Source organism: Lentilactobacillus hilgardii DSM 20176 = ATCC 8290, assembly GCF_000159315.1.
GTDB lineage: Bacteria > Bacillota > Bacilli > Lactobacillales > Lactobacillaceae > Lentilactobacillus > Lentilactobacillus hilgardii.
This window is the reverse complement of the sequence record NZ_GG669994.1, coordinates 36,082-77,055: the sequence shown is the minus strand read 5'-3', so window position 1 is coordinate 77,055 and position 40,974 is coordinate 36,082. Positions and strand designations below refer to the sequence as shown.

Below are 40,974 nucleotides of genomic sequence, written 5' to 3'. Positions count from 1 at the left end.
TAAATAGCTAAGAAAGAATCCTGGAATTAAAGAAACTACATAAAAGTTTAATAGTACATTAGGATTACCAAATTGGTAAATAATAGTATTTAAACCCCAAACAATGAAAATAGCAGGCATTATACATGCTCTTTTTAATGAAACTGGGCTTTCTACTGTCAGTGCAGTTCCACGTTTGATTAAAATCACCAAAACGACCCATACCCAAAAAGGGGTTTTATGAATTATTTGAAAAACAATTTTAAGTGCATCAGCCATAGCTTTTTCTCCTTTAAAATTATTTATTTTGTGATTCATCACTAAAAAGTCATTTTTTGCAGACTTTCGTTTATTTCTACTACAAACATTTTTGTTGAAATGTAATTGCCAACTCCTACAAGAAGATGAATTGTTGTAAATAAAAATGATGGAATATAAGTTCAAATTGTACAAATTAACTATATTTTTTGCTTTTATCATATATAGAGCTTCTAATTCAAAAACTTTGTAAAAAAATTTCACTCATTAACCGGATAATCCATATTTTTAAATCACTTGTTCAACCAATGATTTCAATATAAAGATATCTAGTTTAAAAGTTAATAACTTATGACACTTCACGACATTTTTTATACACATTAGGAAGTAAGCGTAACTAACTTTAACTGTTTCGCAAATGAGCAGCAAATTTCTGACTAACAATTTGTTACTCACCGGTATTTAAAGTAACCAATAAGTTACCATTTATTTTGATGCCATCGTAGCTTAGGATTGGGAACCTTATTAATACTAACGGCAATTTTTGAAAAAGAAACAAGAAGCCACTTCTAAATAGTCATGGAGACATCCTGTCACTGGTTATCCAAAGTCTCCTACTCATCACTAACTGTCTTCAATACCCCTGCGTCTACATAAAATTGGCAAAAAGAAAATGCTGACGCGTCAGCATTTTAATGTACGACCCAAGAGTCCCCAGTGGGTTTATCAATATTTTTTCGTCCTAAAATCAAATGATGCTCACGCAACTATCCAGCCTGCCTTGCGGGACGAATTTGCGGACTAACTACATCAGCAGCCAACTGTTTTGTTCGGCTACCTGTTTTAAAGTAACTAACTGCCACATCTTCATAAGCTGCAATGACCTGATAAAAGCCACTTAGTGTCGTGTATTCGTCAACTTGATGAGAAACGACCTTTTCATCCGGTCCCAGAATAACAACCGGCATTGTCGGATTTCCCTTGATAAAGACGCTGGCATCAGTTGCACCATTTGTTATTTCCAGTGCCACATCCCGATCAACAAACGCATCGACTGCTGCTTGTTGTACCAGTCTTACAAAAGGATTATCGGGAGTGGTTTCAACCGGACGAAAACTATGAATTAGGTCAAATTCCAAATGATAGTCCGTTTGTTGATTGATTTGTGAAATGGCAGTCTGAATCAATGCAATGACTTGCTGGTTATCAAAACTTTGCGTTGGTCGGACGTTCCCTGACAATTCCGCATAATCGGGAATTGTATTAACCTGCTCACCGCCACCAATGACTGTAATACTGTGTTTTACCGCACCTAAAATCGAATCCAACGGTGCTTGTTGAAATAGCGTTGCTTCCGCTGCAGCAAACTGCAGTAATCCGGAAATTGCGTTAATTCCCTGTGTTGGCCGCGCACTATGAGCAGACTGCCCATAACTCTTAATACGGTAATTCAAACTTCCGGAATGGGCATAAACAATCTGACCATCGGTCGCTTCACCAACAAGCAATGCTGAAAGATCGTCAACCACACCTTGTTTCAATAAACGATTGGCACCCGGTGTCCCGTATTCTTCGCCTGCAGTCGCAATAAACCTCAATGTTCCTTTAACAGCCCGTTGTTCATGTAATTCGATAAGGGTGATAATTTGAGCTGCCAGGCCACTTTTCATATCCGCAGCCCCACGGCCATACAACTTATCGCCCACCACTTCGGCAGCAAACGGTTCATGGGTCCAAGCCCTTTGGTCACTGACATTAACGGTATCCTGATGGCCGGTAATTCCCAGCACTTCATCGGTCTCTTTCAAACCAACCTCGGCAACCAAGTTAGCCCGATTACCATCAAAGCGGTCAATACGGTACGGAACATGATGAAGCTTGAACAAACCGCCAATGTATTCAGCCGTTTCAAGTTCATTGCCATTTTCAGTATTGATTTTAATTAAGTCTTTTAGAATTTGGAGTTGTTCATCTTTTCTCATTACCGTTAACCTCCAGAAATTTTATTGTTATTATCAATTTTTAGTTTGATGTTATTGTTTTGATAAAGACAAAAAAAGTCCGTCCTTGTATTCATTAAAATACAGGGACGGACTTTCCGTGTTACCACCCTTTATCACGATTATTTTACAATAATCGCCTCAACAACTCACACTTAAGTCGTGTAAGTTCGGGATCGTAACGTGTCCTCACGTAGGTATCGCTTCCACTTACCTAATGCTCAGAGTTCATCTTCGTTAACGTTTCAAAGCCGCCCTTTCACCAATTGACGGTCGCTTACTCAATTACTCGGTTAACTACTCTTCTCTTCATCGCAATTTTATGTTAATGAAAACATACGCCATGGCGAAGATTTTGTCAACTTAATTGTGCTAACAAAGTTTGAATTGCGTCTACATTCAGTTCATGCTACTCTTTGATTGTCAGAAAAAACACAGTCCGGTTGGTAGTCCGGATGCGGCAAGCTTTCTTACCGTCAGTATCCTTCCCTCCTGGGTCGTCCATCTGATGGTCACAATAAAAGGAGGGCTAACAATGACTAATATTGTTAGTGGTACGTTAACCGTTATTTTTGATCCACCATTTTATAAGGGTATTTTTGAATGTCATTTTGCAGAGACCTATCAAATTGCTCAAGTTATTCTCGGTACCTCAGCGCCAACATCGCGGCAAATCGAAGAATTTTTAATCCATCGTTGGAAGTCATTGGATTTCTTTCAGTCTGATCAGGTGCCAATACCCCTTATTCGAAAGATTAATCCGAAGCGACTTTCACGACTTGCCAATAAAAGTATCCGAACCACCGGGGTTGGAACAAAAGCCCAACAGGCACTGCAAAAGCAGCGTGAAAGTAAAAAAGCGGCTCATAAGAAACAGTATAAAATGTTCAGGGATCAACAAAAACAGTTAATTTACCAAAAGAAACGCAAGAAACATCAGGAAAAACATAAGGGACATTAGTATAAAGCCGACTCGTCAATAAATGATGAGTCGGCTTTATACTATAAAAAATCAAATTTATCGTCTACTTTTTAATTGGATAGGTTTTTGGAAAAAACAGCAGTGATAAAGATCCCAGACCAATCACCAAATAAATGACTGTTGGCAGTGTCAGACCGGATTGGTCAAACGGAAGCAACGGGGCACCATTAATATAGAGGTAAAAGAAAAGAACTATCACTAATTGAACCGGTCGCTTGCTGCCTGTTAGGCGACCTAAAAGTTGACAAGCCAACGGTAATTGAACGGCCCAAATAAACAATGCCACCATCATAAAGGCTGGTACCTTACTCAAAGCGGGGAGCACAAGGAAAATCGATAACGTGATCCCAGCGAGACACTCCTTGATTGTTTGGCGTCTTTGACCATTTGGTATCGTCCGCAGCCACTGATAAACATCGTTTTGAACCCCACCGGCACCAAGATCCGCAAATAACGGAATAACCGCTAAAAATAAAATTGGAAACGCCGAATGAATGAGTCCGCTATACGTACTGCCCCAATTCCACAACCAAATAATCATAATGATTAAAACCCAATAGTTTGTAACGCCACCTGTTAATAATCTGGACGATATATAGAATTGTGAGTGTTTGATGCCATTCATTTCCATGGCTGGTAACCGTTTGGCCGGTAATCGGAATGCAGGTAACCGCATTTCCCACCTACCTATATGATAAGCGCTGATAGGTCGACGCTCTAAAAGCAGGGCGGCTAACACGACCAGTCCAATTCCCAATAATACAAGCAGTCCCATATTCAAAAAATCCAATCCCGTTAACTTCAACGTCGGAAAAACAAGGTTATGCGCGCCCGTATACCGAGTTGAGGTACTGGCGCCAATGACTTTTAGTAACGTTAACGGCTTCCCGGAGGATTGCACCACGGCTTGTTTAATATTTGTAATTAAGTAGCCGCTACCGGATAAGTTGAATAAACGCAGGAGATGACCGGGGGTGTGCTGATAATTCGCCCCTGCCGCATACAAAATAACCAAGAAAGCTACTAAGCCGGCAGTACCAAGTCTACCGCGTAATCCCGGGATGACCTCCGTAAAAATTGTTAACGCAGAAACAAAAATCAAACCAGGTAATAATATCAAAAACGGCATCAAGAATTGACCCGGATTAAAGGTTGTCTGTCCAAATTTAAGTAAGGTGCCAATTAGTGAAAAGATTAAAATAATTAACCAGAAAATCAACATGAGACATAAATTACTTAAAAATTTCCCCATGAAATAGTTCAACTTTGAAAATTTAGTGGTTAAAAACAATGTCATCGTGCCACTATCACGATCCATTCGAATCGTATTTCGGAGAAAAGTTGCCCCGATTAACGGCAAAAAGAATCCCATCATAAAACTGACACTGATCGATGCCCAGCTGGCATTATTGGCTTGTTGGTATGTATCCGGATTGACAATAATTGCCCGCATCACACCGGATCCTCTGGGAATCATCAGTGAGACCGAAAAGATCAGGGCAATGCATAACGCGACAAACGACATCCGCCGGTACTTTTCCCGAAAAGTAGCCTGAAAACTATCTTTCATAAAGAAATCACCCCTTTAAGGGCACCCAAGTATGCTTCTTCTAAACTGGGTAACACTTGGCGGGCTTGTGGCTGCCTAGGCGTCTTCGCAATTTCTCTGATTTGAATGCCGTCCGGTCGCTGAATCAGTGAATTTGTTGGTTCTTCCAACTGTTTGGCGGTCAGCGGAGAAGTGTCGGCCGTGGTAACCGGATACTCCCAAACATGACCGATACTTCGTTTTATTAAATCACTGGGTGTCCCCTGATATAAGAAATGACCTTCTTTAATTAACAAAATTTGCCCAGCGATCGCTTCCACATCGGAAACGATATGTGTGGACAGCAAAACCAAATGATCATTTGCCAACTCACCCAAAATATTTCTTAACGTTACCCGTTCCTCAGGATCAAGTCCGGTCGATGGCTCATCAGCAATAATGATTTTCGGGTCATTCAGCAAAGTTGCCGCAATGCCGACACGCTGTCGCATGCCTCCGGAGAAATCTTTTAATCGCTTATGACCTGTATCTGCCAAATGCAATCTTTCTAGAAGTGACCCGGTCTCTCGTCTCGCTTCTTTAGCCTTCATCCCTTTCATCCCAGCGATATAGTTTAAATATTCACCTGCCGTTAAATTAGGAAAATACGGAACCTGCTGAGGCAAGTAACCCAACAGATTTTTCATTACATTGGGATGGGCAATCATGCTTGTCCCATCAATCAAGACATCTCCCTTGGTCGGTTTCTGCAACGTGGTTAATATCTTCAATAGTGTTGTCTTTCCCGCACCATTTGGACCAAGCAGCCCGATTAAACCACCATCGTGAAGTGTCGCGTTTAGATCAGAAAAAATCTTTGTTTTACCATAACTCATGCTCAGATTTTGTATTAATAATTCCATTTGTCTCTCATCAACCTCTTTTGCGGCATTAACCAAAGATTCGTGGTTAAAATGCCTTATCACCTATTTATTATCATTAACCTATTTATCAATATATAATAACAATATGCTTTACGAAATTATTTGTCCAACATAGTTTTATAATATCTTGTTTACATTTTATCGTTATAAACGCTAACAGCTAATCACTGTTCTTAATGGTTAATAATCATCAAAAGGCAAGCGTATGGCCTTTTTTCAACGCTTTGGTCAATATTTTTCTTTGGCCTCTTTCAAAAAAGAACCAAGATGATAAATCATCTTGATTCCGTTTTTCAATCAGTTATTAAATTTTCAATCGTACAGATCAGCCAACTTTTTTTGAACATCCGGATGATTGATAAACTCATCATACGTTGTGTCAGCCTTATCAATGATCCCGTTATTCGAGACTTCGATAATATGATTAGCAATTGTCTGAATGAATTCGTGATCATGTGACGTAAAGATAATGGATCCCGGGAAGCCAACCAAGCCCTCATTCAGTGAGGTAATTGATTCCAAATCCAAATGATTTGTCGGGTCGTCCATTAACAGGGTATTTCCCTTTTCCAACATCATCTTGGACAACATGCAACGTACTTTCTCACCACCGGAAAGGACTTTAACCTTTTTATCAACGTCATCCCCGGAGAACAGCATTCTTCCCAAGAATTGACGAAGAAAAGCATCATCATCGCTTCCCTTAGGCGCATATTGACGCAGCCAGTCAATAATTCGTAAATCATTGTTATTAAATTCTGAAGCAAAGTCCTTTGGCATGGAAGACATTTTAACTGTTTGACCCCAAGTAAACTCACCGGCGTCAGGCTGACTTTTTCCGGCTAAGATCTGCATCAATGTGGTCGTTGCCAAATCATTTCGACTCACAATTGCAGTCTTATCACCGGGACGCAACGTAAACGTCACATCGTCCAAAATCTTAACCCCGTCGATTGTCTTCGAAATTTTATCCACTCTCAGCAAATCATTTCCCAATGGGCGCTCTTCCTCGAAATTAATGAACGGATATTTTCTTGACGACGGTTTAATATCGTCAAGTGTGATCTTTTCAAGCTGCTTCTTTCTGGAAGTAGCTTGTTTTGATTTGGAAGCATTTGCACTAAATCTGGCGATAAATTCCTGAAGCTCTTTGACCTTTTCAGCCTTCTTGGTATTAAAGTCCGTTTTCATCTTAGCAGCTAATTGGCTGGACTGAAGCCAAAAGTCATAGTTGCCAACGTACATTCTGATTTCTCCAAAGTCAACATCACACATCATCGTACACGTTTGGTTTAAGAAATGACGGTCATGAGAAACGATAATTGTAATCTTTGGATAATCAGCCAGAAAGTTTTCCAGCCATTCAATCGTATAAACGTCCAATCCGTTGGTTGGCTCATCCAATAATAAAATATCCGGTTCGCCAAACAACGCCCGCGCCAACAATACCTTCACTTTTTGGCCTTCCGTCAATTCACTCATTAATTGTTCATGAAGGTCTTCCGGAATTTCCAAAGACTGCAGTAGCTGTGACGCATCAGCTTCAGCATTCCAACCATCCATTTCAGCAAATTCAGCCTCCAAATTGGCCGCTTTAATGCCGTCCTCATCGGAAAAATCAGCTTTGGCATACAGAGCATCCTTTTCCTGCATCACATCATAAAGATGCTTATATCCCTGAATCACCGTCTGCATGACCGTCTGATCTTCAAATCCGTAATGGTCCTGGCTCAAGCTTGAGATTCGTTCATTTTTATCAACGTGAACGTTGCCGGTAGTGGGCGTTAATTTACCTTCCAATAATTTGAGAAAAGTGGATTTACCCGCACCATTTGCACCAATAACGCCATAACAGTTACCCGGTGTAAATTTTAAATTCACATTTTCATATAGTTTTTTACCTGAGAGTTGTAATCCCATTTCTGAAATTGTAATCATTAACTTCTTTTCCTCGCGTTTCTGTATTTCCCTGAAATCATAGTGAAACAATTTAATTCAATCTGTTTGTATCGACAGCCGACTTTAACATCACATAGTCACTTGTTTTTAACGCTATTATTATCATCGTTCGGCCCGCATTGTTTCACAAATCATTTCTATAATCAAACAAAGAGGCTGTGGCAAACTCCTTTGTCCCAGCCTCAAACACATCTCATGTAAATCTATCATATATAGAACAGGTTAGCAATCCCATTCATCCATTATATAAACAAATTCCAATCTAATTGAGCAAAAAACGACCTACTGATCAATGGCATCCAGTTTGTTTGCCCATTCAACTTTAATATCATCATCTGAAATGACCAATTTCGTAATTGCCCCATTAGCAATCGGCACACCGGTATCCAAGTCCGGCGCATATCGGTCAACAATCGAACGGATCGTCATACCGTGAGAAACGATCAAGATTGTCTGATTGTCTTCGGTACTCTCCCGAATCTTATCAAAACCGAAGTTGAGTCGTTCCCAAAACATTGCATTATTTTCAGCATTATTATACAGATCTGCTCGATGAATCAAATCTCTGGCACGTTCAAGACCAAAATCTTTAAGCACTTCTTTTTCCGAAGTCTTTTGAACCTGAGCCCCCACAAACTGCCACATCTGATTTAAATCATTACCCTCGAAATAACCGTGAAACTGTTCCCGCAATTCCGGATATTGATAACTGACAATATTTATATTGTGAGGATTTGCCCGCAATATAATCCTTGCCGTATCAATAGCCCTGCCTGAATCGCTGGAAAATGCAGCATTGAAATTAATGTCCTTCAGCCGTTCACCAGCATTCTTTGCATCTTGAATCCCCTTTTCGGTTAATGGTGAATCAATCCATCCCTGGACCTTGTTATACAAATTCATGTACGTTTGTCCGTGTCGGACGAGATATGCAGTGACTTTTTTCACGAAAATCAGCCTCATTTCATATTTTTTCAATCATATACACTTTAAGTATAGCGAATTGCGAAGAAAGATTCACTTAAAAACAATCGCAACCCACAAAAATGATTTAAATCACAAATTATTTTGCCATTATTTTTTTAGAATCAAATTATCAAATAAAGCAACATATTTTGTTATACTTATTGTGAAGAAACAAACTAAGTGAGTACTATTCGTCTTACGCATGAAAGGACAGAAATCCAATGACCTATTTGTTAAATTTTGCGCCTTGGCAGCAGGCACTCTTCGCCACACTTTTTACATGGGGTGTCACCGCCCTTGGTTCTGCTCTTGTCTTTGCTTTTAAGACCATTCGAAGTCACGCACTTGCCATGATGTATGGGTTTGCGGCTGGTGTCATGATTGCTGCTTCTTTTTGGTCACTACTGGATCCGGCAATCAGCCTGGCTGAGGAGTTGGATAAAACGCCATGGCTGGTTGTCTCAAGTGGCTTTATACTCGGTGGTCTTTTCTTATACGTGGCCGATAAAATTATTCCGGCACTCTACATCAGACACAACGAGAACGAAGAACCACCGCATAAAATTAAACAGGCAATTCTATTGGTCTTTTCAATTACCCTTCATAATATTCCGGAAGGATTAGCCGTCGGCGTAGCCTTTGGTGCTATCCAAGCAGCCAGCAGCGCCCAGCATGCCACTATGGTTCTGGCGGCGGTAACGGTTGCAATCGGAATCGGTCTGCAAAACTTCCCCGAAGGTGCTGCCGTGTCAATCCCACTGCGACAAAATGGGATGAGCCGGCCGCGAGCTTTCATGTACGGGCAGGCAAGTGGGATGGTTGAACCAATTGCCGGCATTTTGGGTGCCCTATTGGTTTCCTATGTCAGTCAAATTTTACCATATGCACTGGCATTTGCGGCTGGAGCAATGATTTACGTTGCTTGTAAAGAGTTAATTCCGGAAGCTCATGCCCGAACCAAATCCGAATCACATTGGGCCATTTTTGGTATTATGGCTGGTTTTACTTTAATGATGATTCTGGATGTAGCACTAGGCTAAAAAAACCGTTCGGAGAAAGATCCTCCAAACGGCTTTTTAATGACTAAAGCATTATCTTAATGATGCGGATATTGATGGCCGATTTCATAAACCATTTCAGGTTCCTGACTAATTCGTGTGTTACGGTTCAAGCCATCAACCTGGTTCATTTCATCATTGCTCAACTCAAAATCATAGATATCGGCATTTTGCTGAATCCGTTGCGGGTGAACGGATTTCGGAATAAACGCGTCTCCTCGTTGTAAATGCCAACGTAAAATAACTTGAGCTGCTGACTTACCGTGGGATTCAGCAATCTTAATAATCACCGGATCATCAAAAATCCGTCCCCGTCCCAACGGTGCCCATGCTTGGGTGACAATGTGGTTATCGCGATCAAAATCAACCATCGCCTGTTGAGATAGATATGGATGAACTTCCAATTGGTTAACAACCGGCATGTCATTTGCCTTGGTCGCTAGGTATTGTAAATGAAGCATCCCGTAATTACTCGTTCCGATTGATTTAACAAGTCCCTGCTCTTTCAAGGCTTCAAAGGCACGCCAAGTCTCAAAAAAATGGGTATGAATTGGCCAATGAACCAAAAGCAGGTCAACATAATCCAGTTGAAGCTTCTTCAAAGAATCCTCAAACGAAGACATCACCTTATCATATCCCTGGTTTTCTTCAGCAATTTTAGTGGTGATAAAGATCTCATCGCGTTTAACGTTCAAATCCTTGATTGCTTTACCAACAGCTGCCTCATTTCCATACATCTGGGCGGTATCGAATAACCGATAGCCATCGCTATAGGCGGACTTAACCGAGTTAATCAGCTGATCCTCATCCGTCATACGATAGACACCCAACCCATGGACGGGCATTTTATTGCCATCTGCTAATTCAATTCTGGAACCGATATTTTGCTTAGACATTAAATTTCTCCGTTTTACTTTAATTCTTTAATAACATGGGCAGGGTTTCCGCCAATTAAAACGTTGTCACCAAACGACTTTGTGACAACGGCACCTGCAGCAATGATCACATTGTTTCCAAGTGTGACATTTGGGGTAATGACAACACTGCCGCCAGCCCAAAGATTATCACCAATTGTCACTTTACCCGGAATTTCAATGCCACGGTTTCGCTCCTCAACATTAAAGGCGTGATCCACCGTATAGATTTGGCAATTTGGACCAAGCAAACAATTATCACCAAATGTAATGGAGGCAACGTCAATAAACGTGCAGCCATAATTAGCAAAGAAATTATTGCCCACCGTAATGCCATATCCGTAATCGCATTGAAAAGGTGCCATCACCTCAAAGTTTTTCCCTGTTTTTTGAAAAACATTACTTAAAATTTTCATTGCTTCATCCGGGGCTTCTTTGGACAAATCATTAAACTCATTAATTCGTTTTCGAGTTTTCCAACGGTCTTCTGATAATTCCTTATCTGTATTCAAATACTTCTTACCCGCGAGCATTTTTTGCTTTTCAGTCATCGCCATTGATCCTTTTCCTCCGGTTCCGTTTTTATTAACCACTAATGACATTATAGCAAATGCCCGCAGTTTATTTTTTGAATGACGTATTAAAACGAGGTTAAGACAACAGTTAAATTGTCTTAACCTCGTTTTTTAGTGCGTTACATTCTTCCTAGAATAGGTCACTATTTTAAGATTAGCTTCACACACTATTTGATATCGTTAAATGGAAGATCAAACATTGTGTACATCACAATTAAGGACAAGCCCATGCTGCTGGCACCAAAGATTAACATCTTTTTACGGTCAACTTTATCCATCAACAGCATTGCAACAACCGTAACAGCAACGTTAATCACACCAATTCCGATATGGGCAAGTAGAGCAGCGATAACGCCCCAGCCAACATCGGTAAAGATCGTTGGTGCATAGAATATAACACTGTTTGAACCGATAACTTGCTGGAAAACGGCTGCGCCAAGACCAGTAATCAAAGTCGGACGAACTGCTTTACCAAATAATTCCTTCCAACCACCGGTCTTCTATGAAGCTGTTTCTTCAATTTCACTCATTGCCTTGTTAACGGCACCCTCGTCACCCTTATTTGTGTTCATCAAAACTGAACGAGCTTCGTCTTTTTTACCGACCTTAACAAAGAATCGGGGACTTTCCGGCAGGAACAACGCACCAACGTATAGGATGGCAGCTGTTAATGTAGCAAATCCTAACATCCAACGCCAGCCAGTATACATATGAGCGAATGTGTGGTTCAAAATGTAGGCTAATAAGATACCAATCATGATCATTAATTGGAACATTGTTGCAACCGTACCATACATACTCTTGGGTGCAAATTCATGCAGATATACAAGAATCAATGCTGATGTAACACCAACACCCAAGACAATACGGGTAATCAGCAATACCAAGAAGCCTGGTGCAACCCCGGGTGTAATGGCACCAATGAAGAAAATGATCGAGGCCCAAACAAGTAACTTACGACGGTCATACGTATCCAAAAACTTACTGGTTGCCAAAGCACCAATAATGGCATCGATTAAAACCGAACTAACAACCATACCCTGTTGCCATGGTCCTAAGTGAAGTTGTTTTTCAATAAATAGAATTGCACCTGAGATAGACGCAATAGCGTAACCGAAGAGCAATCCGCCTAAGGCACCGAAACTATATATAAATCCGTTTGAAACTTTCTTCAAAACGAGCACCCCCATTCGACTTTTGAAAATAAAATCAACAAAATAATTGCAAGAACTTTATATGCGAGTTGTAATCGGTTTCCGGTATCGCTTACAAAAGCGGTATAAAATACTTATCCGTATAAATCGATGCATGCTTTATTTGTTAGCATAATATTTTTTACAAAAAAATCGAAAGGGGATCGCATGCCTGTAACATCACCACCTTTCGTGATTCGTTCCTTTCCAAAAAAATCAGACGGTCTTGGTTGTATCGATAGCTTTGGTAGAATCTCGTACAACTAATTCAGCATCAAGGACCTTAGAACGATGCTCTTTTTTATTAATCATATCAATCAGCATTTTTGCAGCCGCTTCACCCAATAAACGTTTAGGGTGAACCATTGTCGTAATTCCCGGATTAATATATTTTGAAATTTCGTAATCATCAAAACCGGCAACCGAAATATCACCGGGAATGTCAAACCCTTCTTTACCCAACATCCCGATCACTTCCATTGCCAACTGATCGTTATAACAAACAATCGCTGTTGGCCGTGTATTATCCGGTACTTCTACCCGATTCTTGATTTTTCGAAGGACATCATTAATGTCATCACCGGAACGATACATCATAATATCACCGGAAGACGCAACGTTGGGGTGTGTCTGATAAGAACGAATGTAACCGTTCATCCGGTTAACTCCCTGCATATCATCAACCTGAAAGACACCCAATACCCGTTCGTGCCCGTGATCCAACAAATAATCCATTAATTTCTTCTCGCTGGCAGTGTCCGCCACTTCAACATATGGAAAATCCAATTCTGGATAATGTGCATTAATGAAAACGGCAGGTTTGCCAGACTGAATAATCATCTGATAAACATCCAAATTGGGATTTTCCAATGTGCTTCGCGTCGGTTCGATAATAAATCCCAGGACATCGTTATCCAACATATTTAATAAATTATGCCGTTCATTATCGTGTTCATCATGGGTATTTCCTAAAAGAAGAGAATACCCGGCATCAGAAATGACCTGATCAATCCCACTGATAATGTTTGGAAAAATATAATCCGCAATGTGGGTTGTGATCACACCGATGCTTTGATTTGAACGTTCTGAACGAACTTTATTGTTGATCCAATCATTAACGTACATGCCACCGCCTTGGACACGATAAATGTATCCCTCATGTTCAAGATCACCTACCGCTCGTCTGATGGTATATCTACTGACTGAATAAATTGCCATTAATTCGGATTCGGTGGGGATTTTTTCGTTAATCTTATATTTTCCATTAATAATATGGTGTTTAAGGCTCTTTTTAACCATGACATATTTAGTTTCCATTTTTGTTAATCCCCCACTCGTTTAAAATTGAAAGCCTGCAATATTACCTTCTGCACACTTATCGAGATCATCGCTATCATTTGAAGTACTCATTGGACCGTCTACAGATAAAAAGCCACTATACTTAAACCAACAAAGCCGATAAGAACGGCCGGTTCATTGACCGTCTACAGATAAAAAGCCACTATACTTAAACCCGATTATTTTCCAGCACCGGCTACAAACATTAGAACCACCGTTAATGCTAACGTTGCCAATGTCCAAAGCCCGAAATGATGGTTATGCTTTGGCTTCTCTTTTCTGGCATAGTCAAAACCCCATAGAAAAATTAGAACAATTAAAGACACGTCTGATATGCCCGACAAGATGTACAGTATATTTCACATAATAAACCTCTCACTTTTTCCTTAGAATATCCCTACCAATAAAATATCATACTTCTAAGGTAAATGACATAGAATTGTACGGATAAATGTGAAATATTGGATTGGACCTCCGTACAAAAAAGCATTATAATACATATAAAAGCGGTTTCAAAGCTTGAATTTATTATTTTTAAGGAGCGGTTCATAAAAATGCAAGCAAAGAAAGAATTATTCGATAAATATAACGATCAAGATATTCAAAAGTTCACGTTAACGAATGACAACGGCGTTTCTATTTCTGTTATCTCACTTGGCGCAACTTGGCAGGCATTTAATTTTCCTGACAAAAATGGTAAAACAGCCAATGTCTTACTTAGCCAAGCATCCAGCAAGAAAATTATGGCAAACCAATACTTCTGCCAAGCCATTGGCCGAACTGCTGGTCGAATTACCAATGGTACTTTCTCCATTAAGGGAAAAGAATACCATGTTGACCAAAACGAAGGCAGTACGACACTTCACGGTGGTCCTCACGGTTTCAATACTCAAGTATGGAACGGATCAATCGAGGATAATAAGATTGTACTTGAAAAACACATTGATTCATCCGAAGACTCATTCCCAGGAAATATCGACGTTAAAATTACTTGGACATTAGACGATGATAATACTGCTACTGTTACCTATAGTGCCAAAAGCGATGCTGATACACTATTCAATCCAACTCAACATGCTTACTTTAATTTGAGTGATGCTAATAATGTTTACGGTCAATCCCTCACAATTGATGCGGATAACTATTTGGAATTAAATAAAGATAAAACACCATCCGGAAAAATGATCAGTGTTGCCGGATCCGCCTACGATTTCCGCTCAGGTCAAAACATCAAGAATGGTATTGACGACATGAAAGCCAGCGTTGGTCATACTTACGATGAGGTTTACGTCATTAATGATCATAAAGTTGAAGATCCGATCGCTACTTTATCCGATCCGGATTCCGGTCGTCAAGTTTCAATCTTCTCCAACCGAAATGCGTTGGTTGTCTTTACCCCAGACGATTTGGATGGCGTTAAATTCGAACGCGGTGCAGGTGTTCCTCATATGGGAATTGCAATGGAAGCTCAAACCTTACCCGATACGCCAAACCACAAGGGCTTTGGCGATATCGTATTGCCAGCCGGTGAAGAAAAGAGCTACTCAATCAGCTATAAGGCCGAATTCTAATTTAGCACGACTTCAAGACCATTTTTATTCAAGCAACATACGATGACATTGAGATCCAATTAAAGAACTGACGGCGCTCAGGCTTAATTGGATCTTTTTGTGTGACAGGCAACATAAGATAATATCTAAATTCCTAAAAGGGTCCTTGCCGAATCGATGTTCAATCGGCTTGTGAAATCGGTTTCATAAATTTATAATAATGGAGAACCATAAAAATTTTAGGAGGATCAAACTATGAGAACATTTAAGTTTCGTTGGTTGGGATTATTAGGGGCAATTGGTATCGTCCTGATTTTACTAACCGGCTGTGGCAAGAGCAATTCTTCATCCAATTCAAAGGGACCACTGATCTGTGCGACTTCCGGAACACTTTATCCAAGTTCATTTCACAATGAAAAAGATAATAAGCTAACTGGTTTTGATGTTGAAATTGTTCGTGCCGTTGCTAAAAAGATGGGACGAAAAGTTGAATTTAAAGAAATGAACGTTGATGGTCAGTTGACCGCCGTTAAAACCGGTAAAGCCGATATCGCCGCAAACGACTTTTCTGTTTCACCTGCCCGAGAAAAGCAATTTGCTCTATCTACGCCTTATAAACACTCGTTTAACAGTCTTATCGTTCGTCAAAAGGATGATTCAGGTATTCATTCCTGGGCTGATATTAAAGGCAAACGGGCGGCCGGTGAAGCCGGAACCAGTTATCAGAGACTTGCAAAACAACTAGGTGCCAAACCGGTCAACTATGATAACGTCTCAAATGATATTTACATGAAAGATGTTAAAAATGGTAAAACCGATCTGATTATGAATGACTATTACCTGCAAAAGCTAGCCCTGGCTGCGGTTCCAAATAATGGATTAAAAATTTTAAGCAATATGTATTTCAAAACTAATGAAGACGGCAAAGGGACCGGCATTATTATGAAGAAGGGAAACACGAAGTTACAAAAACAAATTAATAAAGCACTGGCTGAATTAAAGAGTGACGGTACTTTAAAGAAATTATCAGAGAAATATTATCACGCCGACGTTTCCAAACAGCCGAAAGTCCATATTTCAAAAACTTTCACAATCAAGTAGGTGATGCACTTGAGCATACTCAATTATTTCTCAATTCCAAACTTTTTCAACGCCCCTTGGCATTCCATTCAATTCCAAAAATTTTGGCTGGATTTCCAATGTCACTATATTTAACAGCCATTAGTTTTATTGGGGCTTTGATACTGGGTTTGTTTTTAACACTAGCTCAAATGAGCCGTTTTAAATTACTTCACTGGTCTGCCAGAGCGTTTATTTCCTTTATGAGGGGCGTTCCGATGCTGGTATTATTATTCATCATTTACTTTGGCTTTGGTGCAAATGCATTGCCTGCCGCTGTGATTGCCTTTACGATTAATTGCAGTGCATTTGTTTCCGAGGTCTTTCGTTCCTCATTTAGTGCCGTGGACCGCGGTCAGTGGGAAGCCGCGTATTCTTTGGGGCTTCCCTATCGAACAGTCATCGCCAAGGTGATTTTTCCACAGGCCTTTAGGATCGCAATCCCGGCATTGGGAAACATTCTGCTGGACTTATTTAAAAGTACCTCACTGGCTGCCATGATCACGGTTAGTGAAATGTTTATGGATGCAAAAATCATTGCGGGTGCCTATCAGGACTATATGAGTATTTATATTGTCATGGCTATCATCTACTGGTTCTTCTGCTGGCTGATGACAGTAGGACAAACCCAACTGGAACATGCTCTCACCTAATTATTTTCCAAAAAGTTTTCAAGCCCGCTTCTCGATCAGCGTTAATTTGGAAACTTTTTTACGGTTTCCAATCCCCCACTCCCGTCATTATTAAAACGCTAACAACCGATTGGGCATCGATTTCAAACGGTTGCATCACTTTATCTAAATGTTATAATCGACACTAATTTCTCAATCAATTTGAAAACTCGAAAGGAAGCGTTGGATGATAAGTAACACCAAAGAAGATTCTTCAGATAATGATCCGGCCAATATTAATAAGTTTGCAGATGTGGGGTTAAGAACACTGATGGCTTTCGTTGGCATTGCCATTCTTTCATCGGGGACCACCCTTCTTCGTGAAGGAAATGTTGGTTTGGATCCATTCACTGCAATGAATACGGGCTTGGCTGCCAAAATCAACACCGGTCTCGGAAACGCACAGTTAATGGTCAACCTAATCATTTTTATTTTAATTCTGATCCTTGATCGAAAAAAGATTGGTATCGGCACTATTCTAAATATGACATTGGTCGGCTACGAGATTCAATGGTTGTCCTCGGCATACAAAATGATTCTGCCCAATAGTATTAATATTTTTACAACGGTCGCCAACTTAATCGTTGGTCTGTTACTCTTTACCCTTGGGTCATCCCTTTACATGGGTGCCAATCTAGGAGTTGCCCCCTATGATGCCATTGCACCAATTGCGTCTATACGGTTGCATATCAAGTACCGTTCTGCCAGAATTACACAGGACGTTTTATTTATGGCAACCGCCTTCTTTATTGGCGGAGCAGTCGGCTTTGCGACTATCATTGTGGCCTTCTTTACCGGACCTTTAATCACTTACTGGGATACCCATGTGAGTGAAAAAGTAAAGCAGGGCATTACCAATTTCAGCTCTACACCCAGCCTTTCAACTGCCGGCAAGCAGCTGGCCAGTGTGGGTAAAAGCAGCTATTACACCGTTCGTCGAGCCTACGAACTCACTGAACAAACACAGCGGCAATTATCAAACTATTCGAATCAGGAACTAAATGACCGAATTGAAAGAACCAGAAATCGCTCCAAACAACTCGGCCAAGTATACGAAAATACTCAAAAACAACTCAGGCTCTTGCAGGGTGAAGCAGATAAACGGAGAAACAACTAGTGGCCATCTGCCTCACTTTAACAACGGTCTAACGACAAATTCACGGAGGATTAATCATGTGTACCAGTGTGACTTTTTTATCAGAAACCGGAGATAATTTTCTTGCCAGAACCATGGATTTTGATTTCGATTTAGACGGTCGACCAGTTGTCATTCCACGTCACCAGCATTTCAACAGTGATGCCGGAAAAGATGGATATGACACCAAGCTTGCCTTTGTCGGTGCCGGTCGAAACATCGGTAATTATATTCTTGTCGACGGCGTCAATGAACGTGGTCTAAGTGGTGCTGCCCTTTATTTCAGCAATGAAGCCAGTTACGCCAACCAAATCAAATCGGATCAAACAAACATTGCCTCTCACGAAGTGCTTAATTGGCTTTTGGGAAACGCAGACAGTTGTGAAGATGCGGCGGACTTGATTAAAAAGCTCAACGTTGTCAACGTCCCGATTAAGCTGTTGGGTAAAGTAGTCCCATTACACTGGATCCTTTCAGACCGTTATGGTGACTGTCGTGTCCTTGAAATCAGAGCTGACGGTGTTCACTATCTTAAAAATCCGGTTGGCGTTATGACCAATTCACCGGATTTTGATTGGCACTTAAAAAATCTGAACAATTATACGGAACTACAGCCCAATCCCCACCCGGACCGTGATTATAGTGGCTATCGCATCTCGTCTTTTGGACCGGGAAACGGTGCTTTGGGAATGCCGGGTGATTATACATCGGTTTCCCGATTTGTCAGAACGGCTTTTATGCGTCAATACACAATCAGCGCCCAAAGTAAGGATGCCGTTAATGTATTGAGCCATATCTTGAACTCAGTCGAAATCCCCAAGGGCGTTAAGCTCAAGGAAAATGGTGACTCTGATTACACGCAATATCGGAGTTATATGGATTCCAGTCGCTTAACATATTATATGCAGCCATATGATAATCAGACAATTTCCAGAGTAGTTTTGACCGAAGAATTAATGGATAAGTCCGAACCAATTGAGTTCCCCTTAAATCATGAACAAACCTATCACGTATTAAATTAATTTTTAAGTGCCGTATTTTAATCAATACATGATAAGAACACTGTCTCCTTTATATGCCGGTCGTATTTAATAACCAATTATAAAAAAACAGTAGAATAATCATGTTACCCAATTACTTTTTAACTTTTTGATTATTCCTTTCATCAGGAAAGGAGCACTTTCCGCCAATTTTTTGACTATAGATAAAAAGTACCCGTTAGTCAAAAACAGCAAAGTCAACTTAAATAAAAAAGATGCTAATCAGTTATTCAAAGCTTCCAATAACCTGATTAACATCTTTTTTTATTTAATTAGCATTAATTTTGTTTGCCACATCCCGAACCATTGCCAACTCTTCATCAGCCGGGATCAACAAAATTCTTGCCGCAGAATCTTTAGTGCTTAAATCTCCGGGAACTTGTTTTTCATTCAACATGCCATCCAGCTTAATACCAAAGATTTCCAGCTTCCTGCAAACCTGCTCACGAACCCATTTGTCATGTTCGCCAATGCCACCGGAAAAGACGATTGCGTCAACGCCGCCGAGTTCCGTGATGTAGCTGGCTGCATATTTGACCGTTCGATTAACAAAGATATCCAGTGCTAATTTGGCACGGTCATCATCAGAATTTTCCAAATCCCGCATATCAGAGGAGACCCCTGAAATTCCCAGCAATCCGGAGCGATCATTAAACATTTCAATCATTTCCTCGGCCGAAGCACCCATTCGTTTCATAAAGAACGGTACCAATGCCGGATCAACATCACCGGAACGTGTGCCCATGGTTAGTCCGTTCATTGGCGTGAAACCCATTGACGTATCAACACACTTGCCATCCCTTTCAGCAGCAACCGAAGCGCCGGAACCCAAATGAAGTGTCACAAGTTTAGCTGTCTTATAGCCTAACAGTTCCTGGGCTTTCTGGGTAATATAGCCGTGATTAATACCATGCTCACCATATCGGCGGATTGTAAATTTTTTGGTTAGTTCATACGGAATACCATAAATAGCATTAACTTCCGGTACGTCCTTGAAAAACGCACTGTCAAATACCGCGTATTGATCCGTTTCAGGAAGAATTCGGCGAATAATCTTAATATATTCAGATTCAACTGGATTATGAATGGGCGCAATTTCACTTAATTCATCAATCCAATTCAACGCTTTATCATCAATTTTAGCAACCTTATCAAATACAGTACTGCCAGCAACAACCCGATTTCCCACCGCATCGATGTCGTGAAGATGGTCAATGACGCCAAGATCCTTTAAATTATTCAACATAACCGCCGCAGAACGTTCATAATCAACGTTATCCTCAACACGTTTGAACGTTTTGCCATCCCCGTACTTAATCTTAATAATTGAGCCCGGCATATTGATTCGTTCAACTTGGCCATCCGCAAGAACGGTCTCCTTTGGCATCTCAAATAGTTTAAATTTTAAAGAAGAACTTCCTGCATTAACAATTAATACTTTGGACATAACACTAACCCCCGACATTTATGATTTGTATTCGTTGTGAAACCGTATCCATGGCTATAGTATACTATTTTTTCGAAAGTTGTGATATGAATATCTATTTAAGTTTACAGAAAAGCATTATTGAATACACTATAAGAGCAAATAATAACTTCATCCGCTTTTCTATACTAGTTAGTTCGCTTAAATAATAAACGTTAAATCATTTTACTTGATATACAACCTAAACAAAGTAATTTTCTGAGTTGTGCCATTTGATATGTTGGAATATTATCCATTTTTACTGCAAGCCATGTTAACTTTTGAGCAAGTTTATGATATTATGAAACTCATAAAAGGAGTATAAGTTTACAATGGATAACATGCGAAGCGATGCTTATAATGAAATCAAACATAAAATTATTCATTTTGATTACAGCCCTGGAGAAAAGATTTCTGAAAAAACAATTTCTTCAGAACTTAAACTTGGAAGAACCCCCGTTAGAGAAGCAATTATCCGAATTGAACGTGAAGGGCTCATTAAGGTAATCCCTCAGAGTGGCACGTACATTACTAGAATTGATATGTCAGATGTCAAAAATGCTCGGTTCGTTCGAAGTTGTATTGAACCTAGAATTATGGTAGATGCTACCGTTAAAATGACCAGCCAGGTAAGGAACATATTAGAAGACAACTTAAATTCTCAAGCCAAGGCGTCTGCAAGCAAAGATGCTGACACCTTTTTTAACCTTGATCAAGATTTTCATCATGAATTTTACAAAATTATCCTTAAAAATTCAGTTTGGCAATGGCTAGAAATCAATAATACACAGCTTAATAGATTCCAGAAATTGCTTTTAAAGGAAAAAAATTTTAACTGGAACAGATTGCTTGCTCAACATAGACAGATTCTTAGTGCCGTATTAAATCAAAATATTGACGATCTGATCTTTCTAGTGAATCAACATATCCATTTAACACTTTTAGAAAAACAAAGGGCTCTAGACGACTATCCAGATTATTTTAAAAATTAAAAGATTATTTATCTCTGATAATTGTAAATTAATCATCTTTTAAATATCTGTTGTTAGTAATAAACTTTATCTATTACCAACAACAGTTCTTTATATTATTCAACAAAAAGCGATCATTTCTTGTTCATTTACTAAAACCAACTACCACGAAAATTCTAGAGAAAGAAACATTTATATACTTCAAACGACCAAGTTAAACAATTACATTAAACTTTAGAATTGTTCCAGAGAACCTATTAACATTAACATAACACCCGTAAATTATATTAACCAAGCTTGTTAAAACGGTTCTCCAAAAATTCAGTCGTAGGCAAATCCCATATCGCCAACGTGGTTAATTGCACGTTTACCGAGGCAATGGTCTTAAGACTGCCTTGATCATCAAAATATTCGATCAAGGCACGCAATTTGAGGACCTTTGAAATCTTAGTCATAAAAAAATACCCCCAAAGTTAAATTTTTTTACTTTAACTTTGGGGGTATAGCTCAATTAGGGCTCTTTTGTTTTAAAAAATTTGCTTGTGCTTTTTACATAATTTAAATGTACATATTATTTAAAGTCTACTTTTTCATGTCCATTGCATGACCACCAAATCCGTGACGCAATGCCGAAACAACTTTACCAGTAAAAGTATCTTGTTCCATTGAACGATTACGTGCAAACAATGAGTCAGTAATAACTGGAACCGGAATGCCTTGCTTAAGGGCTTCTTGAACAGTCCATTTGCCTTCGCCAGATGAGAACATTTTTCCACTTATCTCGTCCAAGTTAGCGTCTTTAGCAAAGGCCTCTTGAGCCAATTCCATGAGCCAGCCACGAATAACTGATCCATTTACCCAAACTTTGGCAACAGCTTCGTTATCATAGTCATATGGACTGTGATCCAACACGTCATAACCCTCACCGATGGCTTCCATCATACCGTATTCGATACCGTTATGAACCATCTTCAAATAATGACCTGAACCTGGCTTACCAGTGTATAGATAACCATCTTTTTGTGAAATACCTTCAAATAATGGTTCCAGATGCTTAAATGCTTCAGCACTAGTACCACCAATCATGAAGTTACCACCATTTAAGGCACCTTCCTTACCGCCTGAGGTACCACAATCAAAGAAGTTAACACCTTTTTCTTCTGCAATTTTACCATGACGAATTGAGTCTTCATAGAATGAGTTACCACCATCGATCAAGTAATCACCCTTTGAAAGCAAGCCCACAAGTGCTTGAACAGTTGAATCTGTTGGCTTACCAGCCGGAACCATAATCCAAACAGTGCGAGGTGCATCCAATTTGCTGACAAGATCTTCATTGCTTGAAGCTGGTGTTGCACCAGCCTTTTGAGCAAGTTTAACGTTATCTTCATTTAAATCAAACGCAACAACTTCGTTACCGTTACGGATCATGTTCTTAACAAGATTAAGACCCATTTTTCCGAGACCAATCATACCAATTTGCATAAGTAATCGTACCTCTTTCATCTAATATACTAGTTTCCTATTATCTTTTACGAGAGTAATTATATAATTTGAAAAGAATTTTCGCAAGTGTTATGTGTAAATTATTTTCAAATTACCTATAAAGTGTGTAAATTTCTTTTAAAGAAGGGTGTCAGATCCTATAAAACAGTATCTATAGAAATGTACTATTTCAACATCTGTGTATTTTTTTATGAATTAATGTAAATGTTTTACAGAAGCAGGCCGCCTTCCTCGCCACCATTCCGAAATAACCAATAATGCCATTCCTAAGATACTAGTTAACATTCCAACTCCCAATCCTCTGATGTGGTAGTTAAATGCCAAATGGTGTTTACCTGGTGACAGTTCAGCCCCTACTAGTCCATCCGCAACTTTAATCACTTTATGAGGCCTCCCATCGACAGAAAGCTTCCATCCTTTATCATATGGGAAACTCATTAGCAATGTTCGATCCTTTTTAGAAACCTGAACTGTCCCCCGAAAATGCCCACCATGTTTGTCAACGTCCCTTGCATCCTTTAACTCAAACTGATGATTCTTAGATTGTGCGACAACTGATTCAAATTTTTTTAAATCAATTCCCATTACAACTTTCGGTACCGTATACAAAGGTTTGGTAGATTGAATCCGAATAGTAGATGTTTGACCCTTTAATAAATAACCAATCGGCATTATTTCTGTCCCAAGCCCACTATAGGTATTGGAAAGCTTGGCACCATTTACCCAAATAGCAACATGGTATAACCTTACTTTAGGAATATAAATGTAGTGCGGACCACTTGTATTGGCATGGAGTTGCATTTCATAATGATAGTTACTGCGTACGACTGTCTGTTTATATTTAGTAATGGTCGGCCGGTAGAGGTATCGACCTTTGTTCCCAGCTTCAGCCTGAACCAAAGCATTAAGATTGTTAAAGATCTGATCACGCTTATATGTTACATGTTTAATTTGATTATTCGTCATAAATCCAAGTTGAGCTGCGTTTTTTCTCACAAGTAATTTCTGTGAGTGCTTTCCAATAACATAATAATATTTAATGCCAAATAAATGATTGGTAATGACCGAACCACCCAGCATATCAATTCGTCGAATATTGCGGCTTGAAAAGCCAAGACTGGCCAACACATGATGTGTATGGGAATTTAATGTCGAACTGTATGAACTAATGCCATGATTTTTAAAGAGTAACGAGTCATTGTATCCACTATAGGGGACTTGATAAATATTTCGATACGGCTGATCCATGATCAACAGCCGATAAAATTTGTTCTGTGTACCCTTCAAATGACAGACATGACGAATAGCCTGCTCGGATTGTTGGTACCGTTTTTCAAACTGCTGTTGATTAACAAATGGTGCATCCATCGTTGCAACAAAGAAGTTCATCATTAATTCGAAAATCAAAATTCCCGATAAAACACCCCTGCTTGAAGGTTTGTGTTTGGTTAACGATACAATGGCCACGACTGTTAGAATCAAGAACCCCATAGCTAATACATAAACGAAATTATTAACAGAAAGCTGTGGCGTTGAAAATTCAAATTGGGTTAGTCTTTTGCCAAAGATGTTTGCCCAGATATAGCCAACTGAAATCGCTACACCGAGTGCGACTGCCGAGAATATCACAACTCTGGTTTCCTTAAAAATCCCTTTCAAATAACCTTCATACGCAACCATAATCAATGCAAAACTAAACAAAAAAACCATTCGAAACGGAAACCCAGCCGGGCGCTGGAAAAGGTGCCAAATTGTGTTTAACGGAAGCAGCCACATCCCAAAAAAGATGCTGCCAAGTAAAAATGCAGAAGCTTGTTTATCCCGACTGGAAACCACTTTAGAGAAAAAGTACACTATGCCAAGAATAATAAAGACTGATCCTGTAAACATACTCGGATTATGAAACAGCCGACCTGCAAAATCATTTCCACCAAATCCTAGATTAACAGTAAAGCTTGGCCCAAATGTTCCCTTCAGAATAAAATTCCGGAAATGGATATCCTTTTTCCCCGTGGACATCATTGAAATTGCGGTTGGAATCAGAACTACCGCAGCCAGCATGCCGGAAAGCCCCGAATACCACAGGAAACGTCCAATCCTATTCACCTGACTTTTTAAATATAAGGTAAATGTCATCTTGTTTGGTTGATTTCTAATCATCAAATAAACAAAATAAATCATGCTGAATATACAAATAATATAACCCATATAGTAGTTAGTCATAATAATTGCAGTTAATCCGAAGACATAAAGCCAAACCTTGTTTTGGTTATAAAGCTTTTCAAGCCCATAAATCATAATCGGCAGAAGTATTAGAGAATCCAACCACATCAGGTCATAGAAATACATCGAAACAAAACCACACAGCCCATAAGCCAAGCCACCACAAATCGCCATAAAATCATATCGTTGATATTTATGGCCCAAAAAGGTACTCATTGAAATGCTGCAAAGTATGATTTTTGCCCAAATAATCAAATCAATTGCAATAGGTAATTGAGACGGATCAAAGAAAATCACAATCAAATTAAACGGGCTTAACAAGTAATACGCATAAACAGGTATTAGGCTGTCACCAATCGAAATCAGAAACGAATAGCTGGAAAATGAAAGATGTATTAATTGCCGCCTTAATTCGGCAAAAAATTGTAGGTATTGTGTCGAAAGATCGCTAATCAACAAATTTCTGGATCCAAAGGGTGCAATACTGATGATTGTAAATAAAAGACTCACTACAACAATAGGCAGTAAGATTGAAATGATGTCATACCTCACGCGAGGATGTTTTCGAGTTTCCTTTAACATAGTTTATAATCTCTCCAAATATCACTTTTTTATTTAATACACTTATCTTCCCTTTTTAAACCAAAATCCTACTTAGTATAACCTACTCAAATTTTATATACGCAAAAATAAGTGTTTTTTTACCAACAATTATTAATTTGGTTCAAATATTACGCTTAACCACCTTAACTTGTAATATTCGGTCCACTTTTTTGGTTTTCGATTGCTTTTTTACGGTTTTTCCGGTGATTAACGAGAAAAAGAAACCTTCTTTTTCTCATTTTAGTTTCCGAATATTGCCATTGGTTCGCGTTATATCAATAACCAATAGGTGTGAAGAAAGTGTGAAATTGATGTTTAATATTTATGAAACAATCCTGAGACTGTTATGTAGCATTCTTCTCTTATACTATTCCTTGTAGTTTTAAAGGAGGACTATTCGATGACTCTTAATTTTAAAAAAATAGCCGGCCTGTTTATGGGTGCCTTGGCAGCTTTCACTATTTGCACTTCCGTAAGTGCAAGCAAAACAAAAATTGCCGATGTTTCTCAATATCAGGGAAATATTAATTGGAGCAAGGCATCAAAGGATCTGAAATATGCCATTATCCGGGTGCAACATGGTGATACCGGTGATGCCGATTTTCGGATCGACTCGAAACGTAACATCAACGCTTCAGGTGCTAAAAAGTACGGCGTTCCATTTGGTCAGTACGGATACGCAGAATTCAGCAGCGTTGCCGATGCAAAAAAAGAAGCGAAAGACTTTTATAACCGTTCCAATACCAGTGCCAGATTCTATGTATTAGACAACGAGCACAGAAAAGGCAAGGGCTCTGAACAATCCTACGTCAACGCCTGGTTAAGCCAAATGAGAAAATTAACCAACAAACCGTTAATTTATTACTCATATGATAACTATGTTGCCGTTCACAAAATTAATTATTCAAAATTTGATGGTTCATGGATTGCCAATTATTCTAAGAAGCCAACCGCTTCCGCCGATCTTTGGCAGTATACATCCAAGGGACGTGTCAGCGGCATTAGTGGAAACGTCGATTTAAGCAAAGCCATCAATTCTTCAGTTGTTGACTCTTGGTTTAAAGCAACATCCGCTGATACAGCAAAACCAACGTATTATACGTCGGTTCCAGCAAACCAAACAATTACAACTACTCGTCACATTTACGAGTATAAAGATGCCAATTTTAAAAGTCGAATAACTAAGCTGGCTTCCGGAAAAAGTCTGCCAGTTAAAGCTATTACCCGTTCGAACAGCGGTGCTTACAGGTTTCAATTAACAAACGGGAACTTCGTAACTGCCAACAAAGCATTTGTCTCAGATTAAATCATAAATATTGCAAATAGAAGGGAATTATTGTCGTGTCTCACAGTCATAGAAATATCAAATCAGCTTTAAAACCAATTTTGTTAATCGTTGCATTGTTCAGTTTCGCAGTTACCGCTTTTTCATTTGCACAAGAAGCAAATGCCGATAGCACAGATGAACCACATTATTCAACAGTCTACAAGGAAGCCAAAAAGCATTTGGGTACCAGTTATGTCTATGGTGCCGTTGGTCCAACCCACTTTGATTGCTCAGGGTTTACTAAATATGTTTACAAAAAATCTATCGGCAAATCATTACCAAGAACTGCACAAGCACAATATAACGGTACAAAAAAGGTTTCAAAGAAAAATATTCAAAAAGGTGATTTGGTATACTTCGGCTCAAGCAAGTCAAGTATTTCCCATGTTGGTATGTATATCGGCAACGGTCGCATGATTGACTCACAAAATCGTGGTGTTGTGACGGAACAGGTTTACGCACCTTGGTGGCATGTCGTGGGCTTTTCACACCCAACCGACTTATCATACGATGATTAATCTATTAGTCTTATAACATTAAAAGCGGAAATTCAGAAAGATCTGAGTTTCCGCTTTTAATGTTATCTTGGCATTAATATCGATTAAAGTTTAAAAACTGAATTTATCAACAACTTCAAAGGTGACATTTTCGTTTGCCTTTAATAATTTAGCAACCGGACACTGATTTAATGCTTCATCAACCATCTGTTGTCCTTGTTGATTATCCAATTTGTTAAAGAAAATCTGACAACGGACAATAAACTTATAACCAACCGTATCCTTCACAATATCAACACCGGTATGAATAATACTATCAGGTTCAAGCTTATGCTGACGTTCTACAATACCAATTGTAGCGTTAAAACAGGTACTTAACGCGAAACCAATGAATTGTTCAGGGTTTGTTCCCGGACTGTTTAATAATGAACTGCTGACACCCAGTGCCAAACCTTCATTACCATGAACATAACTTTGACCTACCAATCCATGTTCGTTAACAATTTCAGTATGATAAAGTGATCCATCTACAGCCATATTAAAATCCCTCCAATTATCTTAAACCAATTCCATACATTGATAAGCTGCACAAAACAACAGTTATTTCTGCAGCTCCTGACACATTTACATCTTAATCTTATGTTATTTACAAATGGAAGTCCATCAAACAGCACTATAAATGGTAGCGCTTACCTTAATGGCTTAAATTAACTAACCACTTGGATTTTTGATAAACTAATTAGTAGAACCATTTTTAATGGAGGCGAAAATGTGAAAACAATCAGCCTTAAATGGCTAGTAACCGGTGCACTTTTAAGTAGTGTCGGAATGAGCTTTATTTGGCCGCTCACCAGTGTCTATTTGCACAATCGCTTGGGTGTTTCGTTAACAACGGTTGGCATTGTCCTACTATTCAATTCACTGGCAAGCGTCTTGGGAAGCTATATAGGCGGTTACCTATACGACAGGAAAAATCCCTATCACCTGATAGTGGGTGGTGTTATTGCGACTACAGTGACGCTTATTGCACCGATTTTCTTTCATGGCTGGCCCGTATTTGGCTTTCTACTCTTCTTTAACGGTCTGGCTTCTGGATGGAATCTCACAATCGTCAATTCAATTGGAACTAGTATTAAAACGGTTGATAGCCGTTACGTCTTTAACATGCTATACTTTGCCCAAAATTTAGGTGTCGTTATTGGTACTTCGCTGGTTGGATACCTTTACAGCATTAGTGTCACGTTGCTCTTTGCCGTTGCAACAAGTTTATTTCTATTCTTTTTACTTGTTGTTACAACTAAATATAAATCAGCAGCTGCTGTCCAACGCAAAAAAATTGGAGATGGTGTAAAAACAAACTGGCCCAAACAATCCCTTCCACGACCAAACGCCATTGTTTTAACAACCTTTTTCATCTCATTACTAATTATTTGGACGATGTATCAGCAGTGGGTCTCAAACTTATCTGTTTACATGACCACCTTGGGTATTCCGCTTAGAAACTACTCTTTTCTTTGGACAATCAATGCCGGTTTGATTGTTGTCATCCAGCTTTTTATCAACTGGCTTGCCCGAGATCACGAAAATCTGATTGTTCAGGTTCTTTTTGGCGTTTCAATGATTGTCCTTTCATTTGTCATGCTCATCTTTGCTAAAAGCTACCCTTTCTTTGTCATATCAATGATCATCTTAACAATCGGTGAGGCATCTACTTTCCCGACTATCCCTGCTTTGGTTAACGCTCTGACTCCCGTTGAAGCAAAGGGAAAGTACCAGGGACTTATTAACGCATGGTCCTCCGCGGGTCGAGCATTGGGGCCACTTTTCGGTGGCTTGGTGATCGAATTACAATCATATACATCTTTGTTTATCATCGCAACAGTAGCCATTTTGGTTGTCTGGCTGAGTATCAGCCTAATTTGGCGTATCCTTCATCACCAGCTCACCTTTTATAGATAAAGGAGAAAATTAATTGATCATTAACCTCTTACTTTGCCTACTCATTGCATTATTCGGTGCTTTTATCGGTGTTATTTCAGAGAGCCACTGGCATTTCCGGCAACTAGATTTTCAGCACTTTACCCGTTACTTACTTGTATCTGGATCAATTTGTTTGATAACGATTGCCATTCTCTTATTTGAATACTTCTCGGCAGCATATTAAAAAAGTCCCTGAGTAGACTGTGATTTACTACTCAGAGACTCCTTTATTTTTATGACACAGACTTAAACTTCTCGATCCTTATTAATCTTACTATGTCTAATTCCATAGCTGAAGTATAAGATTAATCCGATCACAAACCAGATTCCCGATGCAACCCAGGTTTCTGTCGGAAGTTTTGTCAGCATATATAGGCAAAGCAGTGCCGATACAATTGGAAATACAGGATAACCGGGAACTTGGTAACCATGATTATTTTGAATTTCTTTGTTGTGCCTTAGCGGAATGATACCAAATGACACAAACAAGAAAGCAATCAACGTTCCGATGTTAACCAAATTGGTCAATTGATCAAGTGGAATGAAACCACCCATAATTGCAATAATAATTGTCACAATTAATAAACTATTACCCGGATTTCCATGTTTATTAAGCTTGCCCAAAAATTGGGGCAATAAACCATCACGGCCAATCGAATAAATCAATCGGGATGAACTATAAATCATCGTCACCATCATTGTAAACATCCCAGCCAATGCTCCGACTGAAATAATCCCGGCCACCCAATTCAAATTAACAAATTGAAGTGCAAAGGCAACCGGATCGGCTACATTTAACTTGGTATACGAAACCATTCCTGTCAGCACAATTGACACACCAACATATAAAATTGTTGCAACGATTAAAGTTCCAATAATACCGATTGGCATATTCTTCTTGGGATTTTTAACCTCAGCAGCCGAACTGGATACCGCATCAAAACCCAAATAAGCAAAGAATACTGCGGCAGCCCCGCCAAAGACACCACCCTTACTGCTACTCCAGCCATAAGGCAAAAACGGATGCCAATTCGATGGCTTAACGTAGAATAGTCCGACAACAATAAATAGTAAGATAATGCCGATCTTAACAAATACAATGATATTGTTTACCCGTACCGAAGATCTCATACCGTGGCTCAACATCCAAGAAATCAATAGTACAATAATAATGGCAATAACATTTCCATATGTTCCCGCAGATGGGTTAAATGGTCCGGAAATGGCTGTTGGAAAATTAATGTGAAATCCCTTTAAAAATGATTGGAAGTAAGCTCCCCAGGCACTGGAAACTGCCGCAACGGCCAGTACATATTCCAAAATCAAAGCCCAGCCAAGAACCCAACCGATAATCTCGCCAAAAACCAGGTTACCGTACGAGTAGGCACTTCCGGCGACTGGAAGTGCCGATGCAAATTCGGCATAACACATCGCTGACGTTGAACAAACAACTGCCGCAAAAATGAATGACAGAATAATGCCGGGACCCGCTTTGGTAGCGGCCACAGTTCCCGGAAGAATAAAAATACCGGTACCGATAACGGCACCAATTCCTAATGAAATCAGATCAAGTGCCGACATTGTTTTAATAAACTTTTTATCGGTTTCAAGATAACGATCCAAATTTTCACGCTGGAAAATTCTTGAACCTAATGACATAAAATTAGCCTCCAAATAATATTAACAATCCATTAGAATTATTATTCCATTTTAACTTTTTGAGCATCAAAAATCAATTTAGGACTCATCTATTGTATGCTGAGTATGGATACTTATGCCAGCATCATTGGGCTGATTAAATGACATATTTAAGGGGGAATCATTCATGGGGAAAGGCCGCCTGGAAGCTTTTACAGATGCTATCATTCCAATTATTATGACGGTGTTGGTCTTGGAATTACAAACACCTCATCGATACTCGTGGGAGGGATTATGGGAAATGCGTCAGGAATTACTCACCTACGCAATTTCGTTCTTCCTACTCGCCATTGTATGGGGGAACCATCATCACATGTTTCAAGTGGTAAAAAGAATTAACGGAAACGTTATCTGGGCAAATACACTTTTGGTATTTTTCTTATCATTTATTCCGTTTGACACGTCAATCGTAAACGATGATCCAAACAGTCTTTTTGGATCACAACTTTATACACTACTTTTTATCTGCATTAACCTGGCATGGAACTTTTTAAGGGTTGCATTACTACATGCCGATAAGCATAACGACGTCTTAGTGGGATCGTTAAAGCACGAACCTAAAAGCCTCATCACATTAGGTGCCTTCATCATAGTCTTCCTGCTTTCTTTTGTATGGCACGAATTTGGTATGATAGGAACCTTCTTGGTCATGATGATTTGGCTGATGCCATATAAGAGAATTGAAAACGCTTTTCATAATTTCTAAAAACAACAAAACGAGTGATTGAAATAAAATCAATTTTTATCTCGATCACTCGTTTTATTGTCGACTAGTGCTACTTCAGAACACATGCCTAATCACTTAAAAATTGGAATCATCATTTGAAAAACGGTGCCACGGGGATGATTATCCCGAACGTCAATTTTTCCGTGATGCTGCTGCACAATAAATTTAGCGATTGCCAATCCTAAACCATTACCACCCGTTTTACTGTTTCTCGATTCGTCGACGCGATAAAATCTTTCAAAAATTTGATTCTTATCTTTATCGCTAATGCCTGTACCTGTGTCACTTACAGAGATAATTAACTTTCCATGCTGTTTCTTAATCAACACCTCAATCACGCCTCCTTCAGGCGTATATTTAAGTGCGTTGTCCAAAATAATAACAAGGGCTTGACGCATCAGATCAGGATCAAAAGCCACTTCACCAGACACTAGAACATCTCTTCTCAACGTTTTGTGCTGGCTTTCAGCAAGTGGTTGATAAATATTAAAAATTCGTTTTGACCATTCCCTTAAATCAACCGATTGACGCTGGATCTGAATAATATTGGCATCCCCACGTGACAGCATCAACAATCTTTTAATTAACGTCTGCATTTGTCCGACTTCATCCAAAGCAGTCGAAATACTCGAAGCTTCATCCAAAATTCTCTTTTTAGGTTTCGTCAATAAATACTCCATTTGATTTTGGATAACAGTAATAGGCGTTCTCAACTCATGGGCCGCGTCTGCACTGAATTCCCGTTGCTTCTTCCACGAAATCAGGATTGGCCTCATACTTAGCCTGGATAAAACATATGCAATCGCAATTGCCAACGCCCAGAAAATCAGTAGTGTGATAAATAATGACCTTTTAAAACTTTCGACCGCCAGTAGATCTGCATCGATATTCTGCAGAATCAATACATATTTCCCCGAATAAGTGGTGTTCGTATTCGTATGCGGTACTTTTATCAGTAATGTCATAAAATAATGATTCGACTGTTTGGTCTCAAACTGCGTCGTAATGACCAAACCTTTAACTTTATTGATATTTTTCTTAACAAGCTTTATTCCCTGAAAAGCACTGAAAGCACCCTGTCCAATCATTCCTGCGTTCTCAATCCGCCCACTGCTGCTAAAGATCAGCGCATTTGTCCGAAAGGTTGCATTATTTGTGGGTGGAGGCGTAGATCGCGCTCGATAAGGATGGATACTATCCCCACCGGTTGACGATTTCCGCTGGCTTCGCATAATCTCTGTTTTTTGGCCGTACAATCCTGAGTTAATATTTTTATCAATTGAATCTTTAAAAGATAAATAGATGATGCCGCCTAAAATGGCAAACAATGCCGTAAAACTAACCAGCTCGTTAATGAAAAACTTAATCCATTGTTTTTTTGTTGCATCCTGAACCATTCTTAGCAAAGTCCCCCATTTTAAGCATTCTCTGCCTAATTTCTTGTAAAGTGACGTTAGTTTAGCAGAGGAAGCTTAAACCAAACTTAATGTCAATATTGCCGGCAAACAAACTGAATGCATAACAGTTGTGTTTCAAAAGCCATGTGACCTAGTCATTTATTGTTGATCCAGGAACAACGTTCAGGTAATCAGTTTAAGTATCCAAAAACGACTTTCAAGTGCCTATTTCTTAGTAACCGTCATGATGACCGAAAGGGAGTTGGAACAAAGTTAAGTTTTGCTCCAACTCCTTTTATAATCAAAAGCGTGTCATTTCATTTGTTATTTAATTAACTTTTAAATGCAACGTTCTGTTTAGTTAAATCCTTAATTGCAACGTTTCCATCTAAAATACCGCTTTCGCCGGACAACACGAGTTGATTGTTTTTAACATCTAATTTCATATCATTATCTAAATAAATGTTGGAATAACCCTTAAATTTCCAATCACCTTGATTAGTATGCAAGACAGCCTCATAATCCGGTGTCTTAGCTTCATTATCGACAGCAATAATATCAAAGCTCGTATCCAGTGAGCAAACCCCCACTTTTGAAAATGGTCCAACCCCATCATCGAAGCTTAAGAGTAAACGGCTTTCATGGGGCACTTTTTTGTTAAGTTTATCCAATGCACGATCAGTAATTGTTAATTTCATTTCAACACCTCCACTACTATAAATCATACACGCGTATCGACCTCTGTTAATTGAATTGTACACAATTTTAATAGTTACTTATTCCATTTTCAGATAACTATCTGTTTCTAAGCTTTTCTTCTCGTGATACCATAAGTGAGAGGTGAGAAAATGACAAACACAGAAAAAATGGATGCAATTGTAATTAATGATTATGGTGATGAAAATCAACTAACTGAACAACAAATTGATATACCTTCAATTAAAAGTAATGACTTATTAGTAAAAGTTCAAAGTATTGGTGTCAACCCCATTGATTGGAAGACCAGAATGGGCTTACGTCAAAGCCGCTACCCTTTTGATTTTCCAATTGTTTTAGGACAAGAAATGGCAGGAACCGTCGTTAAGGTCGGCAAAGAAGTCTCTGGGTTTAAAGTTAATGATGAAGTGATCGGTTATGGAACACCCAGCAACCGTGGTACCTATGCGCAATACTACGCAATAAACGCGGATCAGACCGCTCATAAGCCTGAAAATCTGTCATTTGAGGAAGCAGCTGGCCTGGGATTAGCTGGGACAACAGCTTGGGAGGCCATTTTTGATGCTGGACAACTAAAAGCTGATCAAACAGTTCTGATTCTCGCCGGTTCCGGTGGTGTCGGCTTAATGGCAATCCAGTTAGCAAAAAACGTCGGTGCACGCGTTGTGACAACAACAAGCAGTCAGAATGCCGACTATGTTAAAAGCCTTGGTGCCGATGAAGTCATTGATTATAACAAAAACGATTTTTCAACTCGTTTGTCCAATATTGACCTTGTCTTTGATACCCTTGGTGGTGACAATCAAAAAGCAGCTTTTAAAGTTGTGAAGCCTGGTGGCCGCCTGATTTCAATTGTTGAAACAACTGATCAGGCAAAAACTTTAAGCAATCAATATGGTGTTCATTTTGATAAAATTAATGCCCATCCGGATAAAAGAATAATGGCAAAACTCGCTGACATGTTCGGATCAAGAAAACTAGTTGTCCGGGTTGCTGAAAATTTACCTTTCACAGTTGAAAACGTCCGTAAGATGCATCTAGAAAGTGAATCTGGACATGTTGTTGGAAAACTAGTATTAAACATTAATTAAGATACAAAAAAGGTCAACTGATTTCTCAGTTGACCTTTTTTTACGGTACTCATACAAAGTATGAATAGACTTCTTGGACTCCACAATCCTCTAAAGTCAGACACCACAAATCCGTGCTTAAAATGTGCCCCGTATCTAAAAACATCACCTAGCCGCTTGCGCGAACAGTATAAAACTGCGTGATCTTTCTCGACTCATCGCATAATGTCATTATGCCACATTTACTCGGCAAACACAAACCTACTTCTTCTGAGCAGTTTTTCTAGCCTTTACAGCAGGCTTCTTTGCTTTTTCCTTCTTATCACCTGCTTCTTTTTCGGCTTGTGTCTTCATATTTTCCTGAACGGCCGCCAAATGATCAGCCAACCACGTATTCATCATTGGTAAATAATGATCCATGTCTTCGATGAACTCATCCGCAGAAGCAACTTCATCGATACGCAAACTGGAAGCATTTACATATGGAGAGCTCATGACCAAATAAACATTGACAGGTAATGTGTCTTCATCAGAAATCATTTTATCAATTCGTTTAATATCTTGCAGTGGTAAATTAATGAGGTTTGTTTCCAATCTAATGTTCACGTCTGCGTCATCAACCTGAACCTCACCATAGCCAAGCTTACCAAGATTCAATTGTTCCTCAACAAATTCATAAATTGGTGCCATTGTCTCATCAGGTTTTGCCACCAAATCAGCCAACTTTATATTGACTGTTTTATGTTCGACCTTTTCGTTCGTCACATCAGCAATGAAACTTGTTACATCTCTATTCAAATTCTTTCACCTATTTCTTTAATTGTTTATTCTTATTAAGTCGTTTTTCCAATGATTCCCGTTGGAAAATGGCACGTAGCTTAAAGGCTAATATAAACCAATAAAAGTTCACGATAATGCCAAATGCACTCAATGCCGCCATCACTAATTTAACAATTATATTAGCGCTGCTCCCCGTAAACATTGTTGCCAGCATTCCAACAAAGCCGACTGTATAAATAGCAACAACGACCGCCATTAAATAGTAACTGATTTTCATTTTCAAATAAGCTAATAAAATCGTTGCAAGATAAAACACACCTGCAATGATTGTTACCCTAACTGCCTCAGAAAGTAAAACCCGTCGATCAAGTCGCATAAAATCAAGAGTCATTAACCAGTTGACCAGTAAAAAGAAAACTAGTGAAATGACTGCCCAATAAATGACTTTTTTCTCTTCGTTTTTCAACTATATCCTCCAATAATTCCAATAAAAAAAGATAAACTCGTATTGTAGAATTTATCTTCTATACTATCAATGTTAGTTTAACGTATTTGCAAGCTTTAGAAAAGCATATCCAGGAAATCTTCTTCTGGAATACCTGTGAAGTATTGATTCAAGTCAACATCTTTAAGCGCATTTGAAACATCTGCCCGTTCGAAACGAACACCTTTCAGTTTGTCTGCAAGTTCGGTTGTATCCTTTGGTCCAAAGAAATCGCCAAAAAATGTAACGTTTGAAATTTTTCCGTCATCAACTTGGAAACGAGCGTCGATGGTACCATTTGTGAAATGTTGACGCTTCTTAACGGTAAACTCGGGAGAATTACCATAAACCCAGTTCCAGTTATTATAGACATCATCAAAAATCTTATCAATGCCCTTTTTATCTTCATCAGTTAAATGATATTCCTTATCTTTGATTTGATTCAAATCTTCAACATGGAAGAGTTCCTTTAACAAACGGTCACGGAACTCGGGAGTCGTTAGGTTTTGATATTCAGGTGCCAAATAAGGCTTTAAATTGGTTACCCGTGATCGAACTGATTTAATTCCCTTAGATTTAATTTTATCCTCAGGAACGGTCAAGGCATTAGGAATCACTGATAAATCAACGTCCAGCATCAAAGTACCATGTGAAAATGTCTTACCGCCCTTAGTGTACATCGCATTTCCAGAGAACTTCTTGCCATCGACCAAAATATCATTTCGACCGCTGACCTCTGCAGTAGTAGCCCCCATATCATGCAATGCATCAACAACCGGTTGGACAAAGGACTTAAAATCACCAAATTCTTCGCTGTCACTGTCAACCACAAAACTAAAGCAAAGGTTTCCCAAGTCTTGATAAACAGCACCACCACCGGAAAGTCGACGGGTAACGACAATACCGTGTTCATCAACATACTTCTTGTTGATTTCTTCAAGCGTATTCTGGTTTCTTCCTACAATAATACATGGACCTTCAATATAAAACAGTAACAATGGTTCATCAAAATTAATTTCATTCATCAAATATTGCTCTGTAGCTAAGTTGCGACGAATATCGTTGGACTTCATGACGTAGTAATACATAACGAGAATAGCCTCTTTTCATTTTTTCTTTCACAAGATAATGTTAGCACCTAAGGTAAGCGATTACAATCACAAGTGACAATCCATGCTATCAACCAAATGATTATTGATTACAAGCCGGCTTGAGAATGTTATAGTTAAGGTAAGAACAAATCGATGATGGGGTGATCACATGGAAGACCAAAATTACAAGAATGTCCTAGTACCAGTAGACGGTTCGGCCGTTACGAGTTCAGTGCTCAATCGCGCAATTGCCGTTGCATTGGCAAATGATGCCCACCTGGATATTTTAAATATTCTGGAGGTTAATCAATTTAATCAAACATATGGTAGTGCTGTAAGCGGTGACGTGGTTTTCAAACTAACTGAAAATACTGAAGATAAGCTCAAAGAAATGAAACAAAAAGCATTGGCTGCGGGTGTTAAAGATGTTGATATTCACATTCGGTTTGGTAATCCCAAACCGATTATCTCACGTGAATTTCCGCATGATCACCATACTGATGTCATTGTAATCGGTTCAACCGGTCTCAGCGCGGTTGAAAGATTGATTATCGGATCTGTTACAAGTTACGTAACACGAACTGCTCTATGTGATGTTTTAATCGTGCGCTCAAAAAACGATCCAAAGCAGCCAAAATGATAAAAATATATTTTAAAAATGGGAACCGGATCAGGTACAGCTTAATATACCGCAAATCCGATTCTCTTTTATTGTAAAACAAGGACTGATTCAATGAACACTCAATGGCTTTTTAAGACGACGGTTCCCCAAACAATGGATGGCAAACCGTTACGCTATCTTCTTCATCATTACTGGTTGTTGCCGAAACACTTGGTTTTTAGTTTGCGTTCTGATGAACGAGTTTTGGTCAATAATCGATACTTACCAGTTAATTTTCCTGTGCATTTTCATGATCACATCTCATTAACCTTTATTCCCTCTGATTTTCAGCATCCTTTCCCACAGGTACTGCCCGATTCAGCAGCCACATTAAAAATCCTCTATGAAGATGCCAATTTAATCGTTATCAATAAACGTCGAGGCAATAAAACCCATCCAAATCAACCCGGCGAAATTGGTGCAACCATTAACCATTTAGCGGCTTATCTTAAGACAAAGGAGGCACTTCCCTACATGGTTCATCGATTGGATCAGGAAACAAGTGGTGCTATTTTATTTGCTAAAAATCCGGCGGTCGTACCGACTCTAGTCGCAAAGATTGCGACTAAGAACATTAAACGTACTTATTTAGCGTGGGTAGTGGGAACTGACATTGATTCCCAAGGTATTATAGACTTTCCAATCGGACTCGATCCTAATGATAAACGAAAACGCATGATAGATGGAAACCATCCTGCAAAATCCATCACACATTATACTGTTCTTCAGAAGGAGGACGGCTATTCACTGTTGGCAGTTCAACTGGAAACCGGGCGAACTCACCAGATCCGTGTTCATTTAACCGCAATTGGTCATCCGCTAGTTGGTGATCCGCTATACAATCCTGATGATAAGCACCCATTCTTGTTGCTGCATTCATGGAAGCTTAACATTCCGCTCCCTTTCAGTGAACAAGTCATTGAAATCACCGCCCCTTTACCGGCACACTTTGACGATTTCAAATTGTCACTTTTGAAATGAACAATCCGATTAGTTGTCATACTACGAGCAATTATCAGTAAGGTCTCTCATACTTAATCCATACGGATGTCATTTATAAGGAGGTTTCACCAATGGCAAACAATCTACTAGCAACCAACTCTGCTACCCAGTTGACAAATTTGATTCATAATCATCAAATTTCCCGAGCAGACTTGCTCCAGCAATTATTAGACACAATTGAAAAACAAAATCCGCGGCTAAACGCTGTTACGCACCTGTGGCCCGAACGCGCCCGACAGATGGCCGCTCATTTTAAAGATGAAGGGCAACCTTTTGCCGGTATCCCAATTCTTTTAAAGGGGCTCGGTCAATCCTTTAAAGGCGAAATTGATTCAGGAAGTTCTCAATTATTACGAGATTACATTGCTCCAGAAACTAATAATTTCGTAAAGGGATTGCTGTCAGCAGGATTAATTCCGGTTGGCGAAACAAATGCACCGGAATTTGGATTTAAAAACATTACCGATTCCAAGCTCTATGGTAACGCCCATAATCCGTGGAATACCGATTATCAGCCCGGCGGCTCATCTGGAGGCTCTGCTGCTGCAGTCGGAGATGGCTGGCTTCCCATCGCAGCTGGTAACGACGGAGGTGGTTCCATTCGAATCCCATCCTCATTCTCTGGCACAATTGGATTAAAGCCTACTCGTGGTCGTGTTCCTACTGGTCCCAACGAGTGGCGGGGATGGCAAGGTGCATCAATTAATTTTGCAATCACCAGAGATATTCAAGATACAGCCAAATTATTGGATGCTTTATCAGTTGTCCAAATGTCTGCACCTTTTCAGATCCCATTACCGGATCATGACTTTGAAAGCACATTAAATGAGCTCCCTAAGAACCTTAAAATTGCCTTTTCAACTAAATCTCCGGTCAACACTCCCATTTCTAACGAAGCAAAAAGGGCCGTTAATAATGCCGTTGGTTTCTTAGAAAAGGCCGGTTACGATATTACTGAAGTTGACGCGCCAATTGATGGCATTCAATTAATGCAAACTTACTACACGATGAATGCCGGTGAAACGGCCACGATGTTCGCAAATATGGATCTCGACAGCCAAACTATCCATGATAATGTTGAGCCACTTACATGGGCATTAAATGTAACCGGAAAATCAGTCTCAGCTGTCTCCTACAGTCAGGCACTGGCGTTTTGGGATCAGGCTGCAGCCACGATGGATACTTTTAGTGATCAATATGATCTTTATTTAACGCCAACGACGGCTTTTCAAGCACCTAAAGTTGATCAACAGCTTGTTTCTGATCAAAATATGGAAAAGCTGATAAACATAAAGGAATTTGCACCTAATGAACGCTTACAAATTATCTGGGATCAGTGGCTACCAGCACTAACCATTTCACCTTTTACTCAATTAGCAAATATCAGTGGTCAGCCTGCAATTAGTTTACCGACATACGTCGGCAATAACGGTCTTCCACTCGGAATCCAATTTATGGCAAAAAAAGGACGCGAAGATTTATTACTTCAAATTGGTCGACTTTTTGAAAAAGCCGATACATTTAAACTAAAGCATTAATGTTTGTTGATAACTATGTATAGTAAAG

35 protein-coding genes and 3 pseudogenes are annotated in these 40,974 nt (G+C 39.3%); 16 read left to right on the top strand and 22 right to left on the bottom strand.

The genetic code is table 11. The features are described from left to right. Both HMPREF0519_RS07570 and HMPREF0519_RS07565 read right to left on the bottom strand, forming a co-directional pair. Nucleotides 1-258: pseudogene (locus tag HMPREF0519_RS07570) on the bottom strand (DUF6622 family protein); the annotation flags it as partial. A gap of 746 nt (nt 259-1,004) precedes the next feature. Beyond that, the gene (locus tag HMPREF0519_RS07565) at nt 1,005-2,219 is read right to left on the bottom strand and encodes an ArgE/DapE family deacylase (protein WP_003635204.1); all 1,215 of its coding nucleotides are present in this window, start codon (nt 2,217-2,219) and stop codon (nt 1,005-1,007) included. Nucleotides 2,220-2,772: 553 nt separating this feature from the next. Here HMPREF0519_RS07565 and HMPREF0519_RS07560 point away from each other — a divergent pair. Beyond that, nucleotides 2,773-3,198 (top strand): YjdF family protein, encoded by a 426-nt coding sequence (locus tag HMPREF0519_RS07560; protein WP_225429035.1) that lies wholly within the window; start codon nt 2,773-2,775, stop codon nt 3,196-3,198. A 64-nt stretch (nt 3,199-3,262) separates the two neighbouring features. Here HMPREF0519_RS07560 and HMPREF0519_RS07555 read toward each other — a convergent pair whose 3' ends face one another. The 4 genes from HMPREF0519_RS07555 to HMPREF0519_RS07540 all read right to left on the bottom strand — a co-directional run bounded on the left by HMPREF0519_RS07555 (nt 3,263) and on the right by HMPREF0519_RS07540 (nt 8,613). Continuing rightward, a complete protein-coding gene (locus HMPREF0519_RS07555) occupies nt 3,263-4,789 on the bottom strand; it encodes an ABC transporter permease (protein ID WP_003635201.1) in 1,527 nt (508 codons plus the stop codon). Then, nucleotides 4,786-5,670: an ATP-binding cassette domain-containing protein gene (locus tag HMPREF0519_RS07550; protein ID WP_040472760.1), complete on the bottom strand. Its 885-nt coding sequence runs from the start codon at nt 5,668-5,670 to the stop codon at nt 4,786-4,788. Before HMPREF0519_RS07550 ends, HMPREF0519_RS07555 begins: the two co-directional genes overlap by 4 nt. 333 nt (nt 5,671-6,003) lie before the next feature. Then, nucleotides 6,004-7,629, bottom strand: a complete 1,626-nt coding sequence (locus HMPREF0519_RS07545) for an ABC-F family ATP-binding cassette domain-containing protein (protein ID WP_040472759.1) — start codon at nt 7,627-7,629, stop codon at nt 6,004-6,006. A 303-nt stretch (nt 7,630-7,932) separates the two neighbouring features. Next, the gene (locus HMPREF0519_RS07540) at nt 7,933-8,613 is read right to left on the bottom strand and encodes a histidine phosphatase family protein (RefSeq protein ID WP_003635194.1); all 681 of its coding nucleotides are present in this window, start codon (nt 8,611-8,613) and stop codon (nt 7,933-7,935) included. 224 nt (nt 8,614-8,837) lie between these two features. Here HMPREF0519_RS07540 and HMPREF0519_RS07535 point away from each other — a divergent pair, with 224 nt between their 5' ends. After that, nucleotides 8,838-9,656 (top strand): ZIP family metal transporter, encoded by an 819-nt coding sequence (locus tag HMPREF0519_RS07535; RefSeq protein ID WP_003635192.1) that lies wholly within the window; start codon nt 8,838-8,840, stop codon nt 9,654-9,656. Between the two features lie 56 nt (nt 9,657-9,712). Here HMPREF0519_RS07535 and HMPREF0519_RS07530 read toward each other — a convergent pair whose 3' ends face one another. The 5 genes and pseudogenes from HMPREF0519_RS07530 to HMPREF0519_RS13690 all read right to left on the bottom strand — a co-directional run bounded on the left by HMPREF0519_RS07530 (nt 9,713) and on the right by HMPREF0519_RS13690 (nt 14,020). Further along, nucleotides 9,713-10,570, bottom strand: coding sequence for an aldo/keto reductase (locus HMPREF0519_RS07530; protein WP_003635190.1), 858 nt, complete (start codon nt 10,568-10,570; stop codon nt 9,713-9,715). A gap of 14 nt (nt 10,571-10,584) precedes the next feature. Continuing rightward, on the bottom strand, nt 10,585-11,190 hold the full coding sequence (locus HMPREF0519_RS07525; protein WP_003635188.1) for a sugar O-acetyltransferase: 606 nt from the start codon (nt 11,188-11,190) through the stop codon (nt 10,585-10,587). A gap of 170 nt (nt 11,191-11,360) precedes the next feature. Next, nucleotides 11,361-12,338 (bottom strand): annotated as a pseudogene (locus HMPREF0519_RS07515) (MFS transporter); the annotation flags it as partial. 234 nt (nt 12,339-12,572) lie between these two features. Next, on the bottom strand, nt 12,573-13,673 hold the full coding sequence (locus tag HMPREF0519_RS07510; protein ID WP_003558562.1) for a GntR family transcriptional regulator: 1,101 nt from the start codon (nt 13,671-13,673) through the stop codon (nt 12,573-12,575). A gap of 200 nt (nt 13,674-13,873) precedes the next feature. Further along, nucleotides 13,874-14,020: a hypothetical protein gene (locus HMPREF0519_RS13690; RefSeq protein ID WP_003635182.1), complete on the bottom strand. Its 147-nt coding sequence runs from the start codon at nt 14,018-14,020 to the stop codon at nt 13,874-13,876. 135 nt (nt 14,021-14,155) lie between these two features. Here HMPREF0519_RS13690 and HMPREF0519_RS07500 point away from each other — a divergent pair, with 135 nt between their 5' ends. The 5 genes and pseudogenes from HMPREF0519_RS07500 to HMPREF0519_RS07480 all read left to right on the top strand — a co-directional run bounded on the left by HMPREF0519_RS07500 (nt 14,156) and on the right by HMPREF0519_RS07480 (nt 19,191). Continuing rightward, nucleotides 14,156-15,265 carry an aldose epimerase family protein gene (locus HMPREF0519_RS07500; protein WP_003635180.1) on the top strand — a complete coding sequence of 370 codons (1,110 nt, stop codon included), beginning with the start codon at nt 14,156-14,158 and terminating at the stop codon, nt 15,263-15,265. 234 nt (nt 15,266-15,499) lie between these two features. Then, complete coding sequence (locus tag HMPREF0519_RS07495) at nt 15,500-16,345, top strand: transporter substrate-binding domain-containing protein (protein ID WP_003558557.1); 846 nt, start codon at nt 15,500-15,502, stop codon at nt 16,343-16,345. A gap of 3 nt (nt 16,346-16,348) precedes the next feature. Continuing rightward, a pseudogene (locus HMPREF0519_RS07490) lies at nt 16,349-17,016 on the top strand (amino acid ABC transporter permease). A 205-nt stretch (nt 17,017-17,221) separates the two neighbouring features. Continuing rightward, nucleotides 17,222-18,151, top strand: coding sequence for a YczE/YyaS/YitT family protein (locus tag HMPREF0519_RS07485; RefSeq protein WP_003635176.1), 930 nt, complete (start codon nt 17,222-17,224; stop codon nt 18,149-18,151). A 56-nt stretch (nt 18,152-18,207) separates the two neighbouring features. Beyond that, nucleotides 18,208-19,191, top strand: a complete 984-nt coding sequence (locus tag HMPREF0519_RS07480; RefSeq protein ID WP_003635173.1) for a choloylglycine hydrolase family protein — start codon at nt 18,208-18,210, stop codon at nt 19,189-19,191. A gap of 286 nt (nt 19,192-19,477) precedes the next feature. Here the strand turns inward: HMPREF0519_RS07480 and HMPREF0519_RS07475 are convergent, their stop codons facing one another. Further along, a complete protein-coding gene (locus HMPREF0519_RS07475; protein WP_225429037.1) occupies nt 19,478-20,656 on the bottom strand; it encodes an acetate/propionate family kinase in 1,179 nt (392 codons plus the stop codon). Between the two features lie 350 nt (nt 20,657-21,006). Here HMPREF0519_RS07475 and HMPREF0519_RS07470 point away from each other — a divergent pair, with 350 nt between their 5' ends. Continuing rightward, nucleotides 21,007-21,666, top strand: a complete 660-nt coding sequence (locus HMPREF0519_RS07470) for a GntR family transcriptional regulator (RefSeq protein WP_003558549.1) — start codon at nt 21,007-21,009, stop codon at nt 21,664-21,666. Between the two features lie 266 nt (nt 21,667-21,932). Here HMPREF0519_RS07470 and HMPREF0519_RS13870 read toward each other — a convergent pair whose 3' ends face one another. The 3 genes from HMPREF0519_RS13870 to HMPREF0519_RS07460 all read right to left on the bottom strand — a co-directional run bounded on the left by HMPREF0519_RS13870 (nt 21,933) and on the right by HMPREF0519_RS07460 (nt 25,956). After that, nucleotides 21,933-22,100 (bottom strand): hypothetical protein, encoded by a 168-nt coding sequence (locus tag HMPREF0519_RS13870; RefSeq protein ID WP_003558548.1) that lies wholly within the window; start codon nt 22,098-22,100, stop codon nt 21,933-21,935. A gap of 127 nt (nt 22,101-22,227) precedes the next feature. Then, nucleotides 22,228-23,130, bottom strand: coding sequence for a phosphogluconate dehydrogenase (NAD(+)-dependent, decarboxylating) (gnd, locus tag HMPREF0519_RS07465; protein WP_040472755.1), 903 nt, complete (start codon nt 23,128-23,130; stop codon nt 22,228-22,230). Between the two features lie 216 nt (nt 23,131-23,346). Beyond that, nucleotides 23,347-25,956: a YfhO family protein gene (locus tag HMPREF0519_RS07460; RefSeq protein ID WP_003635168.1), complete on the bottom strand. Its 2,610-nt coding sequence runs from the start codon at nt 25,954-25,956 to the stop codon at nt 23,347-23,349. 421 nt (nt 25,957-26,377) lie between these two features. Between HMPREF0519_RS07460 and HMPREF0519_RS07455 the strand changes: the two genes are divergently transcribed. Both HMPREF0519_RS07455 and HMPREF0519_RS07450 read left to right on the top strand, forming a co-directional pair. After that, nucleotides 26,378-27,283: a GH25 family lysozyme gene (locus HMPREF0519_RS07455; protein ID WP_003635165.1), complete on the top strand. Its 906-nt coding sequence runs from the start codon at nt 26,378-26,380 to the stop codon at nt 27,281-27,283. Nucleotides 27,284-27,318: 35 nt separating this feature from the next. Beyond that, entirely contained in the window at nt 27,319-27,822 is a 504-nt protein-coding gene (locus tag HMPREF0519_RS07450) for a C40 family peptidase (RefSeq protein ID WP_003558541.1), read from the top strand. Between the two features lie 90 nt (nt 27,823-27,912). Here HMPREF0519_RS07450 and HMPREF0519_RS07445 read toward each other — a convergent pair whose 3' ends face one another. Then, nucleotides 27,913-28,338, bottom strand: a complete 426-nt coding sequence (locus HMPREF0519_RS07445; protein WP_003553207.1) for an OsmC family protein — start codon at nt 28,336-28,338, stop codon at nt 27,913-27,915. Nucleotides 28,339-28,572: 234 nt separating this feature from the next. On the opposite strand from HMPREF0519_RS07445, the gene HMPREF0519_RS07440 reads away from it, so the two are divergent. Next, nucleotides 28,573-29,760, top strand: coding sequence for an MDR family MFS transporter (locus HMPREF0519_RS07440; protein WP_003635163.1), 1,188 nt, complete (start codon nt 28,573-28,575; stop codon nt 29,758-29,760). 267 nt (nt 29,761-30,027) lie between these two features. On the opposite strand, the gene HMPREF0519_RS07435 is transcribed toward HMPREF0519_RS07440, so the two are convergent. Continuing rightward, nucleotides 30,028-31,440: an APC family permease gene (locus tag HMPREF0519_RS07435; RefSeq protein WP_003558536.1), complete on the bottom strand. Its 1,413-nt coding sequence runs from the start codon at nt 31,438-31,440 to the stop codon at nt 30,028-30,030. Between the two features lie 166 nt (nt 31,441-31,606). Between HMPREF0519_RS07435 and HMPREF0519_RS07430 the strand changes: the two genes are divergently transcribed. After that, nucleotides 31,607-32,185 (top strand): TMEM175 family protein, encoded by a 579-nt coding sequence (locus HMPREF0519_RS07430; protein WP_003635161.1) that lies wholly within the window; start codon nt 31,607-31,609, stop codon nt 32,183-32,185. 92 nt (nt 32,186-32,277) lie between these two features. Here HMPREF0519_RS07430 and HMPREF0519_RS07425 read toward each other — a convergent pair whose 3' ends face one another. Both HMPREF0519_RS07425 and HMPREF0519_RS07420 read right to left on the bottom strand, forming a co-directional pair. Then, nucleotides 32,278-33,603, bottom strand: coding sequence for a sensor histidine kinase (locus HMPREF0519_RS07425; RefSeq protein ID WP_003635159.1), 1,326 nt, complete (start codon nt 33,601-33,603; stop codon nt 32,278-32,280). 332 nt (nt 33,604-33,935) lie between these two features. Next, entirely contained in the window at nt 33,936-34,301 is a 366-nt protein-coding gene (locus HMPREF0519_RS07420) for an iron-sulfur cluster biosynthesis family protein (RefSeq protein ID WP_225429038.1), read from the bottom strand. Between the two features lie 135 nt (nt 34,302-34,436). Here HMPREF0519_RS07420 and HMPREF0519_RS07415 point away from each other — a divergent pair, with 135 nt between their 5' ends. Then, the gene (locus HMPREF0519_RS07415; protein WP_003635156.1) at nt 34,437-35,411 is read left to right on the top strand and encodes an NADP-dependent oxidoreductase; all 975 of its coding nucleotides are present in this window, start codon (nt 34,437-34,439) and stop codon (nt 35,409-35,411) included. 240 nt (nt 35,412-35,651) lie between these two features. On the opposite strand, the gene HMPREF0519_RS07410 is transcribed toward HMPREF0519_RS07415, so the two are convergent. From HMPREF0519_RS07410 to lplA, 3 genes are all read right to left on the bottom strand, one after another. Then, on the bottom strand, nt 35,652-36,188 hold the full coding sequence (locus tag HMPREF0519_RS07410; protein ID WP_003635155.1) for a hypothetical protein: 537 nt from the start codon (nt 36,186-36,188) through the stop codon (nt 35,652-35,654). 10 nt (nt 36,189-36,198) lie between these two features. Further along, nucleotides 36,199-36,636: a hypothetical protein gene (locus HMPREF0519_RS07405; RefSeq protein ID WP_003635153.1), complete on the bottom strand. Its 438-nt coding sequence runs from the start codon at nt 36,634-36,636 to the stop codon at nt 36,199-36,201. 95 nt (nt 36,637-36,731) lie between these two features. Further along, a complete protein-coding gene (gene lplA, locus HMPREF0519_RS07400) occupies nt 36,732-37,742 on the bottom strand; it encodes a lipoate--protein ligase (RefSeq protein WP_040472754.1) in 1,011 nt (336 codons plus the stop codon). Between the two features lie 172 nt (nt 37,743-37,914). On the opposite strand from lplA, the gene HMPREF0519_RS07395 reads away from it, so the two are divergent. The 3 genes from HMPREF0519_RS07395 to HMPREF0519_RS07385 all read left to right on the top strand — a co-directional run bounded on the left by HMPREF0519_RS07395 (nt 37,915) and on the right by HMPREF0519_RS07385 (nt 40,946). Beyond that, entirely contained in the window at nt 37,915-38,385 is a 471-nt protein-coding gene (locus HMPREF0519_RS07395; protein ID WP_003553186.1) for a universal stress protein, read from the top strand. Between the two features lie 93 nt (nt 38,386-38,478). Beyond that, entirely contained in the window at nt 38,479-39,387 is a 909-nt protein-coding gene (locus tag HMPREF0519_RS07390) for an RluA family pseudouridine synthase (RefSeq protein WP_003635149.1), read from the top strand. Nucleotides 39,388-39,479: 92 nt separating this feature from the next. After that, nucleotides 39,480-40,946, top strand: coding sequence for an amidase (locus HMPREF0519_RS07385; RefSeq protein ID WP_003635146.1), 1,467 nt, complete (start codon nt 39,480-39,482; stop codon nt 40,944-40,946). The last annotated feature ends 28 nt before the right edge of the window (nt 40,947-40,974 follow it).

What these genes read in the sequence shown, in the direction of transcription:
- HMPREF0519_RS07560 (WP_225429035.1), top strand. Translation starts at nt 2,773, where the DNA reads ATGACTAATATTGTTAGTGGTACGTTAACCGTTATTTTTGATCCACCA.
- HMPREF0519_RS07395 (WP_003553186.1), top strand. Translation starts at nt 37,915, where the DNA reads ATGGAAGACCAAAATTACAAGAATGTCCTAGTACCAGTAGACGGTTCG.
- HMPREF0519_RS07430 (WP_003635161.1), top strand. Translation starts at nt 31,607, where the DNA reads ATGGGGAAAGGCCGCCTGGAAGCTTTTACAGATGCTATCATTCCAATT.
- HMPREF0519_RS07470 (WP_003558549.1), top strand. Translation starts at nt 21,007, where the DNA reads ATGGATAACATGCGAAGCGATGCTTATAATGAAATCAAACATAAAATT.
- HMPREF0519_RS07565 (WP_003635204.1), bottom strand. Translation starts at nt 2,219, where the DNA reads ATGAGAAAAGATGAACAACTCCAAATTCTAAAAGACTTAATTAAAATC.
- HMPREF0519_RS07510 (WP_003558562.1), bottom strand. Translation starts at nt 13,673, where the DNA reads ATGGAAACTAAATATGTCATGGTTAAAAAGAGCCTTAAACACCATATT.
- HMPREF0519_RS07455 (WP_003635165.1), top strand. Translation starts at nt 26,378, where the DNA reads ATGACTCTTAATTTTAAAAAAATAGCCGGCCTGTTTATGGGTGCCTTG.
- HMPREF0519_RS07460 (WP_003635168.1), bottom strand. Translation starts at nt 25,956, where the DNA reads ATGTTAAAGGAAACTCGAAAACATCCTCGCGTGAGGTATGACATCATT.
- HMPREF0519_RS07385 (WP_003635146.1), top strand. Translation starts at nt 39,480, where the DNA reads ATGGCAAACAATCTACTAGCAACCAACTCTGCTACCCAGTTGACAAAT.
- HMPREF0519_RS07555 (WP_003635201.1), bottom strand. Translation starts at nt 4,789, where the DNA reads ATGAAAGATAGTTTTCAGGCTACTTTTCGGGAAAAGTACCGGCGGATG.
- HMPREF0519_RS07495 (WP_003558557.1), top strand. Translation starts at nt 15,500, where the DNA reads ATGAGAACATTTAAGTTTCGTTGGTTGGGATTATTAGGGGCAATTGGT.
- HMPREF0519_RS07535 (WP_003635192.1), top strand. Translation starts at nt 8,838, where the DNA reads ATGACCTATTTGTTAAATTTTGCGCCTTGGCAGCAGGCACTCTTCGCC.
- HMPREF0519_RS07420 (WP_225429038.1), bottom strand. Translation starts at nt 34,301, where the DNA reads ATGAAATTAACAATTACTGATCGTGCATTGGATAAACTTAACAAAAAA.
- HMPREF0519_RS07435 (WP_003558536.1), bottom strand. Translation starts at nt 31,440, where the DNA reads ATGTCATTAGGTTCAAGAATTTTCCAGCGTGAAAATTTGGATCGTTAT.
- HMPREF0519_RS13870 (WP_003558548.1), bottom strand. Translation starts at nt 22,100, where the DNA reads ATGACTAAGATTTCAAAGGTCCTCAAATTGCGTGCCTTGATCGAATAT.
- HMPREF0519_RS07545 (WP_040472759.1), bottom strand. Translation starts at nt 7,629, where the DNA reads ATGATTACAATTTCAGAAATGGGATTACAACTCTCAGGTAAAAAACTA.
- HMPREF0519_RS07390 (WP_003635149.1), top strand. Translation starts at nt 38,479, where the DNA reads ATGAACACTCAATGGCTTTTTAAGACGACGGTTCCCCAAACAATGGAT.
- HMPREF0519_RS07425 (WP_003635159.1), bottom strand. Translation starts at nt 33,603, where the DNA reads ATGGTTCAGGATGCAACAAAAAAACAATGGATTAAGTTTTTCATTAAC.
- HMPREF0519_RS07530 (WP_003635190.1), bottom strand. Translation starts at nt 10,570, where the DNA reads ATGTCTAAGCAAAATATCGGTTCCAGAATTGAATTAGCAGATGGCAAT.
- HMPREF0519_RS07485 (WP_003635176.1), top strand. Translation starts at nt 17,222, where the DNA reads ATGATAAGTAACACCAAAGAAGATTCTTCAGATAATGATCCGGCCAAT.
- HMPREF0519_RS07480 (WP_003635173.1), top strand. Translation starts at nt 18,208, where the DNA reads ATGTGTACCAGTGTGACTTTTTTATCAGAAACCGGAGATAATTTTCTT.
- HMPREF0519_RS07445 (WP_003553207.1), bottom strand. Translation starts at nt 28,338, where the DNA reads ATGGCTGTAGATGGATCACTTTATCATACTGAAATTGTTAACGAACAT.
- HMPREF0519_RS07475 (WP_225429037.1), bottom strand. Translation starts at nt 20,656, where the DNA reads ATGTCCAAAGTATTAATTGTTAATGCAGGAAGTTCTTCTTTAAAATTT.
- lplA (WP_040472754.1), bottom strand. Translation starts at nt 37,742, where the DNA reads ATGTATTACTACGTCATGAAGTCCAACGATATTCGTCGCAACTTAGCT.
- HMPREF0519_RS07550 (WP_040472760.1), bottom strand. Translation starts at nt 5,670, where the DNA reads ATGGAATTATTAATACAAAATCTGAGCATGAGTTATGGTAAAACAAAG.
- gnd (WP_040472755.1), bottom strand. Translation starts at nt 23,130, where the DNA reads ATGCAAATTGGTATGATTGGTCTCGGAAAAATGGGTCTTAATCTTGTT.
- HMPREF0519_RS07525 (WP_003635188.1), bottom strand. Translation starts at nt 11,190, where the DNA reads ATGTCATTAGTGGTTAATAAAAACGGAACCGGAGGAAAAGGATCAATG.
- HMPREF0519_RS07540 (WP_003635194.1), bottom strand. Translation starts at nt 8,613, where the DNA reads ATGAGGCTGATTTTCGTGAAAAAAGTCACTGCATATCTCGTCCGACAC.